The sequence below is a fragment of the Polynucleobacter tropicus genome (assembly GCF_013307225.1).
GTDB lineage: Bacteria > Pseudomonadota > Gammaproteobacteria > Burkholderiales > Burkholderiaceae > Polynucleobacter > Polynucleobacter tropicus.
The window spans coordinates 342,808-399,651 of record NZ_CP028942.1 but is presented as its reverse complement, the minus strand read 5'-3'; the positions used below and the strand labels follow the sequence as shown (position 1 = coordinate 399,651).

Annotated in this window: 62 protein-coding genes (2 of these 62 cut by a window edge); 23 read left to right on the top strand and 39 right to left on the bottom strand. The window is 45.2% G+C overall.

Annotated elements, in window-relative coordinates; genetic code table 11:
- The 8 genes from fabF to DCO17_RS02085 form a co-directional block, all read right to left on the bottom strand.
- On the bottom strand, positions 1–204 hold the start of the coding sequence (gene fabF / locus DCO17_RS02120; RefSeq protein ID WP_173955166.1) for a beta-ketoacyl-ACP synthase II. 1,044 nt of this gene lie to the left of the window's left edge; 204 of the gene's 1,248 nt are visible here — the first part of the coding sequence; the start codon lies at positions 202–204; its stop codon lies off the left edge, out of view.
- Positions 205–225: 21 nt separating this feature from the next.
- Complete coding sequence (gene acpP, locus DCO17_RS02115) at positions 226–465, bottom strand: acyl carrier protein (protein WP_028819177.1); 240 nt, start codon at positions 463–465, stop codon at positions 226–228.
- A 102-nt stretch (positions 466–567) separates the two neighbouring features.
- On the bottom strand, positions 568–1,311 hold the full coding sequence (gene fabG / locus DCO17_RS02110; protein WP_173955165.1) for a 3-oxoacyl-ACP reductase FabG: 744 nt from the start codon (positions 1,309–1,311) through the stop codon (positions 568–570).
- 36 nt (positions 1,312–1,347) lie between these two features.
- Positions 1,348–2,283, bottom strand: coding sequence for an ACP S-malonyltransferase (gene fabD / locus DCO17_RS02105; RefSeq protein ID WP_173955164.1), 936 nt, complete (start codon positions 2,281–2,283; stop codon positions 1,348–1,350).
- Between the two features lie 48 nt (positions 2,284–2,331).
- A complete protein-coding gene (locus DCO17_RS02100) occupies positions 2,332–3,318 on the bottom strand; it encodes a beta-ketoacyl-ACP synthase III (RefSeq protein WP_173955163.1) in 987 nt (328 codons plus the stop codon).
- Positions 3,315–4,328, bottom strand: coding sequence for a phosphate acyltransferase PlsX (gene plsX, locus DCO17_RS02095; protein WP_173955162.1), 1,014 nt, complete (start codon positions 4,326–4,328; stop codon positions 3,315–3,317). Before plsX ends, DCO17_RS02100 begins: the two co-directional genes overlap by 4 nt.
- A gap of 82 nt (positions 4,329–4,410) precedes the next feature.
- Positions 4,411–4,590 (bottom strand): 50S ribosomal protein L32, encoded by a 180-nt coding sequence (gene rpmF, locus DCO17_RS02090; RefSeq protein WP_011902241.1) that lies wholly within the window; start codon positions 4,588–4,590, stop codon positions 4,411–4,413.
- Positions 4,591–4,695: 105 nt separating this feature from the next.
- Positions 4,696–5,271 carry a YceD family protein gene (locus DCO17_RS02085; protein ID WP_173955161.1) on the bottom strand — a complete coding sequence of 192 codons (576 nt, stop codon included), beginning with the start codon at positions 5,269–5,271 and terminating at the stop codon, positions 4,696–4,698.
- A 97-nt stretch (positions 5,272–5,368) separates the two neighbouring features.
- On the opposite strand from DCO17_RS02085, the gene DCO17_RS02080 reads away from it, so the two are divergent.
- The gene (locus DCO17_RS02080; protein WP_173955160.1) at positions 5,369–5,965 is read left to right on the top strand and encodes a Maf family nucleotide pyrophosphatase; all 597 of its coding nucleotides are present in this window, start codon (positions 5,369–5,371) and stop codon (positions 5,963–5,965) included.
- 23 nt (positions 5,966–5,988) lie between these two features.
- Positions 5,989–6,759, top strand: a complete 771-nt coding sequence (locus tag DCO17_RS02075) for an SAM-dependent methyltransferase (protein WP_173955159.1) — start codon at positions 5,989–5,991, stop codon at positions 6,757–6,759.
- Positions 6,760–6,798: 39 nt separating this feature from the next.
- On the opposite strand, the gene sppA is transcribed toward DCO17_RS02075, so the two are convergent.
- From sppA to DCO17_RS02060, 3 genes are all read right to left on the bottom strand, one after another.
- Positions 6,799–7,746 (bottom strand): signal peptide peptidase SppA, encoded by a 948-nt coding sequence (gene sppA / locus DCO17_RS02070; protein WP_173955158.1) that lies wholly within the window; start codon positions 7,744–7,746, stop codon positions 6,799–6,801.
- Positions 7,747–7,831: 85 nt separating this feature from the next.
- Positions 7,832–8,515: an HAD-IA family hydrolase gene (locus DCO17_RS02065; RefSeq protein WP_173955157.1), complete on the bottom strand. Its 684-nt coding sequence runs from the start codon at positions 8,513–8,515 to the stop codon at positions 7,832–7,834.
- On the bottom strand, positions 8,512–9,537 hold the full coding sequence (locus DCO17_RS02060) for an RluA family pseudouridine synthase (RefSeq protein WP_173955156.1): 1,026 nt from the start codon (positions 9,535–9,537) through the stop codon (positions 8,512–8,514). The genes DCO17_RS02065 and DCO17_RS02060 overlap by 4 nt, the downstream gene beginning before the upstream one ends.
- 461 nt (positions 9,538–9,998) lie before the next feature.
- Between DCO17_RS02060 and DCO17_RS02055 the strand changes: the two genes are divergently transcribed.
- The 5 genes from DCO17_RS02055 (at position 9,999) to DCO17_RS02035 (ending at position 16,100) form a co-directional block, all read left to right on the top strand.
- A complete protein-coding gene (locus tag DCO17_RS02055; protein ID WP_173955155.1) occupies positions 9,999–12,641 on the top strand; it encodes an Rne/Rng family ribonuclease in 2,643 nt (880 codons plus the stop codon).
- 101 nt (positions 12,642–12,742) lie between these two features.
- The gene (gene moaA / locus DCO17_RS02050; RefSeq protein WP_173955154.1) at positions 12,743–13,879 is read left to right on the top strand and encodes a GTP 3',8-cyclase MoaA; all 1,137 of its coding nucleotides are present in this window, start codon (positions 12,743–12,745) and stop codon (positions 13,877–13,879) included.
- Positions 13,879–14,481 (top strand): molybdenum cofactor guanylyltransferase MobA, encoded by a 603-nt coding sequence (mobA, locus tag DCO17_RS02045; RefSeq protein ID WP_173955153.1) that lies wholly within the window; start codon positions 13,879–13,881, stop codon positions 14,479–14,481. The genes moaA and mobA overlap by 1 nt, the downstream gene beginning before the upstream one ends.
- A complete protein-coding gene (gene moeA / locus DCO17_RS02040; protein ID WP_173955152.1) occupies positions 14,478–15,794 on the top strand; it encodes a molybdopterin molybdotransferase MoeA in 1,317 nt (438 codons plus the stop codon). Before mobA ends, moeA begins: the two co-directional genes overlap by 4 nt.
- A 12-nt stretch (positions 15,795–15,806) precedes the next feature.
- Entirely contained in the window at positions 15,807–16,100 is a 294-nt protein-coding gene (locus tag DCO17_RS02035) for a hypothetical protein (protein ID WP_114639669.1), read from the top strand.
- A gap of 86 nt (positions 16,101–16,186) precedes the next feature.
- On the opposite strand, the gene DCO17_RS02030 is transcribed toward DCO17_RS02035, so the two are convergent.
- Positions 16,187–17,200 carry a 2-hydroxyacid dehydrogenase gene (locus DCO17_RS02030; RefSeq protein WP_173955151.1) on the bottom strand — a complete coding sequence of 338 codons (1,014 nt, stop codon included), beginning with the start codon at positions 17,198–17,200 and terminating at the stop codon, positions 16,187–16,189.
- Between the two features lie 97 nt (positions 17,201–17,297).
- Between DCO17_RS02030 and fdxA the strand changes: the two genes are divergently transcribed.
- From fdxA to DCO17_RS02010, 4 genes are read left to right on the top strand one after another with little or no spacing between them, the layout of a single operon-like run.
- Entirely contained in the window at positions 17,298–17,621 is a 324-nt protein-coding gene (gene fdxA, locus DCO17_RS02025; protein WP_068322070.1) for a ferredoxin FdxA, read from the top strand.
- Positions 17,622–17,655: 34 nt separating this feature from the next.
- Entirely contained in the window at positions 17,656–18,699 is a 1,044-nt protein-coding gene (locus DCO17_RS02020; RefSeq protein ID WP_173955150.1) for an NAD(P)/FAD-dependent oxidoreductase, read from the top strand.
- A gap of 57 nt (positions 18,700–18,756) precedes the next feature.
- Positions 18,757–19,551: a thymidylate synthase gene (locus DCO17_RS02015; protein WP_173955149.1), complete on the top strand. Its 795-nt coding sequence runs from the start codon at positions 18,757–18,759 to the stop codon at positions 19,549–19,551.
- Positions 19,552–19,558: 7 nt separating this feature from the next.
- Positions 19,559–20,047 carry a dihydrofolate reductase gene (locus tag DCO17_RS02010; RefSeq protein WP_173955148.1) on the top strand — a complete coding sequence of 163 codons (489 nt, stop codon included), beginning with the start codon at positions 19,559–19,561 and terminating at the stop codon, positions 20,045–20,047.
- A 32-nt stretch (positions 20,048–20,079) separates the two neighbouring features.
- On the opposite strand, the gene DCO17_RS02005 is transcribed toward DCO17_RS02010, so the two are convergent.
- A complete protein-coding gene (locus DCO17_RS02005; protein ID WP_173955147.1) occupies positions 20,080–20,895 on the bottom strand; it encodes a peptidylprolyl isomerase in 816 nt (271 codons plus the stop codon).
- A gap of 71 nt (positions 20,896–20,966) precedes the next feature.
- Here DCO17_RS02005 and DCO17_RS02000 point away from each other — a divergent pair, with 71 nt between their 5' ends.
- Positions 20,967–21,590, top strand: a complete 624-nt coding sequence (locus DCO17_RS02000; protein WP_173955146.1) for an SOS response-associated peptidase — start codon at positions 20,967–20,969, stop codon at positions 21,588–21,590.
- A gap of 22 nt (positions 21,591–21,612) precedes the next feature.
- Here DCO17_RS02000 and msrQ read toward each other — a convergent pair whose 3' ends face one another.
- The 3 genes from msrQ to DCO17_RS01985 are packed head-to-tail and all read right to left on the bottom strand — an operon-like array spanning position 21,613 to position 25,005.
- A complete protein-coding gene (gene msrQ / locus DCO17_RS01995) occupies positions 21,613–22,245 on the bottom strand; it encodes a protein-methionine-sulfoxide reductase heme-binding subunit MsrQ (protein WP_254598797.1) in 633 nt (210 codons plus the stop codon).
- A 41-nt stretch (positions 22,246–22,286) separates the two neighbouring features.
- Positions 22,287–24,497, bottom strand: a complete 2,211-nt coding sequence (locus DCO17_RS01990; RefSeq protein WP_173955145.1) for a xanthine dehydrogenase family protein molybdopterin-binding subunit — start codon at positions 24,495–24,497, stop codon at positions 22,287–22,289.
- Positions 24,498–24,507: 10 nt separating this feature from the next.
- Complete coding sequence (locus DCO17_RS01985; protein ID WP_173955144.1) at positions 24,508–25,005, bottom strand: (2Fe-2S)-binding protein; 498 nt, start codon at positions 25,003–25,005, stop codon at positions 24,508–24,510.
- A gap of 115 nt (positions 25,006–25,120) precedes the next feature.
- Between DCO17_RS01985 and DCO17_RS01980 the strand changes: the two genes are divergently transcribed.
- A complete protein-coding gene (locus DCO17_RS01980; protein WP_173955143.1) occupies positions 25,121–26,152 on the top strand; it encodes an alpha/beta fold hydrolase in 1,032 nt (343 codons plus the stop codon).
- Positions 26,153–26,192: 40 nt separating this feature from the next.
- Positions 26,193–26,408, top strand: coding sequence for a hypothetical protein (locus tag DCO17_RS01975; RefSeq protein WP_173955142.1), 216 nt, complete (start codon positions 26,193–26,195; stop codon positions 26,406–26,408).
- Positions 26,409–26,410: 2 nt separating this feature from the next.
- On the opposite strand, the gene DCO17_RS01970 is transcribed toward DCO17_RS01975, so the two are convergent.
- Positions 26,411–26,710 (bottom strand): 4a-hydroxytetrahydrobiopterin dehydratase, encoded by a 300-nt coding sequence (locus tag DCO17_RS01970; protein WP_173955141.1) that lies wholly within the window; start codon positions 26,708–26,710, stop codon positions 26,411–26,413.
- A gap of 25 nt (positions 26,711–26,735) precedes the next feature.
- Entirely contained in the window at positions 26,736–27,464 is a 729-nt protein-coding gene (locus DCO17_RS01965) for a pseudouridine synthase (protein WP_173955140.1), read from the bottom strand.
- An 87-nt stretch (positions 27,465–27,551) separates the two neighbouring features.
- Between DCO17_RS01965 and DCO17_RS01960 the strand changes: the two genes are divergently transcribed.
- Complete coding sequence (locus DCO17_RS01960; RefSeq protein WP_254598796.1) at positions 27,552–28,118, top strand: DUF2889 domain-containing protein; 567 nt, start codon at positions 27,552–27,554, stop codon at positions 28,116–28,118.
- Positions 28,119–28,126: 8 nt separating this feature from the next.
- Here DCO17_RS01960 and DCO17_RS01955 read toward each other — a convergent pair whose 3' ends face one another.
- The 8 genes from DCO17_RS01955 to DCO17_RS01920 form a co-directional block, all read right to left on the bottom strand.
- Positions 28,127–28,882 carry a molybdate ABC transporter substrate-binding protein gene (locus DCO17_RS01955; RefSeq protein WP_437342811.1) on the bottom strand — a complete coding sequence of 252 codons (756 nt, stop codon included), beginning with the start codon at positions 28,880–28,882 and terminating at the stop codon, positions 28,127–28,129.
- 4 nt (positions 28,883–28,886) lie between these two features.
- Positions 28,887–29,690, bottom strand: a complete 804-nt coding sequence (locus DCO17_RS01950) for a fumarylacetoacetate hydrolase family protein (RefSeq protein ID WP_254598795.1) — start codon at positions 29,688–29,690, stop codon at positions 28,887–28,889.
- Between the two features lie 51 nt (positions 29,691–29,741).
- Positions 29,742–30,512, bottom strand: coding sequence for an SDR family NAD(P)-dependent oxidoreductase (locus DCO17_RS01945; RefSeq protein WP_173955138.1), 771 nt, complete (start codon positions 30,510–30,512; stop codon positions 29,742–29,744).
- 38 nt (positions 30,513–30,550) lie between these two features.
- Entirely contained in the window at positions 30,551–31,474 is a 924-nt protein-coding gene (locus tag DCO17_RS01940) for an MBL fold metallo-hydrolase (RefSeq protein WP_254598794.1), read from the bottom strand.
- Positions 31,475–31,484: 10 nt separating this feature from the next.
- Positions 31,485–32,048 (bottom strand): lipocalin family protein, encoded by a 564-nt coding sequence (locus tag DCO17_RS01935; RefSeq protein WP_173955137.1) that lies wholly within the window; start codon positions 32,046–32,048, stop codon positions 31,485–31,487.
- Positions 32,049–32,052: 4 nt separating this feature from the next.
- Positions 32,053–33,015, bottom strand: coding sequence for a protein-methionine-sulfoxide reductase catalytic subunit MsrP (msrP, locus tag DCO17_RS01930; protein ID WP_173955136.1), 963 nt, complete (start codon positions 33,013–33,015; stop codon positions 32,053–32,055).
- Positions 33,016–33,104: 89 nt separating this feature from the next.
- The gene (locus DCO17_RS01925) at positions 33,105–33,515 is read right to left on the bottom strand and encodes a BLUF domain-containing protein (RefSeq protein ID WP_173955135.1); all 411 of its coding nucleotides are present in this window, start codon (positions 33,513–33,515) and stop codon (positions 33,105–33,107) included.
- A 135-nt stretch (positions 33,516–33,650) separates the two neighbouring features.
- The gene (locus tag DCO17_RS01920) at positions 33,651–35,885 is read right to left on the bottom strand and encodes an NADP-dependent isocitrate dehydrogenase (protein ID WP_173955134.1); all 2,235 of its coding nucleotides are present in this window, start codon (positions 35,883–35,885) and stop codon (positions 33,651–33,653) included.
- Positions 35,886–36,145: 260 nt separating this feature from the next.
- Here DCO17_RS01920 and DCO17_RS01915 point away from each other — a divergent pair, with 260 nt between their 5' ends.
- Together DCO17_RS01915 and DCO17_RS01910 are read left to right on the top strand one after the other, a co-directional pair.
- Positions 36,146–37,336, top strand: a complete 1,191-nt coding sequence (locus tag DCO17_RS01915) for an MFS transporter (RefSeq protein WP_173955133.1) — start codon at positions 36,146–36,148, stop codon at positions 37,334–37,336.
- Positions 37,337–37,397: 61 nt separating this feature from the next.
- On the top strand, positions 37,398–37,745 hold the full coding sequence (locus DCO17_RS01910) for an FKBP-type peptidyl-prolyl cis-trans isomerase (protein ID WP_173955132.1): 348 nt from the start codon (positions 37,398–37,400) through the stop codon (positions 37,743–37,745).
- Positions 37,746–37,853: 108 nt separating this feature from the next.
- Here the strand turns inward: DCO17_RS01910 and DCO17_RS01905 are convergent, their stop codons facing one another.
- A complete protein-coding gene (locus tag DCO17_RS01905; RefSeq protein WP_173955131.1) occupies positions 37,854–38,837 on the bottom strand; it encodes a transglycosylase SLT domain-containing protein in 984 nt (327 codons plus the stop codon).
- Between the two features lie 496 nt (positions 38,838–39,333).
- Here DCO17_RS01905 and DCO17_RS01900 point away from each other — a divergent pair, with 496 nt between their 5' ends.
- Entirely contained in the window at positions 39,334–40,404 is a 1,071-nt protein-coding gene (locus DCO17_RS01900; RefSeq protein WP_173955130.1) for a DNA/RNA non-specific endonuclease, read from the top strand.
- On the opposite strand, the gene DCO17_RS01895 is transcribed toward DCO17_RS01900, so the two are convergent.
- Positions 40,401–40,646, bottom strand: coding sequence for a DUF3820 family protein (locus tag DCO17_RS01895; RefSeq protein WP_173955129.1), 246 nt, complete (start codon positions 40,644–40,646; stop codon positions 40,401–40,403). The two genes, DCO17_RS01900 and DCO17_RS01895, sit on opposite strands and share 4 nt — an antisense overlap.
- 226 nt (positions 40,647–40,872) lie before the next feature.
- Here DCO17_RS01895 and DCO17_RS01890 point away from each other — a divergent pair, with 226 nt between their 5' ends.
- Positions 40,873–41,787 (top strand): DUF6662 family protein, encoded by a 915-nt coding sequence (locus DCO17_RS01890; RefSeq protein WP_173955128.1) that lies wholly within the window; start codon positions 40,873–40,875, stop codon positions 41,785–41,787.
- Positions 41,788–41,869: 82 nt separating this feature from the next.
- Here DCO17_RS01890 and DCO17_RS01885 read toward each other — a convergent pair whose 3' ends face one another.
- The 6 genes from DCO17_RS01885 to DCO17_RS01860 form a co-directional block, all read right to left on the bottom strand.
- On the bottom strand, positions 41,870–42,598 hold the full coding sequence (locus tag DCO17_RS01885) for an ABC transporter ATP-binding protein (protein WP_173955127.1): 729 nt from the start codon (positions 42,596–42,598) through the stop codon (positions 41,870–41,872).
- Positions 42,599–42,628: 30 nt separating this feature from the next.
- Positions 42,629–44,554, bottom strand: a complete 1,926-nt coding sequence (locus DCO17_RS01880) for a branched-chain amino acid ABC transporter ATP-binding protein/permease (RefSeq protein WP_217425434.1) — start codon at positions 44,552–44,554, stop codon at positions 42,629–42,631.
- Positions 44,555–44,556: 2 nt separating this feature from the next.
- Entirely contained in the window at positions 44,557–45,435 is an 879-nt protein-coding gene (locus tag DCO17_RS01875) for a branched-chain amino acid ABC transporter permease (RefSeq protein WP_173955126.1), read from the bottom strand.
- Positions 45,436–45,576: 141 nt separating this feature from the next.
- Complete coding sequence (locus DCO17_RS01870; protein ID WP_173955125.1) at positions 45,577–46,761, bottom strand: ABC transporter substrate-binding protein; 1,185 nt, start codon at positions 46,759–46,761, stop codon at positions 45,577–45,579.
- Between the two features lie 153 nt (positions 46,762–46,914).
- A complete protein-coding gene (locus tag DCO17_RS01865) occupies positions 46,915–47,793 on the bottom strand; it encodes an EamA family transporter (protein WP_217425454.1) in 879 nt (292 codons plus the stop codon).
- 40 nt (positions 47,794–47,833) lie between these two features.
- The gene (locus DCO17_RS01860; protein WP_173955124.1) at positions 47,834–49,453 is read right to left on the bottom strand and encodes a GMC family oxidoreductase; all 1,620 of its coding nucleotides are present in this window, start codon (positions 49,451–49,453) and stop codon (positions 47,834–47,836) included.
- Between the two features lie 131 nt (positions 49,454–49,584).
- On the opposite strand from DCO17_RS01860, the gene yjgA reads away from it, so the two are divergent.
- Complete coding sequence (gene yjgA, locus DCO17_RS01855; RefSeq protein ID WP_173955123.1) at positions 49,585–50,112, top strand: ribosome biogenesis factor YjgA; 528 nt, start codon at positions 49,585–49,587, stop codon at positions 50,110–50,112.
- Here yjgA and DCO17_RS01850 read toward each other — a convergent pair.
- From DCO17_RS01850 to DCO17_RS01845, 3 genes are all read right to left on the bottom strand, one after another.
- Positions 50,109–51,173, bottom strand: a complete 1,065-nt coding sequence (locus DCO17_RS01850; RefSeq protein ID WP_173955122.1) for an acyltransferase family protein — start codon at positions 51,171–51,173, stop codon at positions 50,109–50,111. The two genes, yjgA and DCO17_RS01850, sit on opposite strands and share 4 nt — an antisense overlap.
- Positions 51,173–51,301: a hypothetical protein gene (locus DCO17_RS10530; protein ID WP_302479829.1), complete on the bottom strand. Its 129-nt coding sequence runs from the start codon at positions 51,299–51,301 to the stop codon at positions 51,173–51,175. Before DCO17_RS10530 ends, DCO17_RS01850 begins: the two co-directional genes overlap by 1 nt.
- Positions 51,302–51,404: 103 nt before the next feature.
- A complete protein-coding gene (locus DCO17_RS01845) occupies positions 51,405–51,983 on the bottom strand; it encodes an HdeD family acid-resistance protein (protein WP_173955121.1) in 579 nt (192 codons plus the stop codon).
- A 200-nt stretch (positions 51,984–52,183) separates the two neighbouring features.
- Between DCO17_RS01845 and DCO17_RS01840 the strand changes: the two genes are divergently transcribed.
- Both DCO17_RS01840 and DCO17_RS01835 read left to right on the top strand, forming a co-directional pair.
- Entirely contained in the window at positions 52,184–52,408 is a 225-nt protein-coding gene (locus DCO17_RS01840; protein WP_173955120.1) for a hypothetical protein, read from the top strand.
- A 15-nt stretch (positions 52,409–52,423) separates the two neighbouring features.
- Positions 52,424–52,795, top strand: coding sequence for a hypothetical protein (locus tag DCO17_RS01835; protein ID WP_173955119.1), 372 nt, complete (start codon positions 52,424–52,426; stop codon positions 52,793–52,795).
- 65 nt (positions 52,796–52,860) lie between these two features.
- On the opposite strand, the gene DCO17_RS01830 is transcribed toward DCO17_RS01835, so the two are convergent.
- Positions 52,861–54,144 carry a serine hydrolase domain-containing protein gene (locus tag DCO17_RS01830; RefSeq protein WP_173955118.1) on the bottom strand — a complete coding sequence of 428 codons (1,284 nt, stop codon included), beginning with the start codon at positions 54,142–54,144 and terminating at the stop codon, positions 52,861–52,863.
- Positions 54,145–54,321: 177 nt separating this feature from the next.
- Positions 54,322–56,373, bottom strand: a complete 2,052-nt coding sequence (locus DCO17_RS01825) for an acyltransferase family protein (protein ID WP_173955117.1) — start codon at positions 56,371–56,373, stop codon at positions 54,322–54,324.
- A gap of 129 nt (positions 56,374–56,502) precedes the next feature.
- On the opposite strand from DCO17_RS01825, the gene DCO17_RS01820 reads away from it, so the two are divergent.
- Positions 56,503–56,844: the beginning of a nitrite/sulfite reductase gene (locus DCO17_RS01820; RefSeq protein WP_173955116.1), read on the top strand. 1,389 nt of this gene lie beyond the right edge of the window; the window shows 342 of its 1,731 coding nt (coding positions 1–342); its start codon is at positions 56,503–56,505; its stop codon lies off the right edge, out of view.

Sequence of the window (56,844 nt, the reverse complement as noted above, 5' to 3'; positions counted from 1 at the left end):
GGAAACATATTCTTCGACATTGAAATCTTTCACCTCTCCAGCGAAATGAACGCTGAGTGGAGCATGGTCAAACTTAGTGATAGTAGCGATGCCTGATTTGCCCGCGAGCAAATTAGACCAAGCTACATCAACAGAATTACCAACAGGTGAGATGAGGCCAAGGCCGGTGACTACAACCCGGCGTCGGCCATTTAATGCTGACACAGTAATACCTAGACTCGGGAATTAACCCTGAGCTTTTGATTTAGCGAAGTCGATCGCGAGCTGAACTGTGGTGATCTTTTCGGCTTCCTCATCAGGAATTTCGATACCGAATTCATCTTCCAAAGCCATTACCAGCTCAACAGTGTCAAGAGAGTCAGCGCCCAGGTCATTCACAAAAGAAGATTCATTCTTGATATCTCCTTCAGCGACGCCCAATTGCTCAGCGACGATTTTCTTAACGCGTTGTTCGATGTTATCCATTAAGTCCCCCAAGGGTTGTAAAAAAACGATGAAAAGGATTTTATCAGTTTGGCAGACCGAATTAGCAAAACCGCCAAAAAATGACTAAATCCGCGTTTGCCATTAGGCTAAATAGAGTCCGCCATTGACGTGTAGGGTATTGCCTGTAATGTATCCAGCGGCTGGGGAGGCCAAAAACGCCACTGCCTGAGCCACATCTTCCGGGCTTCCTAAACGCGCCAACGGAATGTTCACTTTTAGGGCATTTTGCTGCTCTTCGCTCAATGCGCGGGTCATATCAGTGTCGATAAATCCAGGCGCTACGCAATTGACAGTGATATTACGACTGCCAATTTCACGGGCCAGTGCACGGGTCATTCCAGAAACGCCAGATTTAGCTGCTGCGTAATTTGCTTGGCCAGGATTTCCCATATGACCAACGATTGAAGTGATATTAATAATGCGGCCGGCGCGGGCCTTCATCATTGGGCGTAATACCGCTTGAGATAAACGAAATACTGCGCTCAAATTGGTATCGATCACATCAGTCCACTCTTCAGACTTCATGCGCATAGCTAAGTTGTCACGAGTGATGCCAGCATTGTTCACCAAAATATTGATCCCACCAAATTCTTTGACGATCTGATCGATGATCTCTTCACATGCATTTGGTGCGGTGACATTCAAAGCTAAACCAGCGCCCCCAGAAGACTTCAATCTCGCATTAATTGCTTCAGCCCCATCAGCAGTAGTAGCTGTACCAATCACTTTTGCGCCGCACTTGACCAACTCATCTGCTACCGCCTGACCAATACCACGTGAGGCTCCAGTTACTAAGGCAATTTGTCCGCTTAAGTCGAGATTCATATTTGTGTTCCGAATGTTGTATTTCTTGGGTCAAACTTATTTTACGTTGGCGAGAGCTTCGTTTAGGCTCGCCTCATCAAATACTGCAATACCAGTCACTTGATCGTTAATACGCTTTGTTAAGCCAGCCAACACTTTTCCAGGGCCACACTCAACCACTTGAGTGATGCCTTGGGCAGCCATCGCTTGAATAGTTTCTTGCCAACGTACTGGCTTAGCGGCTTGACGAACTAATGCATCTTTAATTGCAGCAGGATCATTCAAGATTTCAACATCAACGTTATTGATCACAGGGATCGTTGGTGCCTTGAATTCAATATTTGCTAAATATCCTTTGAGCTTTTCAGAAGCAGGTTGCAACAAAGAAGAATGGAATGGCGCTGATACTGGCAACGGTAGTGCACGTTTAGCGCCTGCAGCTTTTAGCAATTCACATGCTTTAGCTACCGCATCACTTGCTCCAGCAATGACCACTTGTCCTGGCGCATTAAAGTTCACCGCCTCAACCACACCTCCTGAAGCCGCGCTTGCTTCCGCGCAAACCTTAATAACAACTGCATCATCCAAACCTAAAATTGCTGCCATACCGCCTGTACCAACAGGCACCGCAGTTTGCATTGCTTCAGCACGGAAACGCACCAACGGAACAGCATCTTTAAAAGAGATTACCCCTGATGCAACCAAAGCAGAGTACTCACCTAAACTATGGCCTGCTACCACTTTAGGTGTTGCGCCACCTGCAGCTAGCCAAGCACGATAAAACGCCACAGCAGCGGTCAACATCACCGGTTGAGTATTGGTTGTTAAAGCAAGCGCTTCTGCTGGGCCCTCGGCAATCAGTTTTGCTACATCTTCACCTAAAGCCTCAGAAGCCTCTTGCAATGTAGCGCGCACTTCAGGACGCTCAGAAATCGAATTGAGCATACCTACCGATTGAGATCCTTGACCAGGGAATACGAATGCGAATGTCATAAGCGAAATTTAGGAAAAAATAAAGGAAATAAATAGATGTTGAAGATCTTAATATTTGAGCGCTACCGCACCCCAAGCAAAACCACCACCAACTCCCTCTAACAGAAGATGTTGACCGCGTTTTATTTGACCAGAGCGAACGCCTACATCCAAAGCCAATGGAATTGAGGCCGCTGAAGTATTGCCATGCTCATGAACGGTCACAATGACTTTATCCATGGACATTCCCATTTTTTTGGCAGTGCCTTCCATGATGCGAATGTTCGCTTGGTGAGGGACTAACCAGTCAATTTGCTCAGGCTTCAGTTTTGCTTTTTCTAAAACTTCATGAGCAACTTGCTCTAATACTTTTACAGCCAACTTAAAGACAGCTTGGCCATCCATTGTCATAAATGGTGAGCCATGCACAGCGCCATTGCCAGAACGTCCAGGTACGCACAAGATGTCACGTTGACTGCCATCCGCATGCAATGCTGTCGATAGAATGCCAGCCTCACTCGAAGCCTCAAGCACTACTGCACCAGCACCATCACCAAACAACACACAAGTACCGCGATCTTGGAAATCCAAAATCCGCGAGAAGGTTTCAGCACCAATCACTAATACTTTTTTATAAGAACCCGCACGAATGAAGGCATCTGCTGTCGCAAGCGCATAAGTAAACCCTGCACATACAGCCTGCACATCAAATGCTGCACAGGCAGTGTGGGCACCTAACTTGTCTTGCACCACACACGCCGTACTCGGAAAACCACCTAAATGATCAGGAGTTGAAGTAGCAAGAATGATCAGATCTAAATCCGCTGAAGTGATGCCAGCACTGCTTAAAGCAGCCTGGGCAGCTTTTACAGCCAAATCACTGGTTAATTGATTGTCGGCGGCAAAGTGGCGCGCAGAAATTCCGCTACGAGTGGTAATCCACTCATCACTTGTTTCTAAACCAGATTTAGCAAGGCGTTCAACTAAATCTTGATTTGTTAAACGCTGCTCTGGAAGATAGCTTCCTGTGCCAGCTACTCTTGCAAAAATACTCATACCGTTGTCTCCGCCACAAAGGCTGCGGCAATACGTTCAACCATGCGATTTTTAGCCGCCTCATATGCACGATCCAATGCAAATCCAAATGCAAAGCGATCAGCAGAACCATGACTCTTAATCACGCAACCACGCAAACCTAACAATACCGCGCCGTTATAGCGACGGTGGTCAACACGTTTGCGAACGCGCAACAGGGGCACCATTGCGCAGATCGCCATCAACTTCGTTAGCAAAGAACGATTAAATTCTTCACGAATCATGCCGCTCATCATCTTCGCTAAACCTTCACTAGCTTTGAGCACCACATTACCAACAAAGCCATCGCACACCACAATATCCGTAGTGCCTTTAAAAATATCATTACCTTCGACGTTGCCGTAGAAATTCAAATTACTTTGACGAAGTAATTCGCCGGTCTGTTTGACTACTTCATTACCTTTAATGACTTCTTCGCCAATATTCAAAAGACCAATTGAGGGATTTTGTTTGCCGTCTACCACTTGCACCATCACATTAGCCATCTGAGCAAACTGCACTAAATGCATGGGCTCGCAATCCGCGTTCGCACCCAAATCCAACATAGTGGTGCCACGCCCCAACTCATTAGGGATCGCGGTTGCAATCGCAGGGCGATCAACGCCTTCTAATGTTTTGAGTATGTAGCGAGAAATCGCCATGAGCGCGCCGGTATTTCCAGAAGAAATCACGGCATCAGCAGCGCCTTCTTTTACCTGTTCAATTGCCACACGCATGGAAGAATGTTTTTTTCGACGCAAAGCAACTTCGATGGGATCATCCATCAACACCACTTCACTCGCGGGAATAATTTGAATGCGCTCCATTGGAGCTTTAGAGGATTTACTTAAGACTTGCTTAATTAATTCCGGGTCGCCAACTAAGGCGATGTTGACATCAGCGTGTTTTTCTAAAAAGTCGCAAGCGGCGGGGACAGTCACGACGACCCCATGATCTCCGCCCATGGCATCAATAGCAAGAGTAACGCTCATAAACTCATTGATTGCTACAAGTGATTTATCTAAGAAAAAAGCGGCTATAAGTGAGCCGCTTCGATCTATTTAGACTAAAAAATTAGTCGTTTTTAGTTTTAACCACTTTACGACCACGATAGTAGCCGTTAGGTGAAATGTGGTGGCGCAAATGTGCCTCACCAGTTGTGGCTTCAACAGCCGTAGCAGGTGCGGTCAAAAAGTCGTGCGCACGGTGCATGCCACGTTTGGATGGTGATTTTTTATTTTGTTGAACGGCCATAATGAACTCCTAAGCAAGGCGACATTCTAGCATGGAAAAGCGTCTAAATGCTTGATTTATCTGCAAACAAGGCTTGAAACAAAACCCTGTTTTTAACGGTCTTTTTCAGTTTTTCTTCATATTTTTCAATATGTTAAAGGGATTTTCACGCTCAGTTTGGGTTTCATCCCCATCCTCCGCCCCAAAAACTGAGGCATGAGGCTCACAAAAGCCCTCGGGATGCTTAGGAATCAAGGGGATAGACAGCAAAATCTCATCCTCGATGGTCTCCAGAAGGTTAAATTGCTGGCTGGCCACTAGGGGCTCCTGACCCTCGTCTTCCGGAGGATAGTCATCTGCTTGAGATTCGGTGGCCAGGAAGATAAATCGGCGTTTTTCATCCAATTCGACGGCACACCCCTGCAAGCAGCGCTGGCAAGTCAAATGCAGCCTGCCTTTTAAGCCCAATTCCATGATTTGATGGGGCTCACTGCCAGGAGAATGCTCAAAGTGAGTTTTAACATCCCAATCAAAGCCGTCTCCAGGAAGAACAGTTGTCACTTCCTCTGCCACCCTTGGTAAGTCCGGGATGCTTAAAAATCCAGAGCCCTTGTAAGACTGCGGCGCACAGAAATCTACCCGTCGCAGAGCATTCGGCTCTGCTGACAATTGAACTTGAGGCAAAACGTGATTTCGATCCATGGCATCAGTCTAAATCAAGAGCGTCTACACAGGGCACTAAGCTACCGATGTGTTTTCTTCTTTCCTTTATATCGTAGTCAGTTGAAAATACGCAGAAATGAGTCAATCCAAAAACACATCGCTTATTTTGGCGTCCACTTCGGTTTATCGACGTGAACTGTTAACCCGTCTTCGCATTCCGTTTGAAGTCGTTTCTCCAAAAGTAGATGAAACCCCATTAACAGGTGAGAGCACGCTGGATTTAGCAATGCGTCTTGCGCACGCAAAAGCAGAAGCTGTTGCCAAGCAATTTCCAGAAGCTTGGGTAATCGGCTCTGATCAAGTTGCTGATCTTTGTGGCGCGGCAATCGGCAAACCAGGAAACTTTGAAAGAGCAATGGCGCAATTGCAGTTGATGCGCGGACAAACAGTGACGTTTCATACCGCTCTATGCCTAATGAAAGGCGATACGCAAACGACACTGAGCGTTCCGACTGAAGTGTGTTTTCGCAAACTACCGGATACAGTTTTGGAAAACTATCTTCTAGCGGAAGAGCCTTATGACTGCGCAGGTAGCGCCAAGTCTGAAGGCTTGGGGATTGGCTTGCTTGAGTCCATCAAGAGTGATGACCCCACTGCACTCATTGGCCTTCCTCTAATTACGCTGACTGGGCTGTTGCGTGATGCAGGTTTTGCAATTCCACCAAAGAAGTAAATAAGTAACCAAATAAATTATTCATGGCAAAACTTGGCACACTTTTTTTAGTTCCCAATACCTTAGGTATTGAAGGTCGCACCGAACAGTTGCCTTGGGTCTTGCCAGCAGAAACAATTGCGTGTGCGTCCAAGCTCAAACACTGGATCGTCGAAGATGCAAAAACCGCGCGCGCGCTTTTAAAAGCAATTGATAGCGCTTCGCCGCTTACTTGCACCATTCAAGAAATGCAAATGAGTGAGTGGCGTGGTGCTGCGCGCAATGCAAAGTATGGCGATTCAGTAAAGCCTACTGATTTATTAAAACCACTGCTAGCTGGCAACGATATGGGCTTGATGTCGGAAGCTGGCGTTCCTGGTGTAGCCGATCCAGGAGCAGAGCTGGTACTTGCAGCACATAAACTTGGCGCCCAAGTCAAACCTCTTGTAGGGCCTAGCTCGATCTTGCTTGGTTTGATGGCGAGCGGTTTGAATGGCCAGCGATTTGCATTCCAAGGATATCTGCCTCATGACACACACGAGCGCAGCAGCAAGCTCAAACAACTAGAAATCGAATCCCGCAAGCTACAACAAACCCAAATTTGGATTGAGACACCCTATCGCAACACCGCCATGCTCATGGCTTGTATTAACTCACTTGCACCACAAACACAACTTTGTCTTGGGATTGATCTAAGTCTGCCATCAGAAATGATTAGCACCTTACCTATTGCCGAGTGGCGTAAGCGCTATCCGAATGAAGTTGCATGCGCCTCATTACAAAATAGGCCAACAGTATTTCTACTATTGGCCTAAATTTAATTACTGAAGTTCTTTTTTATTTAAATAAGTTGCTTACTTAAGGTCGGGTGCCTTTACTAAAGCCTTACCTGCAGCAGCGCCCACTTCAGCGCCAAAGCGTTTTGCAACACGCTCCGCAAAATTTTCTTTCATGGTGTAGTCAAGGATGTCGGGGGCTTTGAAGATATCTCGCGCAACAGAATCAACTGTGCCATAGCCGTCAACTAAACCAAGCTTAACGGCCTGTTCGCCATTCCAGATACGTCCAGAAAATAATTCAGGAGCCTCTTTTAAGCGAGAGCCTCTACCCTCTTTAACTACCTGAATAAACTGCTGGTGAATCTCATCAATCATCGTCTTCACCATCTCAACCTGCTTGGGCTCTTCTTTGCTAAACGGATCGAGCATGCCTTTATTTGAACCTGCAGTAATCATGCGACGAGTTACGCCCAACTTATCCATTAACCCAGTAAAGCCAAAGCCTTCCATGATCACGCCAATTGATCCTACAAGACTTGCCTTATCCACCAAAATTTGATCGGCTGCTACTGCAACATAGTAGCCACCAGAGGCGCAAATATCTTCAACAACTACGTAGAACGGTTTATTTGGATATAGCTTGCGCAAGCGATGAATCTCATCATTAATCATTCCCGCTTGAACTGGGGAACCGCCTGGGCTATTGATGCGCAGAACCACACCAGCACTGTGTTCATTTTCAAATGCAGATACCAATGAGGAATTGATGTCCATTGCATTGGCCATAGCGCTTGAAGAAATTTCTCCATCCAAAGTCACCATAGCAGTATGTTTCTCAACACTCATGCCACGACCAGGCAAATGGAAATCAAATACCGCGAAGAGCACCGCAACGATTACCAAAAGCGTTAACACTCGCAAAACGGCTTTCCAGCGGCGAGCCTTACGAGTCTCTTTTAGATTCTCTAAGAGCAGATGCTCAAGCGCTTGACGTTCCCAGTTTGGATTTGAATTATTTTCCATCTTGCTTCCTTCGAATTTCTATCATTATGCTTTTAGCCGTATTGATTTACTTTGTTAAATTAATTCCTTGATTTAATTCACCGAATTAGACATTGGCTTTCAGCCACTGTGATAGCTGAGCGACATTGTCGACATGCGCCAATGATGGCGATACCTTTAGGGTATCCGGTGGATGAGCGCCATAGGTGACCGCAACTGCATCAACTCCAGCATTAGCAGCCATATCCAAATCATGGGTGGTGTCGCCAATCATGAGCATGCGACGCGTTGGCACTTGAGTCATATCGGATAACTCGAGCAGCATTGCTGGGTGGGGCTTAGAAAAAGATTCGTCAGCAGTCCTAGTCTCATGAAAGAGATGACCAATCTGGTGATGATTTAAAGAGCGATTTAATCCCACTCTTGACTTACCTGTGGCAACACCCAATAAAAACTGATCCGCTCTTAATTCTTCCAAGAGCTCACGAATACCTACAAATAAATCTAACTCGTGATCTTTCGCTAAATAGTGATAACGAAAACGATCAGTCAACTCTTGAAAATGCCGCGGTTCAATCCAGGGCACGGCTCTTCGTAAAGAGTCCTGAATTCCCAAACCAATGACAGAGCTTGCTAATGTGTCATCAGGCTCTTTAAATCCCAGATCACGACACGCTTGCTGAATGCAATGCACGATTGTTGGCGTGGAATCCATAATGGTTCCATCCCAATCCCAAACAATCAGGTCGTAGCGACGATCGGCTTTTTCAGATTTCTCTACTGGAGTCATTCTTGAGTACTGTTTGCTTGCTCAAAGGTATTCATCATGGCGGTAAATTCCGCTGGAATGGGTGATTCAATCCGCATCTTCTCACCGGTACGTGGATGCGTAAAGCCAGCAAGATGGGCATGTAAATACAGGCGCTTAGACTTGATCTGCTTATCCTGATCTTCAAAGCCGTATTTATCGTCGCCCAAAATAGCGTGCCCTAATTTTTGAAGATGTACACGAATTTGATGGGTGCGGCCTGTTTTTAATTGAGCCTCTGCCAAAGTAATCGCAGCGTCATCTCGCTTCATCACTTTACTTACCCGTAATGCGGTATGGCTTGGCAAGCCTTCTGGGTCAACGCGTACACGACGCTCGCCATTGGCCAGCAAATATTTATGCAGAGGGTATTTGAGTTGCATGACCTGCGCACCCTGTTTAATTTCACCGTGGGCAAGCAAGTAATACCGCTTGTCTGTTTGATTCTCACGAATCTGACGATGCAACTCCACCAAGGCGCTGCGTTTTTTAGCAAGCAACAACACTCCGGAAGTATCTCTATCTAGACGATGTACTAATTCCAAAAACTTCAACTCTGGGCGAGCAATTCGCAAAGTCTCAATGACACCTAAAGCAATTCCGGACCCCCCATGAACTGCAAGCCCAGATGGTTTATCCACAATTAAGAGTGCTTCATCCTCAAACAAAACTGGCATTTTGTCTAAATAGGCATGGGCACGTGACTTGGTTTGTGCGGCGCTAACGCTAGCCATTTGAGCTGGCTCAGCAATTCTGACGGGGGGAACCCGAACGACATCACCCTCAACTAAACGGGTGGTTGGCTCCGCGCGTTTCTTATTTACCCGCACCTCACCAGATCGAATAATTCGATAAACATGGCTTTTGGGAACCCCTTTTGCCCAACGTAGCAAATAGTTGTCCAAGCGTTGACCCGCCTCTTCTGGGCCAATAGTCTGTAAATGGACTGCGGCTGGAGATCGAGTTTGGGCTACTTTGGGCTTGGAAACTGGGTTGGATTTCATGGTTTATTTCGCTGGCTACCCCGAAAAAGGCGCCAAGGGACTCAACAATACCCCATTCTGATCGAACTTGTGCCGTATAATCAACGCTCTAGCCGATTTTTGACTAGATCCCTACCGAAGTTCGGTATGAATATTGGAGCTTGGAGTCGCCCTTTAATAGACTCTCGGGGTTGCCCCTCCCCTGTTGAATGAGGCGCAGGGTTGGTGTGCCGTATGCCGCGACCCGCGATTAGAAGACAGTTTTCAGGCGCGCGCCTGCATTGATGACCTAAAGGAGGTCTCTGCGGCGATCGTCAAGTGTGGCACCGATTTAACCAACCGTTAACTGGGTGAACTAGGTAAAAAGTGCCTAGATTTGCATGTTCCACACTCTTACACCGCTATAGGCTTAGCCCAAAGCGGCATTCAATCTGTCCCCTAACGCAGCGCGCTTACCTCCACCTCCCCAACAGGAGAGTGTTATGAAACGCATGTTGTTTAATGCAACTCAACAAGAAGAGTTGCGAGTTGCCATCGTCGATGGTCAAAAACTAATCGATATCGATATCGAAGCTGCCGGTCGCGAACAGCGCAAAGGCAATATTTACAAAGGTGTTATTACCCGTATTGAGCCTTCCCTTGAGGCCTGCTTTGTTAACTATGGTGAAGAGCGTCATGGCTTCTTGCCATTTAAGGAAGTTGCTAGAGCCTATTTCAAGGAAGGTATTGATGTTCGCAACGCATCTATTAAGGATGCCCTACGCGAAGGTCAAGAAATCATTGTTCAGGTAGAAAAAGAAGAGCGCGGCCAAAAAGGCGCTGCTTTGACCTCTTTTATCTCCCTGGCTGGACGCTACTTGGTATTAATGCCAAACAACCCACGTGGGGGCGGCGTTTCTCGTCGTATTGAAGGCGAAGACCGTCAAGAACTCCGTGAGGCGATGGCTCAATTAGAAGTACCTGAAGGTATGAGCATCATCGCCCGTACAGCAGGTATTGGACGCGATGCTACCGAACTGCAGTGGGACTTAAGTTACCTCCTGCAACTATGGAAAGCAATTGATGAGGCTGCTAAAGGCAACTCTGCTCCATTACTCATCTATCTCGAATCTAGCTTAGTCATTCGCGCAATCCGCGATTACTTCCAACCAGATATTGGCGAGATCCTGATTGATACCGACGATATCTATGAGCAAGCTGCTGCCTTTATGTCAGTGGTCATGCCGGATAACTTGCCGCGAGTAAAGCGCTATCAAGATGATGTGCCGCTCTTCTCTCGCTTCCAAATCGAACATCAGATCGAGACCGCTTACTCACGTACCGTTCCATTGCCATCTGGCGGCGCAATCGTAATCGACCACACAGAAGCGCTTGTTTCTGTAGACGTCAACTCTGCTCGCGCAACCCGTGGTTCTGATATTGAAGAAACTGCTACACGTACCAACTTAGAAGCTGCCGATGAAATCGCGCGTCAAGCACGTCTGCGTGACTTAGGTGGTTTGATTGTGATTGACTTCATCGATATGGAGTCGAGCAAAGCACAGAAAGATGTTGAGAATCGCTTACGCGATGCCCTGCGTCATGACCGTGCACGCGTACAAATGGGTAAGATCTCCAAATTTGGCTTGATGGAAATGTCACGCCAACGTTTGCGCCCCGCACTCTCTGAAGGTAGCCACGTAACCTGCCCACGTTGTAACGGCACTGGTCATATTCGTGATGCTGAATCTTCTGCATTGCAAGTACTGCGCATTATTCAAGAAGAGGCCATGAAAGAAAACACTGCGGCGATTCATACGCAGGTTCCAGTTGAAGTAGCCGCATTCTTATTAAATGAAAAACGTGCTGAAGTGATCAAGATCGAGACACGCTTCAAAGTAAATGTTCTCTTGGTGCCTAACAAACACCTAGAAACTCCGCATTACAAACTTGAGCGCTTACGCCATGATGATCCCCGCTTGGATGATCAGAAGGCTAGCTACGTGATGGCTGAAGAAGCTGCGCGTGAACTCGAGACAGACACCACAGTAAGCAAAAAAGATGCGGACGTCAAAGTACGCCCGGAGGCAGCTGTTAAGGGCATTACCCCAACGCAGCCAGCACCAATGGCTCAGCCACGTGCCGCACGTGCAGAGAAAGCTAGCTCTGAGAGTTCTGGTGGCTTATTTGGCTTCATCAAAAAACTTTTTTCCTCTTCACCAGCGGCAGAAGAAAAGCCAGCAACGAGCGGTAACCGTGGACGCAATCAAGGTCGCAATGGCAACAACCGCGACCGTAATCGCGGACGCAATCGTCGTGGCGAGCGCCCTGCTACGAATGCTGCAGAAGGTGGAAACACTGAGGGCGCGAATAATCGCAACGGCAATAACCGCAACAACAATCGCAACCAAGGTAATCAAAACGGTCCGAAGACCGAGCACAACGCAAACCGCAATAACAATCAAGCTAATGCTGCGGCAGTAACACCCACATCAGAGGCTGTGCCTGGTAGCGAAGTTGCTACTGGTGCTGACGGTGAAGAGCGTCGTGGTCGTGGTCGCAATCGTCGTGGTCGTGGTCGCAATCGCAATGAGCGCGGTGACCGTGGCGAGCGCACTGAAAACGGTAGCGCATCACCAGAAGCAGCCACTGCATCAGCCAGCCCGTTTAGCGGACCTCCCGTAGGAATGGCTGGTGCGTCTGCAAGTATGCCTATTCAAAATATTGTGAGCAGCTTTAGCAATGCAAAACCTGCAAGTCAGCGACAAGGGCGGTCTGAGCGTTCTTCACGTCCACCACGTGAGCCTCGCTCTGAGAAAAACACGTCAACAACAGCAAACGCAGCTCCATCACCAGCGCCTGTAGCGATTGTTGCTGCAAGTGCAATTGAAGTGATTGCTAAGCCTATGCCAGAGCTTCCAAAAGTAGCTTTCCAAGCACTTGAAGAGACTCCTTTACATAGCGTCGTGCAGTCTGCGGGCATGATTTGGGTTGCAACTGATGCGTCTAAGCACGCAGATGTGCAAACACAAATTAAAGCCGAGACGGTAGTTCAAAACTTAGGCCGCACACCAAAACCCGCTGCAACACTTCCTGAAGGCCCAATGGTCCTAGTGGAAACTGGCGGTCAAGAAAAAACTGTTTAAAGCAGTTAGCATCCCAACTTCTTTTCTCTAAGCCGCCCGATATCCCAAAAGGATTTTGGGCGGTTTGGCAGAAAGCAGGTTTCAAAGCCATAATTGGGGATATGGTCGAAAAAGCAATTCCCAACCCATCCAAAGTTATTCCCATTCGTATTGATGAAGGCAAAGGCCTTGCACCAAGCATTGGCACGCAGTTGCATTCACCTCATGGTCACACTAAAGATAATCGTGGTCGCCACTTGCGCGATCTACGCATTTCAGTAACAGATCGCTGTAACTTCCGCTGCACTTACTGCATGCCCAAGGAAGTATTCGATAACAACTACCCCTATCTTGCTCACAAAGAATTATTGAGCTTTGAAGAAATTACTCGCTTGACAACTATCTTCGCCAGCCTAGGCGTTGAAAAAATTCGTTTGACTGGTGGTGAGCCCCTACTTCGTAAAAATTTAGAAATACTCATTGAAATGCTGGCATCCATTCGGACTCCGGCAGGCAATCCATTAGATTTAACGTTGACTACCAATGGCAGCATTTTGCGCAAGAAGGCAGCTAGTCTTAAAGCTGCAGGCTTACATAGACTCACCGTGAGTCTTGATGGATTAGATGATGCAGTCTTTCGAAAAATGAATGATGTGGATTTTCCAGTTGCTGATGTTTTAGATGGTATTGCGGCTGCACAAGAGACTGGCTTTCAGAACATTAAAGTCAATATGGTTGTGAAGAAAGGAATAAACGATCACGAGATCGTTGCGATGGCCAAGCACTTCAAAGGCAGCGGCATCATTCTGCGCTTTATTGAATTCATGGATGTGGGCAGCTCGAATGGCTGGAACATGACAGAAGTACTTCCCTCTAAAGAGGTGATTGCCCGCATCAATGAAGTATTCCCATTGGTATCAGCAGAGCCAAACTACACAGGTGAAGTAGCACAACGCTGGCGCTATCAAGATGGTACTGGTGAAATTGGTGTTATTTCCAGCGTCACCCAAACTTTTTGTCATGAATGCACTCGCGCCAGAATCTCCACGGATGGCCAAATGTATTTGTGCCTGTTTGCTAATTCAGGATTTGATTTCAAAACCCTTCTGCGCTCTGGCAAGACTGATTTAGAAATTGCCAATGCGATTATGAATACCTGGGCTACTCGCGATGATCACTATTCAGAAATTCGGGGTTCCCATACAGCGGATCAATCAAGCGGTGGTCGCAAGGTTGAAATGTCTTACATAGGTGGCTAATGATTGGCAGCGAACAAATTACAGGCTTGATATTAGCTGGCGGGCGCGCGCAGCGTATGGGCGGAATCGATAAAGGGCTGATTCCTTTTCATAAAAAACCCTTAATTGAAGCGACTATCCAACGACTCAAAACCCAGGTTGGATCTATTCTGATTAATGCCAATCGCAACATCACCAAGTACGCCGTCTATGGTTACCCCGTCATCATGGACGAGACCCCTGACTTTTCAGGCCCTCTCGCAGGTTTCTTGATGGGCCTTAAGAACTGCAAGACCCCTTATTTACTAACAACCCCCTGCGACTCTCCCTTATTCCCAAAAGATCTGGGTGCCAAGCTTGCTAACGAGCTAGAGCATAACAACCTAGATTTAGCCTACGCATCCAGCAAAGAGGCTGATGGCAAGGTATGGGCACAACCCGTCTTTTGTTTAATGCGCGCCAATTTACAAGACTCTTTAAGTTCTTTTTTAAGCAAAGGGGATCTCAAAATTGATCGCTGGTTCAAAGAACTCAAAAGCGGAACAGTGATTTTTGATGACGCTCAGGCCTTTGCGAATGCCAACACGCCAGAAGAATTGCAATCTTTAGAGGCAGCATCATGAGTCAATCACCAAACGATCCAATATTGCTCACTTCATCATTACATGTAGATGAAGCACGCAAGGCGATTGCCAATCTAGTAAATCAGCTTTTGCAGGAAGCGCAGTCGATTAATGACTCCGATGCTTTTGAAATAGTTCCCCTTGACCAGGCTATTAATCGCATTCTTGCAGAAGATTTACTCTCGCCGATTGATGTGCCCGCTGCGGATAACTCCGCCATGGATGGCTTCGCATTTGATGGCAAATGCTTAGAGGGCGGTCAAGCAGAAATCAAACTACGCATTGTGGGCACAGCCCTGGCCGGCAAACCCTACACAGGAAAAATTGCCAACGGTGAATGCCTGAAGATCATGACTGGCGCAGTAATGCCAAGCGATTGCGACACCGTCATTCCACAAGAATTTACTGCTAGCCTTGATGCGAAACATATTGCCTTCAAAGCCAATCAACTAAAGGCCGGTGAAAACCGGCGCATGCGTGGTGAAGACTTACAAAAGGGTAAAGCAGCAATTACTGCCGGAAGGTTGCTACGTCCATCGGATTTAGGTTTAGCCGCTTCACTAGGCATTAGTACTCTTAAAGTAAAGCGCAAACTGAAGGTAGCGATTCTGTCTTCGGGTAACGAACTTCGCACCTTAGATCAAACTTTGGATGCTGGAAGCATTTATGACAGCAATCGCTATAGCCTGACCGGCCTACTCAATCGCCTCAACCTCGACATCATTGATTGTGGAATTGTGCGTGATGACCCGACCTCGCTCAAGCAAGCATTTATTGATGCAGCCTCAAAAGCAGATGTACTCATCTCCTCAGGTGGAGTGTCCGTTGGAGAAGCAGATTTCACAAAACAAATCATGCAAGAGTTGGGCGACGTCGGCTTCTGGAAAATCGCCATGCGACCAGGCCGCCCAATGGCATTCGGCACGCTTAGACCAGTCTCTGGAAAAACCTCAGAGAGTAAAACCTTATTCTTTGGCCTACCTGGTAACCCTGTTGCCGTGATGGTGACCTTTTATCAATTTGTTCGTAGCGCTTTATTGCAACTCAATGGGGCCAGCCAAACAGAGGTTCCAGTTGTACAAGCCATCTCTGAAACAGCCATTCGGAAAAAGCCAGGTCGCACCGAGTTCCAGCGCGCCATCCTTGGGCGCAATGCTGAAGGCAAGCCCAGCGTGAAACTCACAGGCAGCCAAGGGGCAGGCATTCTGCGCTCCATGAGCGAGGCGAACTGCTTCGTCATCCTGGGCCATGATCAAGGAAATGTTGCTGCTGGCGAGTGGGTAGATATAGCGCTTTTTGATGGACTGCTTTAAGATTGCACCATCATGAAACTAACCAAAAAAGAACTCGCCTTCCTCGATCCAACACATACAGCTAAGACACTCGTGTTGGTTTATCTATGCTTCTCGGTTCCAATCGTTTTGCTAGCTTTGTTTGTTGCCTTTATTCGTGACGGAGCTATTCCTGGCTTTACCGTTCTATCTGCCTTGATTCTGAATGCCTTACTAGGCTTTGGTTTGCTATGGGTAGCCTGCAAAGTGTATAACTGGGTTGCTGGAAAATTCGGCGGCATTGAACTTGCACTACGCGAACTGCCAGAAGAAATTGAAGCTGAATAATTTTTTAGCTGCACCCGATTAAATAAAAATGCCGAGATATCTCGGCATTTTTATATTGCAACTGATCAATTTCAATTGTTACTTAACTAGCCTTTAAAAACTTCCGCATTAATTAAGCTTGGTGGTTTTTTCCCTGATAGTGCGGCGATGACATTCTCAATTGCTAAATCGACCATGGCTCTGCGCGTCTTCTCTGTTGCACTAGCGATATGTGGAGCAAGCACAACGTTGCTGAGCTTAAGCAACTCGGGGTTGACCTTGGGTTCGCCCTCAAAGACATCTAAACCGGCGGCAAATATCTTTTTCTCTTTTAATGCTTGTGCTAATGCCAAGTCATCCACAATGCCGCCACGGGCAATATTAATCAGGGTTGCCGTAGGTTTCATGAGAGCAATTTCTTTGGCACCTATGGTGTGATGACTCTCTGGCGCATACGGCAAAACCAAGACAACGTGATCAGCTGTACGCAATAACTCTTCCTTGGAAACATATTTTGCTCCACAAGCTTTTTCATCAGTACCCGATAGCCGGCTACGGTTGTGATAAATCACATTCATACCAAATCCCAATGCGCGCTTAGCAATCCCTTGACCAATGCGACCCATACCAATAATGCCAACAGTACTGTGATGCAAATCCATGCCAAGTGGGTTGTTCACAATCGACCATTTATCCCAATGACCCGCCCTGATCCAATGCTCTGCCTCAGTAATTCTTCTGGCAGTTGCCATGAGCAATGCGAAACCAAAGTCGGCCGTAGTATCAGTGAGTACATCCGGAGTATTTGTTGCCATTACACCAGCTGCAGTAATCGCGGGTACGTCAAAGTTGTTGTAGCCCACGGAGATATTAGCGACGACTTTTAAGTCCTTTGCATTTGCCAATGCTGTTGCATCAATACGCTCACTACCAGCAACTAAAGCCCCTGCAACCCCAGAGAGTTCTTTTTGCAATTGCTCAGGCGTAAAAATCAGATCTTCTTGGTTGGAGCGAACCTCAAAGGTTTCCTCTAATTTGGCCAAAGCTTCCGGAAATATGGCTCTGGCGACCAGAATTTTAGGTTTTGTGCCAGTATTTTGGCCATTAGTCGGTGTATTCATAGGGGGAACTTTACCTCAAATAGATGGGTGTATTTCGGCTAAAATTGATGTTTTACAACTTATTAGCCCCATCTATTGGGCTTGACTCATTAAAACCATGACTTACGTTGTTACCGAATCCTGCATCCGCTGCAAATATACCGACTGCGTTGATGTTTGCCCAGTTGATTGCTTTCGTGAAGGCCCTAATTTTCTAGTAATCGATCCAGACGAGTGCATCGATTGCGCTGTTTGTGTTCCTGAGTGCCCAGTAAATGCCATTTATGCTGAAGATGATGTGCCAGGCGATCAACAAGCATTCATTAAGTTGAATGCTGAATTATCTCCATCTTGGACTTCAATTACCAAATCCAAAGCCGCTCTTCCAGATGCTGAAGAGTGGAAAGATGTTAAAAACAAACTCGATCAGTTGGTGAAGTAATTCATCTGCATACTTAACCAGTAAGAGAATTTCCTTGCACTCCCCCACAGAAGCTGATGCAGTCATCATTGGCGCCGGTCCTGTGGGGCTTTTTCAAGTTTTTGAACTTGGCCTCCTAGAAATTAAAGCTCACGTCATTGATTCTTTGCCAGAAATTGGCGGTCAATGCATCGAGCTCTATCCAGATAAACCCATTTACGACATTCCTGCGGTACCAGTTTGCACCGGTCGTGAGCTTGTTAGCAATTTACTCAAACAGATTGAACCATTTAAGCCTCAATTTCATCTGGGACAAGACGTTACCAGCCTTAAGCAACAGGAAGATGGTCGATTTCTATTAACCACTTCAGAAAACAAATCCTTTCTAACAAAGACTGTATTTATAGCCGCAGGTGTAGGCGCTTTCCAGCCCAGAGTACTAAACATTGAGGGCATAGAACCTCTGGTTGGCAAGCAAGTTTTCTACCATGTTAAACAGCCAGAACAATTTACAGGTAAGCGCATTGTCATTTGTGGTGGCGGAGATGCCGCCCTAGATTGGGCCTTGTATTTTGCCAACACTGCCGCAAGCGTCACCCTGATTCATCGTCGCAATGACTTTAAAGCGGTACCACAATCGATTGCAAAAATGCGCGAGCTCTGCGCAGATGGAAAAATTCAATTACTGATTGGCCAAATTACCGATCTTGAAATTCAGAATGGGAATTTGACTAGCATTGCCGTTGACAATATTGACGGCAATACTCAATCATTGACGTTAGACGATCTTTTGATCTTCTTTGGACTTTCCCCAAAATTAGGTCCAATCGCTGAGTGGGGTTTAGATATAGATCGCAAGCAAATCGCAGTTGATACCGAGAAATTTCAGACTAGCATTCCAGGCATTTACGCAGTGGGTGATATCAATATCTACCCAGGGAAGAAAAAGCTGATTTTGTCTGGCTTTCATGAGGCTGCCTTAGCTGCCTTTGCCGCAGCCGCCTATTTGAACCCTGAAAAGCCAATCCAACTGCAATACACCACCACCTCAACCAAGCTCCATAAAGCCCTTGGGGTGCAGTCGCCCACATTCGAGTAAGCTATCCTTATTCGTAAATCATTAACCGTATTTAGCCCTTAAGTTAGTCACTACCCTATGCGCCAATATCACGATCTCATGAAAGAAGTCCTTGCTAAGGGCGTTAAAAAGTCCGATAGGACTGGCACAGGCACGATCTCAGTATTTGGCCATCAGATGCGCTTTAACTTGGCTGACGGCTTTCCAATGGTGACAACCAAGAAGCTGCACCTCAAGTCCATCATTTATGAATTACTCTGGTTTCTCAAGGGCAGCACAGACAACAATTGGCTCAAAGAGCGCGGCGTATCCATTTGGAATGAATGGGCTGCACCGGATGGCGATCTTGGTCCAATCTACGGATATCAATGGCGCTCATGGCCTGCACCAAATGGTCAACATATTGATCAAATCTCTGAAGTGGTTGAGACCATCAAGAAGAATCCTGACTCACGTCGCATTATTGTTTCTGCCTGGAACGTAGCTGATATTCCACGCATGGCATTGGCACCTTGTCATGCTTTCTTCCAGTTCTATGTTGCTGATGGCAAACTGTCTTGTCAACTCTATCAACGCAGCGCCGACATTTTCTTGGGCGTGCCATTCAACATTGCAAGCTATGCCTTGTTAACTCATATGATGGCGCAACAATGTAATCTGGAGGTAGGCGACTTTATCTGGACTGGTGGCGATTGCCATTTGTATAGCAACCACTTAGAGCAAGTCGATCTACAACTATCTAGAGACTTTTTCCCGCTGCCAAAACTCAATATCCTGCGCAAACCAAATTCTATTTTTGATTATGAGTTTGAGGATTTTGAGATTGTTGGCTACGAATCTCATCCGCATATCAAAGCTCCTGTAGCCATTTAAGCTCCATATGACTCAACCCGCTATCTCCATGATTGTTGCCCGCTCACGTAATCACGTGATTGGTCGCGACAATCAGATGCCCTGGAAAATCTCTGCTGACCTCCAGTTTTTTAAACGCGTCACCATGGGTCACCCCGTCATCATGGGAAGAAGGACCTGGGAATCGATTGGTCGCCCACTTCCTGGGCGACGCAATATTGTCGTTAGCCGTAATGCTGACTACTCACCAGTGGGCGCTGAACTTGCTGGTTCGCTAGATGAAGCACTTGCCAGCCTTTCTGAATCGCCAAGAGTATTCGTGATTGGGGGTGAACAACTATTCAAACAAGCATTTGATAAAGCTGACCGTCTATATGTAACGGAAATTGATATTGACGTAGAAAGTGGTGACACCTTCTTTGAAATCCCAAACGCATCTGACTGGGAAGAAGTAGAGCGCGTACCAGGATCAGAAAACGATATTCACTTTGCTTTCGTCACCTTAGAGCGCAAATAAGCACAAAATCAAAAGGCCCCGAAGGGCCTTTTTTACTGAACTACGATCTTAGAATCTTTGGCAAGCTGAGATAAGAACTCAAATTGCTTTTTCTGCATGAGACCTGCTCGAACAGCTTTTTCTGCCTGCTCAAATGTTGGTGGCTTGCTTGAACGCTTATCCTCAACCTTAATTAAATACCAACCTTGCTGCATCTGAATTGGAGCGGATACTTGGCCTTTGTTGAGATTAGCAATGGTGGCGGACAATGGTGGCGGAAGTTGGCCCGGCTGAACCCAACCAGCTGCGCCACCCTGCGCCTTATTTGGAGCCAGGGAAACACTACGAGCAACTTTATCAAAAGACTCACCCTTTTTAAGACGACTCATCGCGGCTTGAGCATCTGCCTCAGTTGCAACAGCAATATCACTAATCTTATATTCCACAATCATGCCCTGTGAACCCAAAGATGCCACTTGCTTGTTGTACTCGGCACGCACATCAGCATCGGCAACGGGATTCTTCTCCATGAATGTGGCTAACTCTAGATCCGCTAAATAGTTTTGGCGAATCATAGCGAGTTGTGTATTGGCCTTATCAGAATTTGCTAATCCATCCTTGTCGGCTTGCTGAGATAGTAATAGCACTTCAATAAATTTCTCGATCACCGCCTTGCGTAATTGAGGAGAATCTTTCTGACCTTGAGAAAGTGCAACTCTAATCCCTTGCTCAACCATATCATTGGTGATGATGGCGCCATTAACAGAGGCGGCAGCATTAATTGGTAATCCACTTTGTTGGGCATAAATTGAGCCCGTTGCAACTCCAAGTGCGGCAAGCAATAGGCTTTTGAATACTAGTTTTCTCATACGATCTCTCTTGTCTATAGAGACTCAATGGTAACAGCTGGCGTCGGCATAACCGTCAGTAAAATAGCTTGATGTGTGTTCAATACCTCACCGCCGCCAACACTGATTGGGTCAAGACCCACTTTGACCTAGAGTTGCCACCGTCAGGCGCCCATGATGTTTTTCCCACTTACCCAGGAATCATCGTTCTTAAAAGCCACAATACTCAGCGCACTGCGATTGGACCTGCTCGCTTTGGCCTCATTCCGGCATGGGCAAAAGATGATGACTTCGGCAGAAAAACATACAACGCTCGCTCTGAAACCGTTAGCGAAAGACCTTCCTACAAGAACGCTTGGTCAAAACGTCACTATGCATTAGCTCTAGCGGATGCTTTTTATGAACCCTGCTATGAATCCGGCAAAGCAGTCAGAACAAAGATTAGCCAAGCCAATCAAGAGCCCATGGCAATCGCTTCTATTTGGGATACTTGGACTGAACCAGAAACGGGTGAATTGATTGTGTCGTTCTCAATGCTAACAATTGATGCTAATGAACATCCCGTCATGCGACGTTGTCATAAGCCTGAAGATGAAAAGCGTACAGTTGTACCGTTACGACCCGATCTATTTGATCGCTGGCTCAATGCCACTCCCGATGCCGCCCTTGAACTATTAAATTTAGATTCGATTCCGGATCTTGTCTTCTCGGAATAAAGACTGATCTGTTTTTAGAGCATTAAGCTGCAAACCATCTACGAATTACTGGCAATCTAAGGCATAGCAAGCCAACGATCACGACAACATATATTGCCACTGTTCCCAAGTCATTTTTTCCGGCTTTATGCCACCAGTAGTGGGTAATTGCTGTACAAGCAATGACGTAAACCAGTTTATGCAGCAGAGTCCAACGCCTCCCTAACTTGCGAATAGACCATTGATTGGATGTCAGCGCTAACGGCAATAACAATACGAAACTAAAGAAACCCATCGTAATGAATGGGCGCTTGAGCACATCATGAATCATTGCTTGCAAATCTAGTGATTGATCTAGATAAAACCAAATTCCGAAATGTAGAAAGGCATAAAAGAAACAAAAGAGTCCAAACATGCGACGAAGCTTAATCCAATCTGCTGATCCCGTGATCATGCGCATTGGGGTCATTGCGAGGGTAATGCATAAAAATACCAAGGTCCATGTGCCTGTTGATCGGGTGATAAATTCGATTGGATTGGCCCCCAAACCATCACTGCTAGCTAACCACAGTAGACGCACTAAAGGTATTAGAGAAATAACAAATAGAATGCTTTTTGAGAGCTTGATATTCACCTGCATTACTGAATGGTAAGCCAAATACAAAAATGGCTCCATCAATCACTTAACTGATGGAGCCATGTATTTCAAGCTAAAAACTAAGCGAGACTTAATCCTTCCTTATACAGAGGGAAGTTGCGCACTGGCCTACCAATCGCTGCTGAGATTGCATTTGCGACAGCAGGACCAACGACGCAAATAGTTGGCTCACCTACACCACCCCAGAAATCATAAGTAGGCACTAAAACGGTTTCAATTCTGGGGGTTGAAGCCAACTTCAGGAGAGGGTAAGAATCGAGGTTCTGTTGCTTAATACGACCATTTTCAACGGTAATTTCTGGATTGAAAATAGCTCCCAATGCCATTGCTACAGAGCCTTCAATTTGCTCACGCGTTAAGTAAGGATTGACGACGTGACCTGAATTCAAGGCAAATACAAGGCGTTTCACATGCACCATGTTTCCATCGACCGATACTTCAGCGACACATGCTGAGTAGCTGGCGTAACCCATAAACTGCGCAACGCCACGATAGGTGCCCGCTGGCAATGGCTTATCCCAATTAGCTTTTTCAGCGGCAGCATTGAGCACGCCCAAATGCTTTGGATGATTCTGCATCACTGCTTGCCTAAACTTCACCGGATCTTTACCTGCCGCTTTGGCACACTCATCCATAAAGCATTCCATAAAAATGCCATTCTGGTTTGTATTAACACCACGCCATGGTCCAACTGGAACATGGGTATTTTTCATGACGTATTCAGTTAAGAGTGTCGGAAAGGTATAACCAAGCTGAGCATCGGGGCCTTTTTCATAAAGACCTTGTAATTGACGCTCATCCTTTCCATCCTTGATAGCTGACGGGGCTAATGTCGCGTTAATAGACTGGCCCGCTACCTTGATATGCATACCAGTCACATTGCCACTGCTATCAATACCGGCACTCATCTTAGCCATCGCAATCGGATGGTAATAATCGTGCGTTAAATCTTCCTCACGACTCCACAATACCTTTACAGGTGTTCCTAGATATTTTTGCGCCACTTTAGCCGCATAACTTACAAAGTCTTGCGTAGAACCACGACGGCCAAGGCCACAGCCTGAATCTAATTTGTAGACCTCGCAGTTAGCCAAAGGAATACCAGTGGCTTCAGATAGAGCGGCCAATGAACCTTCGCCATTCTGTGTTGGCACCCAAGCCTCAGCACGATCACCGCTAATCCTCACAGTTGCATTCATGGGCTCCATCGTGACGTGCGCGCGATATGGCGTGAAATAAATCGCCTCTACTTTTTTAGCAGAGCTGTTGATTGCCTGTGGAGCATCACCAACCTTACGCTGCCAGAAATCGCCTTGCTCATCTAAACCACTACGCAACATCTTATTAATGTCATCTTGCGATACATTGCCCGCTTTACCCTCATCCCAAACGATTGGCAAGGCATTCAAAGCAGTATTTGCGCGCCACCAAGTATCGGCCACTACGGCAACAGTATTGTCGTTAATCTGTACGACACCCTTGATGCCACGCATCCCTAGAACCTTTGCTTCGTCGTAACTCACAAGCTTGCCACCAAATACAGGGCAAGACTTTACTGAAGCACACAACATACCGGGCATTTGCAAATCAGCGCCATATACTTTTGATCCATTTACCTTATTAGCAGTATCAATACGCGCATAAGGCTGACCCGCTACCTTCCACTTACGCGGATCTCTTAAGACAATTGACTTTGGATCAGGCGGAGTTAAGGTTGATGCAAGCTCAGCAACTTTTCCATAGGTAGTTTTACGTCCTGATGGAGTATGTGTAATTACCCCTTTATCAACAGTTAATTCGGCGACAGGAACATTCCATTGATTGGCGGCTGCTTGAAGTAACATGATGCGAGCTGCTGCTGCGCCACGTCGAACATAGTCTTCTGAGATTCGGATACCGCGACTGCCGCCAGTACCATGCTCACCCCAAACGCGTTTGCGTGCCAAACTTTGTCCCGGCGTAGCCGACTGTGTTTTGACTTTCTTCCAGCTGCATTCCAACTCTTCGGTCACTAATTGCGCTAAACCAGTACGAGTTCCCTGCCCCATCTCTGAACGAGCAATACGGATATAAACAGTGTCATCTGGTTTGATACTTACCCAGGCATTAACTTCCGCATCACCAGCTTTAGTTGGTGTATTGGGGTCATATTGAGAGCTAGCCTGAGCCAAAGCATTTTCTGGCAAGGCGCCAATGCCCAACATCAAGCCCCCACCAAGGAGGGTGCCTTTGGTAATGAAATCACGACGTGAAGTATTTTCGAGTGTCATATTCTTCTCCTTAACCACGCGTTGCTGGAGAAGCTTGGTATTGCGCCAACACTTCTGCTAACTTTTTCTGACCCGATGCCACATGAATGCCATCGCGAATTTTTTGATAAGTGCCACAACGGCAAATATTTGACATTGCATTATCAATATCAGCATCTGTTGGTTTTGGAATGCGCTTCAGTAAAGCAGCAGCAGCCATCACCTGACCGGACTGACAGTACCCACACTGAGGAACATCTAATGCAATCCAGGCCTTTTGTACTGGATGTGTATTGTCTTTGGAGAGCGACTCGATAGTCGTGATTTTGGCAGCGCCAACAGCCGAAACAGGAATTGAGCAAGAGCGAACTGGCTCTCCATTCATATAGACAGTACAGGCGCCACACTGCGCCACACCACAACCATACTTAGTGCCGGTTAGGCCAACTACTTCACGAATGGCCCACAACAAAGGCATGTTTGGTTCCACATCGATATTGTGAACCTGCCCATTGATATTCAATTGCATTAGCGTCTCCTTTTGTTTTTATTAAGCACTTGCTTATTTATTTTGAATTACTATAAATCATTACCAACTTTAGTGCGCTGCAATAAATTACCTAACCCCCTTAAGAATTTGACCCATGAAAATAATCGCCTTAATCAGTCTTTTTTTAGCTGCCAATATCGGTTTTGCCGCGGAGTTCCCCAAGCAAACCGAAGGTGTTTGGACGGCCAAAAACTTTCAATTTCATACAGGGGAGACCGCAAAAGAGCTCAAGATTGGCTACATCACTCTTGGGTCACCAAATAATCCTGCTGTTCTCATATTGCATGGGACTGCTGGATCAGCCAAAGGAATGCTCAATAAAGATTTTGGGGAAGAGCTATTTTTAGCTGGTCAACCCTTGGATGCAAATAAGTTCTTCATTATTCTTACCGACGCAATTGGTGTTGGGAAATCATCGAAACCCTCTGACGGACTTAAAGCCAAATTTCCTCGTTATAACTATGATGATATGGTCCAAGCGCAATATAGACTTGTTAAAGAAGGCTTGGGTATTGAACACTTAAAGCTCATTCTTGGGAACTCAATGGGTGGAATGCAAACCTGGTTATGGGGCACCAAATACCCAGGCTATTCAGACTATCTTGTGCCAATGGCATCAACGCCCAGCGCCATGTCAGGAAGAAATTGGATGATGCGTAGATTTATATCCGAATCGATTCGAAGAGATCCTGATTGGCAAGAAGGAAACTACAAGACCCAACCGAAAAGTGCGCAATTTACCAATGTCTTTTACCCTCTAGCCACGAGTGGCGGAAATCAACATCTTCAGTTCTTGGCCCCCAATAGCGAGAAGGCGGATGCGATTGTGAATGACCGCTTGGCAGCTCCTTTCACAATAGATGCCAATGACTATTTATACCAATGGGAATCTTCGAGAGACTTCAATCCTGATAGTGAGTTGTCAAAAATTAATGCCAAGGTACTTGCCATTAACTCTGCAGATGATGAGCGCAATCCTCCAGAGTTAGGCATTATGGAAATTCAACTCAAAAAAGTAAAAAATGCCGAACTTTATTTAATCCCCGCAAGCATCTACACTTCAGGCCACTCCACCACTGGTCAGGCAAAGTGGTGGAAAGAGAAATTAAATAGCTTCATTAATTAGCATTAATGCCAAAAGACATTGCACCACCTAAAGGAAAATCATGAGCGAAGAATATCAATCTCAAAACGACGAAGACTTTAACTATGGCTGCGAATGTGCCATGACCCTGCTCAATGAACCCACTGAGGACTGCCTCAATGACCTCATTGACGAGTTAGATGAAGACGGAATGATCTCGACGGAAGTAGTCTACGGCTTATTAGCAACTATCTTGATGAGTCTCAATGAAGGGGATCAAGAAGGCGATGAGCATTAAATCTACGTTTGCACTTGGATGGCAAAGCCATCCATTGCTTTAGCTAATTCCACATCCAATTGCGTTAGTGCATTTTCTGAATGGGTACTTAAACGCACATTAACTTGATTCCAAGAGTTTGACCAGTCTGGATGATGATTTATTTCCTCGGCATAGTTTGCGCACAGCGTCATAAAGTCAAATGCCTGTTGAAAATCTTTAAAGACAAAGTTGCGCTCGATTGCAATACCTGAAGCATCTCTCTTCCATAAAGGTAGATCTTTTTCAAAATCGAAATTACTTAGTAATCTAGTTGGCTGCATTTAGTTAGGCTTCATTTGGTTGGACTTAACTAGCATCCACACTTTGAGACAGAAGACGTAGATCATCTGGATAAAGCCAGCGCCACTGACCTTCTGGCAAATCCTTTGGCATATGGTACGCGCCGATTTGCGCACGGTGTAATTGGGCCACATGATTACCAACAGCAGCCATCATACGTTTTACCTGGTGGTATCTTCCCTCAACAATTGTCATCGCCAACACACTTTCAGAAATCTGATGACATGCGGTGGCATAACATGGTCTTGGATCATCATCCAAAACTACACCATTGAGCAAATGATCGATTTGAGATTGAGTAATCGCGCTTGCCGTAGTGATCTCATAGACTTTGCCGATGTTCTTTTTGGGCGTTGTCATTTTATGAATAAATTGCCCATCATCCGAAATCAACAACAAACCAGTAGTGTCGTAATCCAAGCGGCCAACGCACTGCAGACCACGTTCTACAAAAGGCGCAGGTAGCAGGCTGTAGACACTAGCGTGATGCGTTGTCTTATGAGAGCACTCGTAGTTCAGGGGCTTATTAAATGCAATGTAAGCCTTCTCGTGATATTCCCAATCTTTACCATCTACAGTGAGTGTGAGACCCTCGGTTGAAATACGTTCGCCAGGATCCTCCGCCAAAACGCCATTCACCTTGACTAAATCGGCATAAACCAAATCAGCACAATAGCGTCGTGTGCCAAAGCCTTGGCTAAATAAGATCTTTTCAAGAGAGATTGGTTTTGCCATATGCTGCAGAGCATACTACAGAGCACGTTTGCGGATTAGACTAGATAGCAAGTTTTCCCTCAATTCATTATCATTTAGGGATAGTTTTTGCCTCTTGTCTTTCCTTATTTAATTGCCATGCTCTCTTCACCCAAACCCAGATCTCCACTACACACCCGAGAAATCACTTTCCAGGGTTATGCGCGAGAAGATGGCTTATGGGACATTGAAGGACATCTAAAAGACTACAAAGCAACGCCATTTACAACGGGTGCAAATACTTGGCAACCTGGTGAAGCTTTTCATGACATGTGGGTTAGAGTGACCCTCAACAATGAATTAGTGATTCAAGATATTGAAGTAGTCATGGATGGCCACCCTCATCCCGAGTGCCCTCAAGTTATTCCCCCTATGACGGCGCTGATTGGAGAGCGCCTAGGTAAAGGCTGGAGAAAAACAATTCAAACCCATCTTGGCGGCATTGCGGGTTGTACGCACTTACGCGAATTACTCAATAACTTAGCTACTGCAGCCTTCCAAGCAATCCCTGGGGCCTTGTTTGATCCTGATGAAAATAAACCGCCGCTGTATCTTGGAACTTGTAAATCCTGGGATTTCAACGGACCAGTTGTCATGCGCGCCTACCCCAAGTTTTACAAATGGAAAGCGGATTAATCCGCTTTTTAAGGGACTGCGCGCAAGCCGTAATAGTCGAAAACTTTGCTGCCATAGCTAGATTTCAATAAAGCAATGAATGGCGCTAAATTCTCATCATTTAGGTCTTTGCAATACAAAGAATATCGGGTGGCTAATTCAAACTCAGGGGGGAAGGGGCCCACCAATGTATTTCGATCAGATTGAATTACCTCGCTTATTTGAGTAATTCCCAGCCCCACCTTTTTCTCCATAACTAGCTTCATGGTTTCGACGCCATCGCTTGCAAGAATCGCTTTTTGAAGGACTGGCTTCTCAATATCTAATTTTTTGATTATTTCCTCAAAATGACGTCCTACAGTTGCGCCTCTCGCGGGGTCTGAAAACGCAATCGACTGAGCAGCTAGCAAAGTATTTGCAAGATCCTGTGCATTTTTAATACTAGGCTTTTTTGCGCTAGATGAAGCCATTCCAGCAAGGGTATCAACTAGAGGAATTTGCTCATTTTTTACAAATTTGCCAGACTTTATTGCGCTATTAATTCTCACTTGAGTGGTTATCACGCAGGCACTTTGAGCGTCTTCAAAGAACTTTTTCTCGGCTGCACCAGCAGTATCAAAATTAATCCAAATGTGATTGGCATTCTGATTTTTATTAAACAATTGCGATAGCTCAATAAGCGGAACCTTCATGCCTGCCGCAGAATATATTCGAAATTCCGTGGCGAACGCTCCAGATGCGCTTATTAAAAACCCAAGCAAGCTTAATCGAAAGATTAGACGCATGGCCTTAAATGACCTTGATAACTAAATCAGGTAAGCCAGCAATCGTACATCGCACAACATCACCTTTAACAACCGGGCCCACATTTTCAGGCGTACCCGAATAAATAATATCGCCAGGGAATAATTCATTTGCTTCAGACAATTTGGAGATCTGCTCTGCCACCGACCAAATCATCTGACTCAAGTCAGCGCTTTGTTTTGTAACTCCATTTACAGATAGAGCAATCGATCCTTTTTGAAAGTGGCCGACCTTATCAGTTGTAAAGATTGGGCCAATAGGGGCGGAATAATCAAAGGACTTCCCTATCTCCCATGGCTTCTTTTGATCACCCATAAAACGCTGTAAATCCCTACGAGTCATATCAAGACCCAAGGCATAACCAAATACATGTTCTAAGGCTTTTTCAACTGGTATATTTTTCCCGCCTTTATTTAGTGCGGCTACAAGTTCAACCTCATAGTGGTAATTTTTTGTTAAGGTCGGATAAGGATGATCAACGATTTTTCCAGGAGCTACAAATTGTATTGCATCAGTTGGCTTTTGAAAAAAGAACGGCGGCTCACGGGTTGGGTCAGACCCCATCTCGCGCGCATGAGCAGCATAGTTTCTACCAATGCAGTAGATTCTTCTAACAGGAAATTCTTGATTGCTACCAGCAATTGGAATGTAAACGTTTTTAACTGTGAATGGGGTTTTTACTTCATGAGCCTGAGCACTTGTAACAGCCCCACCAGTAGCCAATGTGGCCAGTCCAACACCCATTTTTAGGGCATTACGTCGATTATCTTGTTTATTATTTTTTAACATTATGTCTCCTCCATTTATTGTTTACTACACCAATCGATTGCTAATGAATAACTATAACTCTCCTCGATGCACATTAAAAGCATTAAAGGCTTGCTGTACTGGCATTAACTCTAATACATTGATGTTCATATGACTTGGTAAAGTCGCGGACCAGTAAATTGCTTCAGCAACATCATTGGCGCTCAATGCTTTTACGCCAGCGTAAACTTTGCCGGCCTTGTCATCATCCCCCTTGAAGCGCACATTTGAAAATTCAGTACCAGCGCACATACCAGGCTCGATACAGGTCACTCGAACGGGAGTGCCAATCAAATCGGCGCGTAAATTTAAGCTAAATTGCTTCACAAACGCTTTAGTCCCGCCGTAGACATTTCCACCGGGGTAGGGATAATTAGCGGCTACTGAACCTAGGTTAATGACATGACCGCGCTTACGTTCAACCATGCCAGGCAAAAATGCGCGACTCATATGCACCAATCCTTTAATGTTGGTATCAATCATTCGATCCCAATCACTTAAAAATGCTTGATGTGCAGGCTCAAGCCCTAATGCCAAACCGGCGTTATTGACTAATACGGATACATTCGCAAATTCTGCTGGTAATGAGCTAGCTAGCGTATCTACTTTGACGCTATCACAAACATCTACCGATAAAGCTAGCAAACGTTTTTGCTGATCCGCAGGTATAGAGTCTTTGATGTCATCCAGGCGCTCCTGTCTTCTTCCCACCGCGATAACTTTGTGACCATGCGCTAAAAATCGTCTAGCCGTTGCCTCACCAAATCCAGCGGTTGCTCCAGTTACCAAAACAGTATGTTCCATATTTCCTCTTGTCATCTTTTAATTATTTATAAGCTCATTTAAGACTTATCTATTAAGTGATTATCCTCGATAGTAGCCGCACCCGATTTCACCAAAGCTTGAGAAAGCCACCCGCAAAATTCATCCATACTCATATTTAATTGCTTTGCTGCGCTATTCAGTGCGGGCGTATTTGAGATCCATTGATTTACTAAAGGCAGCTCTTTGCTACGCCAAGCCAATAATTTATATTTCAGCAAGACTTTTGCACCATGTCGGGCATTTCTATCGGAGTCAGATGCTAAATAATCCAGACGGGAACGTGCAGTAGCAAGCGCGGTAGCAACATCGACAAAAGGTTTTCCATGTCCTGGGATTACCAAAGAGATTGAAAGGCCCTCTATAAGATCAAGAGTTTGGGCAACTTCTTCAAAACCTGATTCACCCCAGAGTTCTGGGAAGATTACACCAAAGCCTTCTTCCCACAAAGCATCTGCGGAAATCAATAAGCCATGCTCTTCTTGATACAACATGACTGAGTGAGGATCATGCCCTGGCGCAGCTAAGATATTCCATTCATATCGCCCGAGCGTTATACGCTGACCTGGTATGAGCAAATGATCAAAACTAAAGCGTGGGCAGTCTTGCCCCAAGTTTTGATAACTCAGCAAATCCATATTCCAATCACGAACTGCTGCAGCTTCAGAGGCGGGGATATAAATCTCACAATCGTATACCTCTTTCAAGGCCGCATTGCCACCACAGTGATCCGAATGCAGGTGAGTATTAGCGACCTTATTGACGGTATTTAGCTGATGTTTATTCAAAGTATTACGCACAAGACTCAACGTCATGCTTTGATGAACAACATAGCCTGTATCGACCAGCGATACATCACTTTCACCAAAGTGAAGAATATTATTGGCTGATAACCACCCTCTCTCGAATACCTCAATACCTGGTGGTAATGAAAACTGTTTCAAAGAATTCTTCTTAATTTTTAGAGGGGCTTGTTAACTGCTGCGTAGGCTCGAGTTTGCGAGTATCAAATTGCTGATTCTGCAAACGCAGCAACAAGGCATCGTAGGTCTTCTTATCTATCTGCGGAGTTCTGGATAAAACCCACAGATATTCTCTTCTAGGATCACTTACAGCCGCCACCTGATATTGCGGATCTAGATCGATGATCCAATAATTACCCCAGACCATTGGCAAGAAGGATAGCCAAGCAGGAGCAAATCGCACTTCCAACTTTGGTGAATCGCTCGCACCCACTTGCCTTGCCGTTCCTTCTGCTTGAGAGATCTCGCCATCTGCAGTTTTGCAGCTATTAAGTACTTTTAAGTTTCCATCAGGTCTTACAGAGTAAACAGCTTGGGTATTGCTGACACACTTCTTCTGAAACCAGTTTGGAAATTTTGCAATCTCATACCAGGTCCCCATATAGCGAGGTACATCAAGAGAAGGAATAGTTTTTACAGCAGACTCTTGAGCATGACCCAAGGAACACAGTAAAAGAAGATTGAATGCAAAAAGTAAACGGCTAAATTTATTCATGGGGTTAATAGTATTTTTTTAGATCCATACCAGCATACATGCTCGCTACTTGATCTGCATAGCCATTAAACATTTGGGTTTTTATTTTTGATGCAAACATTCCCTTGGGGTCACCAATACGACGCTCTGTCGCCTGGCTCCAGCGAGGATGATCTACCTGCGGATTGACATTGGAGTAAAAACCATACTCCCTCGAATCAAACTGACTCCAACTGGTCTTTGGCATTTCTTCAGTGAAGCGAATTTTGACAATTGATTTCGCGCTCTTGAAACCATACTTCCAGGGCACGACTATGCGCACAGGCGCACCATTTTGCTTAGGCAAAACCTCTCCATACAAACCTAATGTCAGCAAGGTCAATGGATTCATTGCCTCATCCATGCGCAAGCCTTCGCGATATGGCCAATCCAAAATATTGCTACTAACTCCTGGCATTTGCTTGCGATCAGCCAGGGAAATAAATTCCACATACTTCGCTGATCCTAATGGCTCTACCTTGCCAATCAACTTCGATAAGGAATATCCATCCCAAGGAATGACCATGGACCAGCCTTCGACGCAGCGTAAACGATAGATGCGTTCTTCAATTGGAGCTAACTTCAATAAAGCATCGATATCTAAAGTTAGAGGCTTTTTTACCAAGCCCTCTATTGAGACAGTCCACGGCCTTGTTTGCAAAGTATTTGCATGGGCAGCGGGATCAGACTTATCCGTTCCAAACTCATAAAAGTTGTTATAACTGGTGACATACTTATAAGGCGTCGGCTCATCTTTGGAGCTATAAGCGGTATTTAAGGTAGCCGCCAACTTTTCCGGATTTGATGCAAGAGCCTGACGAGAAAACCATGGTGCCAAAGCCATACCAAAGCCACCCGCTGCGGCAGTCTTGATTAACGAACGTCGATTTTCAAAAACATCTCTAGGCGTAATGTCACTGGCAAGTATGGTTTTATCTTTGAAATACATGGTAGACCCCATTAAGGCAATGAGTCTATTTTGCTACTGATGGCAATTTATTGCTTAGACCAGATACAGCCGAGGGAAACCTGGGGGCACTACTCTTCTTGGGCGGCACGCATCTGATTGAGCAAGCGCAAGCTGTGCTTATCCATTCCGGCAACCATACCAGCCAATACCGGATAGTCACGTACGAGGGTTTCTCCGCCATAAAAGCGCATCAGCCACTCTGGAAAGCTTCGCTCTTCAATCTCACGAATCTCTAACAGTTCAATGCGATGATGGCGATCATCCTCTTGAATGCGCTTCCACACTTTCATGATATTGGCGCGCTCACCTTCAATGATTTGCCCAAATTGCTGATTGTCATAAAACAAAATGCCGGTCACACCATGTTTTTGATTAAAGACTCGCGCCGACTCTAGGAGTCGCATTAAACCAAGAAAAGACATATCTGAGACTGCTTCGCTCAGATAACTTAACTCGATAAGGTCTTTTGGTTTTGGCATTAAGCGTTTTGCAAAGACTGAAAAAGAAAAAGGCAAACCCGAAAGTTTGCCTTTGAATGTTAACGCTAATTAATGCAATTAATTATTAGAACTTATACCTAATGCTCAGTTCTGGTGCATCAACCCTCTTAAGTATTACGCTCTTGCCGCTTTCAATGCTGCATTGAAAGTTGGGCTTGGACGCATCACAGCTTTGCATTTCTCAGAATCAGCAACATAGTAACCGCCAATGTCAGCTGGCTTACCTTGAACCGCCTTGAACTCTGCAACAATCTTCTGCTCATTTTCTGCCAAAGATTTTGCTAAAGGCGCGAAATGTGCTGCCAATTCCTTATCTTCGGTCTGATTGGCCAATGCTTCTGCCCAATACATCGCCAAGTAGAACTGACTTCCGCGGTTATCCAACTCACCAGTACGCGGTGAAGGCGATTTATTGTTATCCAATAACTTACCTGTAGCTTCGTCCAGAGTACGAGCGAGGATCTTCACTTTTGGATTGCCCGTCTTATCGCCAATGTCCTCAAGGGATACGGCCAAAGCCAAGAACTCACCAAGTGAATCCCAACGCAAGTGGTTTTCTTCTACCAACTGTTGTACGTGCTTCGGTGCAGAACCGCCTGCGCCGGTTTCGAACAAACCTCCACCAGCCATCAATGGAACAATCGAGAGCATCTTCGCGCTGGTTCCCAATTCCATAATAGGGAACAAGTCAGTCAAGTAGTCACGCAAGATATTGCCAGTTACAGAAATAGTATCCTTACCGCGAATTACACGCTCAAGGGTGTAACGCATTGCGCGAGTCTGAGACATGATCTGGATATCTACACCTTCAAGGTCGTAGTCCTTTAGATATGTTTTTACCTTCTTGATCAATTCAGCCTCGTGCGGACGGTACTCATCTAACCAGAATACTGCTGGGGTATTAGAGAGACGCGCGCGGTTAACCGCCAATTTGACCCAGTCACGGATTGGGGCATCTTTCACTTGGCACATACGCCAGATATCACCCTCTTCTACGTTTTGTTCAAGCAATACAGTGCCGTCATCAGCAACAATACGAGCCACACCAGCTTCAGGGATCTCAAATGTTTTGTCATGTGAGCCGTACTCTTCTGCCTGTTGAGCCATCAAGCCCACGTTTGGAACGGTACCCATGGTTCTTGGATCAAAATTGCCATGTGTCTTACAGAAATTGATCATTTCTTGATAGATACGAGCAAAAGTACTTTCAGGGATTACCGCTTTAGTGTCGTGCAAACGACCGTCCGCGCCCCACATCTTGCCACCCACACGAATCATTGCCGGCATTGACGCATCCACAATCACATCGCTTGGAGAATGCAAGTTGGTAATACCTTTTGCTGAATCCACCATCGCCAATGCAGGACGATGCTCGTGGCAAGCATGCAAATCTTGAATGATTTCTTCGCGCTTAGACTCTGGCAAAGTTTTGATCTTGTCGTACAAGCTGCTCATACCGTTGTTAGCGTTAACGCCCAACTCTTCGAACAACTTCGCATGCTTCTCAAAAGCATCTTTATAGAAAATCTTCACCGCATGACCGAATACGATCGGGTGTGACACTTTCATCATAGTTGCCTTCACGTGCAAGGACAACATCATGCCAGTCTTGTATGCGTCTTCGATTTCTTTTTCGTAAAACTCGCACAAGGCCTTTTTGCTCATGTACATGCTATCGATGATTTCACCAGCCAGCAAAGAGACTTTTGGCTTAAGCACAATGGTTTTTCCGCTCTTGGTAACCAAGTCCATCTTCACATCACAAGCCTTAGTCATAGTCATTGACTTCTCACTGGAGTAGAAGTCGCCACCATGCATATGTGAAACGTGTGTACGGGAAGCCTGGCTCCACTCACCCATAGAGTGAGGGTTCTTACGAGCGTAACGCTTCACAGCGGGAGGCGCACGGCGGTCAGAGTTACCTTCACGCAATACTGGGTTTACAGAACTACCCAAGCACTTAGAGTAACGAGCGCGAATCGCTTTTTCTTCTTCAGTCTTAGGATCATCCGGGAAATTAGGAATCTTGTAGCCCTTGTTTTGCAACTCTTTAATAGCTGCGAGCAATTGCGGCACAGAGGCACTGATATTTGGCAACTTAATAATGTTAGTGTCTGGGAGCAAAGTCATCTTGCCCAACTCACCTAAATTGTCTGGAACTTTTTGGGCGTCCGTTAAGCAGTCAGAAAACTCAGCCAAAATACGTGCAGCAACTGAGATGTCGCTCTTTACGATCTCCACTCCGGCTGGCGCTGTGAAAGTACGAATAACTGGCAAAAATGCGCAAGTCGCCAAAAGCGGCGCTTCGTCTGTCAGCGTGTAAATAATCTTTGATTTCTCTGAAGCCATTAACGTTTCCTCAATATTGATAAATTTACAGAGTCAGGTTTTTACCCTGCCACTCTCATATTCCGCATTTTGCAAAGCACTTTTAGTTGGCTTGTTTTACAGTTAAAACGCACCCTTTTGCCAATGAGGCGAGAGTTCAATTTTAAATCATCGGGGTTGTCATAAATTGAGGTTTTTCGCCCAAAAACCGCATATCAGGCCCAATTTAAGGGAATCCACCGAGACGGCAGCCACATTCAATTCCTCGTAAACTGCATGCCATGCCCAGCACCCAGCATCCCCTACTAAATAAGAACCTCTTATTGCTCATTATTTGCCAAGGCTTATTCCTGACCAATAATGTCACTTTTATCGCTATTAACGGTCTAGTTGGCTTTAGTCTGGCGCCCGTAAGTTGGATGGCCACCCTGCCCGTCATGGGCTATGTTGTCGGCGCTGCTTTTTCTACTTCCCTAGTCGCAAAGTCACAAAATCACTTTGGCCGAAAAATTTCTTTTCAGCTTGGTCTTTTAGTAGCAGTCTTATCAGCCCTGCTTTGCGCCTATGCAGCATTCAGCAAAAACTTCTGGCTATTAGTGATTGGCACATTCATCGCTGGTTACTACAGCGCTAACGGGCAACTATATCGTTTCGCAGCGGCAGAGCTCACCGAAGTAAGTCAACGAGATAAAGCCGTCTCATGGGTTTTGGCTGGTGGCATTTTGGGTGCAGTGATCGGCCCTAATCTAGCCTCTTGGACTCGCAATCTATTTGAGACTGCTTTCTTAGGTGCCTACCTAACTCTATCCATTGCAGCCTTTATCGGAATTATTGTGATGCAGTTCATTCACTTCCCAGAAGAATTCAAAACCCAGCACGCCCTCTCTGATGGCAGACCCCTCAATTCCATTCTGCGTCAGCCTGTGTTCTTGGTAGCGGTCATCGGCGCAGCGCTTGGGTACGGCGTTATGAATCTCCTTATGGCAGCCACACCGTTGGCAATGCAAATTTGCGGTCTACCTTTCTCGGATACTGCCTTAGTACTGGAGTGGCATGTGATTGGCATGTTCGCACCAGGATTTTTTACTGGCGCACTCATTCAACGTTTTGGTGCTCTCAAAATCATGGGGCTGGGCATCAGTCTCAATTTCATTTGCATATTTATCGCTTTGAGCGGCACAGATCTTCATCAATTTTTTATTGCCCTCTTTTTACTTGGCGTGGGCTGGAATTTCCTATTTACGGGATCCACCTCTCTAGCGATGACAGCCTACAAACCCAATGAGCGAGACAAGGCTCAAGCTGCCATTAATTTCTTTGTGTTCGGAACGATGGCATTTACCTCTTTTGGGTCAGGCGCCCTCATTACCTCTCAAGGCTGGGATATTCTCAATTTAGGATCACTCATTCCCGCTACGATTACCGCAGTTGCTTTAATTTGGCTAGGCCTACAGCAACGCAATTCCATCTAAACCTGATAAGCCTATACTAGCCAGTCATTTCACCCAATAGAAACACACCAAGGAATACATCATGTCTGAACTCAAGAAAATCGATACTGTCGTTGGCGATGGCAAAGAAGCTACTGCAGGCAATCACGTTGACGTGCATTACACCGGCTGGCTCTACGATGAAAATGCGCCAGACCATAAAGGCCAAAAATTTGATAGCTCACTCGATCGCGGACAATTATTTAGTTTCCCATTGGGCGCTGGTCACGTTATCAAAGGATGGGACCAAGGTGTTGCAGGCATGAAGATCGGCGGCAAACGCACCCTGATCATTCCAGCGGAAATGGGCTATGGTGCTCGTGGTGCAGGTGGCGTTATTCCCCCTAACGCTACACTGGTGTTTGATGTCGAATTACATGGCATCAACTAAGGTTGAACTCAATAACTCAATTGTGCGCCTCAAAATACAAAAGCCACCCGAAGGTGGCTTTTTGTTTATATGTATACATTATCTATATACATCTTAATAACTGAATGATTAAGAACGAAGGGGCTTTCCATTCAAGCTTAGGCGATTCATAGACTTGGTTTGACATAAACCAATCAATCGACTGCGCTCTGCCAACACCTTATCAGCATAACCACCATCATCTTCAACGTTGGCAGCGCCTACATAGAATTTCAGACCATTGCGCAAAGAACCAGCAGTAGCAATTAAGTATTTCAGAATGTACGCTCCAACCCGAATATTCACTTCTGGTTTCACAGCTTGCTGAGTACCTCCGTATAAAGCATATTTCTCACGGTGTACGGAAGTCATGACCTGCATAAGACCTTCAGCGCCAGCGTGGCTCTTTGTGTTTGGATTGAAATTCGACTCAACCGAAATCACAGCAAGCAACAAAATGGGATCAAGATTAACTTCTTTAGCAATCAAGATTGTGTTCGAAACATACTCCTCAATCTTATTACGATCGAGGTTGTACTTTTTCTCAAAGAAATCGGCTACTGCACGCTGATTCTGAATAGAGCCCATCAAATTACTATCCAAGGCCTCGGGATCCACTTTCGCCACAGGAATGCGATCCGCCAAATGGGAGATCGACTTCACCTGCATTTGAGCTACTGATGGCATCAACAAGGCAACGGTCTGTTGCTTCACGCTTGTAAAGCCTGATGCGTGTTGGCCAGATTTTTGATAAATCACAGTAGCAATATCAGCGTCAGATGCTGTGGCGACAGATTCATTAGTCTTATATTGGTCGAGCATGCCAAAACCATTACTCCACACAATATGGCGTGCTTCGTCTGGAACCAAAATGCGGGCCAAGTCAAAAGCACCAGCATTGGTGCCATTTCCTGAGAGCCACAGACCGACCACCATAAATACCGCAACAACTAGTAGGCCATTGATGACGCGGTATACCGGAGCCATGGCGTGGGCAAGCAGAGCTTTTGCAGCCAGCAAAGCTGGTTGTGACTCCTGCATCTCACTCAAATTGTTCGTTACAGATTTACTCATTTACTGATTTGCGACAACCCAAAACATTCAAGGCATATGCCAAGCTGTTTTATGCTGCATCGCAATAATTTAAAAACATGGCTCATCCTAAAAAGGATCTTATATCAAGTCAAGAATAAAGAACTATATTTCAATAACTTTTGGTTTTGATATTAGGGGCAAGTTCGAGTAAAGCCCTAAAAATGATCAATTAATATATAAAAATCAATTACTTATATAAGTTAGCGAGCGCTAATTTCATTCTATAAAAAATTTCCAAATTTCAGACTTTTTTGCAATTTGAAATCAAAAATTACTGACAAAAACCATACATCTAGTATTGAAGCCCTCAGTATTTTCTACCAGTAGTATCCAAGCTATATTGCTGCAAAGCACTATTGCACAGTTATATATGGAGGCAAAATTGTAGGTATCAAGCTAGAAAGCTCAAAAATTTGTACTAGCCTTTGGGCGAATGCCAAGGCTGGTTTTTGGCCAAAGGCCTACACTGATGGTCATGAACTGGGATCACAAACTATCCTATAGAGCCCCCTTACTCCAGCTTTTTCGCTTAGTAAGCCTGATTACCTTAATTGGGTACTTGGCGACCCCCTTAAGCGCTTTAGCCCTTTTTGATGAGTGCAAAAACCTATTTCCAGACCAGCGTATCCCCACAAGCCCTCTGGTAGGGCGAGATCTCTGTTTTGATAGCTTCGCGGTTTACTACTCCCCACAAGATAAAAAGCCGATCTATGTTGTTGAGAAACTCAATCGAGATCAGTTGTTGGCGCCACACCCTCGAAGAAGTAACCAGTTTTATGAAGAAGCTAGGCTTCCATTCTCAGAGAGAGCTCATCTCTCAGACTATCGAGGTAGTGGCTATGACCGGGGCCACAATGCGCCTGCAGGCGATATGAGTAATGAAAGGGCAATGGCCCAATCATTTTCCTTGGCCAATATGATGCCCCAGGCCAGACAAAATAATCAGGGCATCTGGGCTAAGAATATTGAAGAACCAACCAGACATTACGCCAAAAGAGCTACGGGAGATGTTTATGTGTTTACCGGCTCAACTGGAAATCAGGGAAGTATCGGCAGAGGTCATGTCACGATACCAAGTCATTTGTATAAGTTGGTTTATGACCCCAGCAAAAATTCTGCGTGGGCTTATTGGATTGAAAATACTAATGACGCCTTAATGACCCCGCTGATTTCATATGCGGAATTGGTAACCAAAACAGGCATCGACTTTCATTTACCAATTCAATCTGAATCAACTCCAACCAAGCCTGATTCCAAAAAGACCGTGCAGAATGCTGGCTTAGTGGGAGGCTGGTATCCCGTATTTTTCGATACTTATTCGGCTGAGAAGGTGAACGCTATTCTTAATAGCATCAAAACGGGCAAAGTTGCTAGTGTTCAGATTCAATATGATCAGAATGTCGAGCTTGCAAAACAGATTACCAGCCAGCTCCAGTCACAAACCCAGGTGGTAATTGAACTCAGCCAAAGCAGTCCACCAGATACTCCTGGCGTCACTTACGAGCGCAAGCGCGTAACTGTCATCGTTCGATCAAAAGTAAATTAATCTCGTACGCTGTATGTTTTTTGTGCTTTATGTGACCGCTGAATAGGCGCCAAGAGCCCACGTAAGCCATTGTGATCAAGCGTGTGCATCAACTCAAGCAATTCACCTAGTTCGCCCTTCGGAAATCCTTCACGCGCGAACCATGCCAAGTAATTGCCCGGCAAATCTGCAATAGCCCGACCTGCATGCTTACCAAATGGCATTTTCATTAAAACTAATTTTTCTAATGCTTGTGAATCCATATACGCATCTTACAAGCCATAAGAAATAAACGGCAGATAAGCGCCAAATGAACAGCGTATGAGTGCTTATCTTTCAAACCTAATCCCACACTCAAGTAGCCATTTATTGAGTAATGGTCTTATACCTATTTGAGAATCATTCTTATTTGATTTGCTATATTGGAAACCGATTCGAATTACCCATTCGATCACTTTCAATCAACTCTCAAAAAGATGACGATCATCCATGAAACTTACCATCAAAAGACTATTCGCCTTCAGCCTTTTTCTTGCCGCCGCCTTACATTTCTCATTTGCAAATGCAGGTGAAGGCGTATTTGGCTGGATCTACACACTCGATTTACAGCCTAAAGGAACTCTAGAATTCGAACAACGTTTACAGCTCAATCAACAACAAGCCGCAGGGTCTTATGATGCCTGGACCGCCAGAACAGAATTAGAGTACGGCCTCACAAATGATTTGCAAGTTGCTGGCTACATTAATTCCTATTACACCAGCGCCAATCAAAACTACACCAATCCCGAGGCATGCGATGGCGCAGCTTCTTGTACGGGTGGCTACGGTGTTCCTTCCTCGCATGACCCTTCCACAGCCTATAGAAAGAGTGGTATTGAAGGCGGATCTCTAGAGGCAATCTATCGAATTACCAACCCAGTCACTTCACCGGTTGGTGTGGGTCTCTACCTTGAACCTAGCTGGGGAAAAAATAAAGATGAGATCGAGGCACGTCTCTTACTTCAATCTAACTTTATTGATGACCGCTTAGTTGTTGCCAGCAATATCGTAGTAGCGAATGAGCGCCTCAAGTTTATTGAGAATGGCAATGTTCCAGAATCCATGCTCGATATTCTGGTTGGTGCAAGTTATCGATTTGCCCCGAAATGGTCAGCAGGAGTAGAGGCGCGATTTCATAACGACTATTCTGAGCTCAACTTACGCAATCAAGTGCAGCGCGCTACTTTTGTAGGGCCCAATTTGCACTATGCAGCCAAAGACTGGTGGGTCACAGGCGCATGGCGCTATCAGTTAGCTGGTGGCACCTGCATGGGTGGAGGTGAGGCGGAATGCTCCAACGCACGAGTTTGGGATAGCCACACCGTTAATGAATACATTCTGAAGGTAGGCTTTCCTCTGAATTAATAAATCATTGGAAACTAGTAATAAAAAAGCCCTTTTTCAAGGGCTTTTTTATTACTGATTAGATGCTACAACTAGCTACAACTTAGTGGCCACCTGCTCCACCCAAGTAAGCCGCTTTCACAGCAGGATCATCTTTGAGTTTGGCTGCTGGACCATGGGTCGCAATTTTGCCGTTCTCTAATACATAGCCATAGTCAGCAACGTTTAATGCTGCTGCAGCAAACTGCTCAACCAACAACATGGTTACGCCTTGAGACTTTAAATTCGAAATGATTTTGAAAACCTCTTCCACCAAGATTGGCGCAAGACCCATTGAAGGCTCATCCAAGAGAATGATTTCTGGGTTCAACATGACCGCGCGAGCCATTGCCAACATCTGCTGCTCACCACCAGATAAAGTACCAGCCAATTGGTTGCGACGCTCTTTCAGGCGAGGGAACATTTCTAGCGCTTTTTCTAGATCGTTTTTAATATCGCCCTTTGGACGGCTTCCTGTAAAACGTGGAAACGCGCCAAGCAACAAATTGTCAGTGACTGACATCGTTGTAAACACGCGGCGACCCTCTGGGCTATGCGCTAAACCTAAGCGAGCGATTTTATGAGAGTCGTAACCATCAATTTTTTCACCACCCAAGCTAACTTCACCAGCGGTTGGTTTGATCATGCCAGTGATAGCACGCATGGTTGTCGTTTTGCCGGCGCCGTTTGAACCAATCAAAGTAATCACTTGCCCCTTAGGCACATCAATATTGATGCCGTGGAGAACTTTAACTTTTCCGTAGCCTGCTTCAAGATTCTTAATAGATAACATGGTATTTACCGTTCAATATTGTTCTAGTGATTAAGTACCCAAGTAGGCATGAATCACCTTCTCGTCTGCCTGAACTTCAGCCGGCTTACCTTCCGCGATCTTCTGACCGAAGTCCAATACAGAAACGGTATCGCAGACTGACATCACCACATCCATGTGATGCTCAATCAAGATGAAGGTAATGCCGTTATCGCGAATCTTGCGAATAATACGCAAGAGCTCTTTGATGTCCGGAGCTGTTAAGCCTGCTGCTGGTTCGTCCAAAAGGAGCAACTCTGGGTCGAGCGCCAATGCACGAGCAATTTCCAGTAAACGCTGCTTACCGTATGGCAAGTTACGCGCTTCTTCATTAGCCAAATCACCCAAGCCAACAAACTTTAATAAGGCCATCGCACGAGCATGCGCTTCAGCAGACTCACGCTTGTAACGTGGCAGGTTTAATGCCACTTCAAACATATTGGACTTGAAGGTGTGATGCAAACCAACCAAAATATTCTGAATGGCAGTCATCTCACCAAACAACTGTACGTTTTGGAAAGTACGCGCAATACCAGATAAAGCGATGTCAGAAGAAGTCTTGCCAACAACGCTCTCACCAGCATATAAAACGTTACCTGCAGTCGGCACATAAATACCGGTCAACACGTTCATCATGGTGCTTTTACCTGAGCCGTTAGGACCAATCAAGCCATGAATCGTGCCGCGCTTAATACTGAGATTAACATTGTTCAGCGCTTTCAGACCGCCGAACTGCATCAATACAGAATCTACTTTTAAGAGTTCTGCGCCAGCGTTTTGATTGCCTACAGCACTAATAAAGTCAATAGAGTCATCAACTACTTCAACTTCGCCACCACGAGTAGTTTTTGCTTTACCTGTAATGGACTGATAGAAGCTCTTAGCAAAACCCACGATACCGTTTTGCAAGTAGTACACCACCAATAAGATCATGAAGCCGAAAATACTCAAGCGCCAGTCAGAGATGGTGTTGAGCCAGAATGAGAATGCAGCCAAGCCCACTACTCCAGCGATTGGAACCGCAACACGTCTTGGAGTGGTTACTTTCTTGGAGAGAGCCAAACCGGCACCTGCCACTACGGCGATGGCAATAATCGATGCAACGATACGGAATAAGTTGATGTCATCGAGCAACTTAGGCAATAACACAATAATCGCCGCACCAATCAAAGCACCTAAACGTGACTTACGACCGCCCATGATGATGCCCAACAAGAATAGAACCGCTAATTCGTTGTTATAGGTATTTGGAGAGATGTATTGCTCTGAGTAAGCATATAAGCAACCAGCCAAACCAGCAAAAGCCGCACTGATCACAAATGCGATCACCTTAAAGCGATATACGGAAACACCCATACAGTCACAGGCAATCGGACTATCACGCAAAGCTTCGAATGCTCGACCAATCTGAGATTTAACAAAGCGATCTACAACAATTAAAGACGCTACCAAAACCGCCAAGACCAACCAGAAATACTCTGCTTTAGTCATTGGAACGCCCATGAGATCTGGCTTTGGAATCTTGATGCCCAATGGACCTTCAGTCATCCAAGTCATTTCATTGATCAGAATCTGGGCGATTGTTCCAAATGCAAGGGTCACCATCGCCAAGTAAGGACCGATTACCTTCAGCGCTGGCAATGCCAAGATACCGCCAAAGATCGATGTGACTACAACTGACGCTGGCAATGTTGCCCAAATGGTCCAACCGAAATGGAAATACAAAACGCCAGCAGTGTATGAACCAATACCAAACAAAGCAGCATGACCCAATGACACTTGACCTACATAACCTACAACGATATCCAAACCAAACAAAAGAATGGTGTAGATCAGAATCGTTTCAACTAAGTGAATGTAGTACGGGTTGTGAATAAACAGGGGCAAACAAAAGAGTGCCGCAATCGCAATTAATAGAGGGAGTAGAGACTTCTTCATTATTAAACTTTCTTAATTGCAGATTTACCGAAGAGACCAGACGGTTTGTATGCCAATACAAGCAATAACAAAATCAAACCTGGCACATCTTTATAGCCAGTCGATACATAGAAACCAGTTGCGGTTTCCACAATTCCTAAAATTAAGCCGCCGACAATAATGCCAAGACCGCTTGAAAGACCGCCAATAATTGCCACTGCGAATGCCTTCAAACCAAGCGCGCCACCCATAGTTGCGCCAGTCAAAGTTAACGGCGCAATCAAAACGCCAGCAAACGCTGCAGTTAAAGAAGATAAGGCATAAGAGAAGGTAATTACCATGCTCGTATTGATGCCCATGAGGCCAGCTGCATCACGGTCATTTGCAGTTGCTACAACCGCTTTACCGTAAATTGTTTTGCGGTTGAAAAATTCAACCAATAACATCATTACCAAAGCACCAACTACAACCAAAATTTCCATTGGAAGAATGTTTGCGCCGAGGAAATTCATTGGCTCCATTGGTAACGGAGCTGGGAATGGCAATGCATCACGACCCCAAATATTTTCTGCGACGTTTTTGAAAATAATACCCAGCGCAATCGTCGACATAATCCAACCAAACTCGGATTTAATTTTGATCGCAGGACGTACGCCGATTAACTCAACGAAACTACCTTGCAACATACCGAATAAGCACACTACTGGAATCATTACCCAGTAGTTCATACCAAACGTATCCACACAAGTTAAGCCGACAAGCGCACCTAACATCAAGGCTTCACCCTGACCGAAGTTCAATGTGCCAGATGTAGCAAATGTGAGCTGAAAGCCGAAAGCGATGACCGCGTAGATCATCCCCACCGCTATGCCGCTCGAGAGGATTTGTGCAAGCATTTCCATAAAATTGGCCTAATTATTTTTTAATACTTTTTATTAAAGAATCCGTCATTGTAAGCAAAACGCCGCTTTTTGGGCGGCGCTTTGTCAGTACAAATGTTGCAGTGCAGAAGAAACAAAGATGCTACTGCGGAAGTAATTAAATTACTTTTTCTTTGGCTTTGCGTCCTCAGCATTCAAGAACTCAACACGGCCGTTTTCAACTACGCCCATAACAACATCTTTAGCCTTGATAGCCTCATGGTCAGTTGCAGAGAATGGCTTGTTATAAGTAATAACAACGCCATCAACTGGGGTCTTGAGATCTTGCAAAGCTGCCAAAATCTTTGGTCCCTCAGTGCTGTTAGCTTGCTTAATTGCTGCTGCCAAGAGGTAAACAGAGTCGTAACCTTGAGCAGCAGACACTGGAGAAGCGATATTGTTGTTCTTTGGCTTGAACTCTTTCAAGTAGGCCTCTTGGAATGCCTTACGCTTGGCAGTTGTTGATGGAGACTGGATGTAAGTTTGCGGCATGGTTGCACCGTCACCATTCTTACCAGCAGTATCGATAAAGCTAGCCATAGATAAAGTCCAGCTACCGATCATTGGCTTTTTCCAACCCAACTTAGCCATACCGTTAGCAATTTGCGCTAACTCTGGTCCAATTGCGTAAGTCAAAATTACTTCAGCGCCAGCATTCTTAGCCTTCAGTAACTGAGAAGTCATATCAACGTCACCAATGTTGAATTTCTCAACAGCAACAGGTGTTACACCATATGTCTTCAAGGCTTTTTCTAAGTCTTCACGACCCAACTGACCATAGTTGGTTGAGTCAGCCAAAATCGCCACTTTCTTCAAGCCACGCTTTTCTACCGCTTCCTTAGCAACCATTGGCGCCTGGATATTGTCAGCAGCGGCATTACGGAAAACATAGTTCTCGGCTGCATTTGGGAATTGCTTAGTAATAATAGATCCGGTAGCAACGTTATTCATTACTGGAATCTTGGCATCTTGATAAAAACGCTGTGAAGCCAAAGCCACGCCAGTATTGATGTAACCAAGAGTAGCAACAACCTTCTCGTTGTTAATCAATTCTTGTGCAATTTGTACGCCACGCTCGTTTTTCGCTTCATCATCGCGCTCGATCAACACAATTTTATTGCCATTAATACCGCCAGCAGCATTAATTTCTTTTGCAGCAAGTCGCACGCCATCACGCATGCTCACGCCCATTGAAGATGAACCACCAGTAAATGGACCTGATACACCTAACTTAATATCGGCAGCATATGCGCCGGTTGCAAGAATTGCAGAAGCAGCAACTGCAAAAATGTGATGACGAATCTTCATAAAGTCTCCATGACTAAAAAAATACTATTGAAATAAAACTTTTTTATAGGCACTACATATAACGAAGAATTATCTTACTGTTATTGCAATAGCAAAAAAAGGGCTTTGTATTAGGGTTTTACATTAGCTATTTTTTCAGTCTTATAGAGGACTTTATTTTGCCAATCTATTGCGAATATTTGGCCAAAACAAATTCACCATTAAGCCAGTGATTACTAACCCTGCAGCCTCGATCTTCCATGGGGGGAGTGGCTCGCCCAAGAAATAAGCAGATGCCCCCATCCCAAAGATGGGTACCAATAGAGGGGCTGGAGCAACAACTGCTGCAGGATGCTTTGATAAAAGCCATGCCCAAGCGCCATAGCCAAATAAAGTATTGCCCCAAGATTGCCATAAGACACCCAACCAGGCGCCTATTGGTGCATTAATAAAAGATTGGCCAATAACAGCCCAACCGCCTTCAAAGATTACTGCCATAAACACTAGCGGAGGAATTGCATAGAGACTGGCCCAAACTACATAGGCAAGCATATTGATTGCACCTGCTCGGCGACTGGCGGTATTAGCAACACCCCAAGAAAATCCTGAAAAGACAACCAAAGCCAAACCTAAGGCAGTTGTAGTGGCATCCGTGTGCGCCGCAATAATGCTAAGCCCAGTTATGGCTACTGCCACCGCAATCGTCTGATACAACTTTAGCCGCTCTTTAGCAAAGAGCATGGCAAAGCCAATCGTAAAAAAGACCTGCGTCTGGATCACCAAAGAAGCTAGACCTGGAGAAATATTGCCGTCAATTGCGAAATACAAAATACCGAATTGACCTACCCCAACTGCGACACCATAAACACACAGATTTACCCAAGAGATCTTTGGCCTTGGTAACAAGAAAGCTGCTGGCAAGAATGCGAAGATGTAACGCAGCGCTGCAAATACAAATGGTGGAAAACTTGCCAATGAAATCTTAATTACTACAAAGTTGGTTCCCCATACCGCAACAATGGCCAAAGCCAGCAGCAAGTGACTCAGTGGCAATTGATAATGCTTTTGCACTTGCTGGAATTTTGAAGAGGGACTATTCACGCGTCAGCAATTCTGCGGCGCGCTCCGCAATCATCATGGTTGGGGCTGCCGTATTGCCAGAGGTAATGACTGGCATAGCAGATGCATCCACTACGCGCAGATGAGCAACGCCCCTCACCCTCAACTCAGAATCTAGCACTGCCATAGGATCATCAGCGCGCCCCATTTTGCAGGTGCCCACTGGATGAAAAATCGTTGTGCCAATATCACCGGCCGCCTTCACCAAGTCATCATCAGATTGATATTGCATTCCTGGCTTGTACTCTTCGGGACTATAGGGCGCAAGTGCAGGTTGACGAACAATATTGCGTGTTAAGCGCAAAGACTCTGCCGCAACTTTGCGGTCTTCATCTGTCGATAAATAATTTGGGTTGATGTTGGGTGGGACTTCAGGATCAGTCGATGCAATATGCACGCTGCCGCGCGATGTTGGTCGCAAATTACACACGCTTGCTGTAAACGCGTTAAACGAATGCAGATCTTCACCAAAACGCTCAAGTGATAAAGGCTGCACATGGTATTCCACATTGGCGCTCTTTTGCTCTGGTGAGCTATACGCAAAAGCACCTAACTGTGAAGGGGCCATCGACATGGGGCCTGAGCGCTTGAGAAGATACTCCAAACCAATCATCAGTTTTCCAAAAAGAGAATTGGCTTTGGTGTTTAGTGTCTTAATGCCATTGACTTTGTAAACTATACGCAATTGCAAATGATCCTGGAGGTTTTCGCCAACTCCAGGTAGATCCGCAACCACCGGAATACCCAACTTATTCAGATGAGCCGCGGCCCCAATGCCTGATCGCTCCAAAATCTGCACACTACCAATCGCACCAGCACTTAATATCACTTCACCATTTTGGGTGATGATTGATTCGCATATAGCACCATTCTTTCGATACTCAACTCCGTAACAATTTTTAGAATTGGGATCAATCTTGAGCTTGGTCACCACTGCTTCAGTAACCACTGTTAAATTATTGCGCTTCATGGCGTCTTTTAAGAATGCCTTTGATGTATTGAGGCGCCAACCCTTACGCTGACTCACATCAAAGTAACCCACGCCGAAGTTATCACCACGGTTAAAGTCATCTGATGCGGGAATACCTGCTTCTACGGCCGCATCTTTAAAGCGATCCATGATCGGCCAACGCAGACGCTGCTTGGAAACAGTCCACTCGCCACCCTTGCTATGCCATTGATTTGCGACGCTGTGATAATCCTCAAAAGATTTGTAGCGCTTGAGCGCATTCTTCCAAGACCATGCATCATCACCAGTCGCCTGCACCCAAGATTCATAGTCGCCCACTTGGCCACGCATATAAATCATGCCATTAATTGATGAGCAACCACCGAGCACACGACCACGAGGGTAAAGCAATGAACGGCCATTTAGACCCTTTTCGGCAACTGTCTTAAAGCGCCAGTCTGCTCTCGGGTTATCAATGCAATATAGATAACCAACCGGAATATGAATCCATATGTAGTTATCACTCTTTCCCGCCTCAATGAGTAACACCTTCTTGTTTGGGTTTTCAGTCAGGCGCTTGGCTAGCATGCAGCCGGCACTACCTGCCCCAATGATGATGTAGTCGTAATTACTTGTTTGAGTCATAGTCTCAAGATTGATCGATATGTATTGCTTTATTAATCACTCTATTATTTACCAAACACTTCGTTTGGGTCTATATACAAATCAACAGGATAAGTCCGCGACCTATCCGAATACCCGTCTAAAATAGAGGCATGCATTTAAACGAGAAGAATCGCACCCCCAAACTTGATGAAGCCGATGAAGGACCAAGCAAGTCTGAATTGAAGCGCCAAATGACGGAACGTCAGAAATTGGCTGAGGTTCTAGCTGCTTTGAGCAGCGATGCACTAAAAACCATTCCTTTGGATGAAACCATCAAAAACGCTGTAGCGGAAACCAACAGAATTAAAAGTTTTGAAGCCATTCGCCGGCATAAACAATATCTAGGCAAGCTTATGCGTGCTTTAGATGATGAGGAGCTCGATGCAATTCAGAAACGTCTTGATGCAATTCAAGGGGTGAGCAAAGCAGAAACAGCGAAACTGCATTTTCTGGAAAGCTATCGCGATCGTCTAATTGCTAACGATGAAGCATTCACCAAAATGATCGAGCAATATCCAGACATGGATATTCAGAATATGCGCACACTGATTCGCAATGCCCGTAAAGAGAAAGAGCAAAACAAACCGCCAAAGGCCTACCGGGAGATCTTTCGCGTTTTAAAGGAAATGGGGCTCTAAAGTTTTAAGTTGCGGGATGGCACCTCGACCCGGCGATAGAGCAAAGTTGCCGCCATCCAACTTGCTACGATTGCAGCACACATTAAAGCGATTGCTACTGCACCGTCGTGCTGTTGATTAATACCCCAAGCAATATATAGAGTATTGGCGAGCAAAACTAATGAGAAGTGAATCAGAAAAGCGCAATACGATCGTCTACTACCCCACAAAATTGCATTTACAAGACGATGCGGTCTAGCGTGCTTTTGGTCTTTATAGGCCCAGTCACCCCACAGGATCAACCCAATGGCAACCACATAGGCCAAGATATTTCTTATCCATACTTGATGCAAACTTGAGGCCAGAATTGCCAATCCAATCAAGACAAAAAGAATTCTGGCAACACGATTCACCGTTGGATCGGGATAGCTTTTGCAAAGCTGAGCCAATACTCCTAAGCCATAAGCGCCGATAAAGTAAATAAAGTAGTTTTCATACTCTCCAGAGCGGTTAAAAAATAATAATGAGGTAACACACATCACCGTCAGAATCCACATCAGCGAGCGATACCCCGGAAACATCGAAAGCATGATTGCCAAAATGGCATAGAGCTGCCAATCAATCGCTACATACCAAACCCCTGCAGAAATAGAATCCAAGCCCAAGATACCCTGCAAGAAAAACAAATGTGCCAAGAATTGACCTAAAGTTTCTGATTCACCAACGAACTCATCGTGGACCCAAAAGCGCGCCGCCCAAGCACAAGCAATAGTGATAATCAGCGCAACAACATAAGGGGCAAATAAACGCAGGTAGCGATTGAAAATCGTCTTAAGAACAGTTCGAGAATTTTTTAAATCATTAGCACGGGTAAGTGATTGGGCGGCTAGATAACCACCCATCACCAAAAATATCTGTACAGCATAGCGACCATACTCAAACAACCAATTCATCAGACCCGGGAGCGCCGACCTCGCATCCTCAGCAATTTGTCCATAACTGGAAAAATGATGAAGAATGATTGTTAAAGCTGCGAAGGTCTTTAAGAAATCGACGAGAAGAAAATGGTTTTTTGACTGCACTACTTAGACTTAGATTTATCTTTGCCCATTAAAGATGCTAGAAGTGGGTTTGCCTCTGCCAGCTCTTTCCTTGTCTTTGCATGAGCCTCAGCCATTCCTGGCTTTGGCGTCTTGGCGGCATTTTTCATACGTTAAGCAGTCAGCAGAGCTAAGTTCTTATATAAATCGGTCTTCTTCATTGCCATAGCTGCTGCTCTTTATTTGTCAGTATGTTCGTAGTTGCTTACGCGATCATTTGGTCAGCGAGCGTGCCGCAAAGCCCAGGAACAACAAGGACCAACCCTGCAATAACAACTCGATTGCGATCAAGAGGCCGGGCAACCATAAGCTCGATGATGGGAAGCTGCTCATAATCAGAACACCCATCAAGATAGAAATGGCTGCAGACAATGCAAGCCAGAACCATTCAGCAAAATGGCGATGCTGAAACGCAGAAACTAAACGCAAAAATCCAGTCACAAAGAAAATTGCCGCAAGCCATAAAGTGATTGCTTCTAGCGCTGGAATCGGAAATGCCCATACATAAATTGCAGCTGCGATATACAAAATAGCAAAAATCAGCTGAACGCTAACGCTCTTCCATCCAGCAGATTTAAATGCATGTATTGCTTGCAATAAGCCGCCCGCAAACAAGAAGATACCCAAAATGTTAACGGTTACCAGAGAGAAAATCACCTGACCAGCAACGCCAATCATACCCAAAATGATGAATAAAACACCAAGACCAATGAGCGCTCCAGGAACCTTGGCCGCGGCACCCATGACATTGCTGCGAATCTCGTTTATTTGTGCCGCATTTAATTCGGTCATATTTTTTCGCTTTCTAGTTTTTTGCTTTTTAGTTTAATAAAGACTACAAAATGACAAGAGCCTCTACTGTATCAACAAACGCCCACAAAAACCTAAATCCAAAGCCTCGTGTATGCAAACAAGAGAGTCCAAGAGGGGCGTAAGACAAAAAGGGTATTCTTTAGCTTTTCAGATCCGCAAACCAAGGAAGCACTCCTCATATGAATACCACCCTTACCGTCATCTTAGGCATTGTTGCGATGCTACTACCCCTTGTGGTTGGTCGCCTGGTATGGAAGCGCTTTGATGCATGGTTTGGTCGCGATGATGAAACTTACATGAATAGTCTTGAATATTTCCTCAAGAAGCTTGGCTTGACTGTTTTGGCTGCCTTTATTCTCTTATGGCTCGGAATGAGCCTTGTCTTTAACGGTAACGGCGCCTAATCTACGACTGCCATAATGAATAATCAACTCAAAACCATCCTGATTGAGGCAAGGCTTAACTTTTCTATCCTGGCCAGCATTTTGGTGATTGCCATCTTGGGCAAATTTACCAATCCCGAATTAACAAACTCGATCTTTGTTACTGCAGATCAATTGGTTTCAGATCTCTATCTGGTATTCATTGCAATTACCTTAGGCGCCTTTATTCCAAACTTTAAACTCGTAGCGTTCGGATCAATCGGCATCTTTCTTACTGCAACCATCCTCATACACCTGAAGGTCTTTAACTATCTCACTACTGACTATCTGTTTGCAGTGTTAATCGTCACCTTAGGATTTGCGTCAATTGCCAATTTATATAGGCACTATCGCGAATATGGCCTGTAAGGCTAGCCAGCAATCTGAAATGCAGCAATACAAACAAAAAGCCCCGACTCATCGGGGCTTTTTCATTATTTATCTAATGCTCCATAAATTAATGCGTTCAGCTTCTCTCGATGCACCTTGCGAATTTCTCCCGGAGCTACTGCCATCATTACAACCACCATTTGCTCTTTAGGGTCTACCCAAAAAATAGTTCCATTGGCGCCATTCCAGGTGAAATCTCCAACATTGCCATTAATAGCAGAGAGGCCGCGCTCCATACGCACCGCCACGCCCAAACCAAAGCCATAACCCACTCGACCAGGCTCAGTTAAGCCGACATTATTTTTAATATCCTTGTTTAAATGGTTTGCAGTCATGAATGCAACTGTTTGCGGCCCCAGCACTCTCTTGCCATCTAAGCTTCCGCCATTAAGCAGCATCTGACCAAAACGCACATAATCTCCTGCAGTTGAAAATGCGCATGAACCACCGCAATCAAACTTCACTTTTTGCGTCAGAATGTCGACCTTTTGTGACTTACCAGTCATCGGATCAACCGGCAATGGCTGAGCTAATCTTGCGCGATCTTTTTCTGCCACATCAAATGTCGTGCTGGGCATGCCAACTTTGTTCCATACGCGCTCTTGCAGCACACTACCCAAAGACTTGCCAGAAATTTTTTCTTCAATAATGCCGAGCACATCAATACCAAAGCCATAATCCCAAGCTGTACCTGGCTCATATAACAATGCATTGCTCGCTAATTTATCCACAAACTCTGTAGCGTTATATTGCATTGCTGCTGGAGCGGATCCCGCTGGATAGAGCTTATGCACTGGTGTTGATCCACGACCACCATAAGTAAGGCCATTGGTGTGGCGCATCAAATCCTGCACGGTGATGGGATTTTTTGCAGGCACGGTAGTCAAATTGCCATCGGCATCCACCTTGCCGACTTTCATATCCTTAAACTGTGGTAACCAATTGGATATTGGGGCGTTCAGTGGCAACTTACCTTCTTCATAAAACGTTAGTGCACCAACCGATGCCATCACCTTGGTCATTGATGCCAAATTAAACACGGCATCCGTGGTCATTGTTTTATTGTTGGCTTTATCAAGATAACCATAAGGCTTAAAAATTGCCAGCTTGCCATTTTTAGCTACCGCCAACACTGCCCCTGGCAATTGGTTATTGGCGATCTGATCTGCGAAGAAAGCATCTATCTTCTTCAATCCCTCTTGGTTAAATCCCGATCCTGAACTAAGTGGTAATGGCGCCTTTGAGGCATCGGCAGCCAATGCATTAACGCCACTCAACAAACCAATGCCCAACCCAAAGGCCAAACCAATTACTCGCACTCTTTTCATATCGTCTCCCAGTGTGTACTGATGTTTTGTATATTTTTATTGATTTTGATGCTTTTGATTACTTCTGCTAGTAAAGCATATTCTGAAAGCACTCTCCAGCAAATATTGAATCGTAATCGTAGATTTAGTGACAAGGAGCCCTGAAAATCATGGGGCAACTACTGCCCCCTATACAACTCACTTCCCCGGGAAATGTGAGACAACGTAACGGGACGTTGTTTTCGTAAAGTGGCCAGCATCAATAGCCTCCAGAGAAGCGCTTGTATCCCCAAAGCGGGTAATGCATCCTTCGCTATTGCACAATATTTTTGCAATTGAAATATAGCGGACATGAATCTTTTCAGCCATCTTTTCCATGGCTTGATCAATCACCAAAAAATCCCTCTCTTTGCTTAAACCAAACCACATGCGATAGGGAATATTAGAATCTCGATCTGCTAGATATTTAAGGTAAAGCTGCTTATAAAGCCCATCGCTCCACACGGGGGCCGGACCAATCAAATCAATTTCTTCAATACCAGCCTGCTTTAGCTTGATCAGTGTAGCTTCAACTTGTTGCCAATCATAGTCAGTCCAATTGGCCGCAATCACCAATTTAGCGGGGCGCTGCTGCAAAATACGCTCGAAGATTTGCTCATTTCCTACGGTGCAATTCTTGCGATTCGGAAGCTCCATTCCCATAATAGGTGGACAGCCGTTATACCCAAGGCGAGAGATACGATATTGACTAGCAAAACGCTCTTCATATCCAATAAGCAAATGCGCGGCATAGGAGTCGCCCCATAAAAATAGCGCTGGCTTTTGCAACTCTTCTTTGGTAAAACAAATCGCACCTGCAGGAGCCCCCAATTTTGACAAAGAACAATCTATTTTCGGAGGCCCAATATCCAGACCTGATGCCGATGGATCTTTAACTGATAAAGCCTGCAAAATCGGTGGCAGCCTAAACTGAATCTGATTGAGTCTAAATGTCAGCCCATCCCGTTGGTAGGTATTGAACCCAATGTAACCAATAACTATTAAGAGAACCAACAATATTGATGCTTTTAATTTGTTAAATTGATTTGTCCGTATTGGCTTTTCAATGCAGTAATAAGTAAGAGCAGACAAAACAATGGATGTCAGAAGCACTAAAGAACGAATCTCTGCTGAAGGCATCTTGCCCTGCAAGATATGAGCAAAGGAAAGTAATGGCCAATGCCATAAATACAGAGGGAAGCTAATCAGACCAATCCACACTAAGAGGCGGTTTGATAAAACAACGCGATTGAGCCAAGCGCGTTCACCAGCAGCAATCAGCAAAGCGGCCCCCAGGGTTGGCAACAAAGCCAAAAAACCTGGAAAAGGGGAATTTTTGTTGATTTGAAAAATTCCAACAAGCAAAAATACAGCGCCACCGATTGAAATCCAATGATTGATTCTGGCTTGGCTCAAGGATATATTGGATGCCTTCAATCGATCCAGCATTGTTTTTTGATTAAGCGCAATGTAGGCCAGAATCGCCCCGATCATTAATTCCCAAAAACGAGTAACCGGAGAATAAAAGGCTGCAGTGAAATGCAATTGATGATGCACCTCATATACATTGATAGCGAATGAGATGACACCAACAATCAATCCCACCCAGAGAAGATTTATTTTTTTCCTCCATGCAAGACAAATCAGAATTGGCCAAAAGAAGTAAAACTGTTCCTCAATCCCAAGAGACCATAAATGCAGGAGCGGCTTCGTATCAGAAGCATTATCAAAATATCCGCTTTCATTCCACAGCACAAGGTTAGCAATAAAACCTGCGCCGCCAGCAATATGTAAGCCCAGTTGTGAAAATTCATCAGCCAATAAATTGAACCAGCCAAATGCAAAGCAAAAGGCAAGAACTACAAATAGTGCAGGAAAAATCCGCTTAATACGTCTTATATAAAACCCAACAAAACTAAAACGATTTGATGCTAGTTGTGTATAGATAATTGTTGATATCAAAAATCCAGAAATAACAAAAAAGATATCCACACCAATAAAGCCACCAGGTATCACGCTGGGGAATGCGTGATAAATGACAACAAAAAGGATCGCCAGCGCGCGTAGGCCATCAATATCCGGCCGATACTTTAAATGCCCCTTATTGGACAAAAGGGCTTGTGCTGAAGAGTCTTTGGGGGTTTCTGGGGATGTAGTTTTAATTTTGGCACCAGGACTGATTTCCCAAAATTCCCTTAGACTTAAAATCAAAATACCAATTCAAAGCAAGAAAAACTGTGGAAATTGAAATATACCAGTCTTCTTTATATCTATTTTCATATAAAGAACCAATATTTGAGTATTTGAGAGAATAAAGAAAATCCGTGACAATCGTGAGCTATGTATAAATACGACCATATTGACCAAACCCTTGTAAATCAACGGGTTGCACAATTTAGAGATCAAGTTGCCAGACGCTTAGATGGCAGTCTGGCCGAAGAAGAATTTCGCCCTTTGAGACTGCAAAATGGTCTCTACCACCAACGCCATGCTTACATGCTGCGAGTGGCAATTCCGTATGGGTTATTTAATTCGAAGCAATTGCGCACAATGGCGCACATTGCTGAAAAATATGACCGCGGTTATGGTCACTTCACGACTCGACAAAACATCCAATACAACTGGGTCACCCTAGAAGACACACCAGATATTTTGGCCGAACTTGCCAAGGTAGAAATGCAT

Bases quoted from the DNA above. Each gene is read 5' to 3' on its own strand.
- acpP (WP_028819177.1), bottom strand. From the start codon at position 465: ATGGATAACATCGAACAACGCGTTAAGAAAATCGTCGCTGAGCAATTG.
- fabG (WP_173955165.1), bottom strand. From the start codon at position 1,311: ATGAATCTCGACTTAAGCGGACAAATTGCCTTAGTAACTGGAGCCTCA.
- fabD (WP_173955164.1), bottom strand. From the start codon at position 2,283: ATGACATTCGCATTCGTATTCCCTGGTCAAGGATCTCAATCGGTAGGT.
- DCO17_RS02100 (WP_173955163.1), bottom strand. From the start codon at position 3,318: ATGAGTATTTTTGCAAGAGTAGCTGGCACAGGAAGCTATCTTCCAGAG.
- plsX (WP_173955162.1), bottom strand. From the start codon at position 4,328: ATGAGCGTTACTCTTGCTATTGATGCCATGGGCGGAGATCATGGGGTC.
- rpmF (WP_011902241.1), bottom strand. From the start codon at position 4,590: ATGGCCGTTCAACAAAATAAAAAATCACCATCCAAACGTGGCATGCAC.
- DCO17_RS02085 (WP_173955161.1), bottom strand. From the start codon at position 5,271: ATGGATCGAAATCACGTTTTGCCTCAAGTTCAATTGTCAGCAGAGCCG.
- DCO17_RS02080 (WP_173955160.1), top strand. From the start codon at position 5,369: ATGAGTCAATCCAAAAACACATCGCTTATTTTGGCGTCCACTTCGGTT.
- DCO17_RS02075 (WP_173955159.1), top strand. From the start codon at position 5,989: ATGGCAAAACTTGGCACACTTTTTTTAGTTCCCAATACCTTAGGTATT.
- sppA (WP_173955158.1), bottom strand. From the start codon at position 7,746: ATGGAAAATAATTCAAATCCAAACTGGGAACGTCAAGCGCTTGAGCAT.
- DCO17_RS02065 (WP_173955157.1), bottom strand. From the start codon at position 8,515: ATGACTCCAGTAGAGAAATCTGAAAAAGCCGATCGTCGCTACGACCTG.
- DCO17_RS02060 (WP_173955156.1), bottom strand. From the start codon at position 9,537: ATGAAATCCAACCCAGTTTCCAAGCCCAAAGTAGCCCAAACTCGATCT.
- DCO17_RS02055 (WP_173955155.1), top strand. From the start codon at position 9,999: ATGAAACGCATGTTGTTTAATGCAACTCAACAAGAAGAGTTGCGAGTT.
- moaA (WP_173955154.1), top strand. From the start codon at position 12,743: ATGGTCGAAAAAGCAATTCCCAACCCATCCAAAGTTATTCCCATTCGT.
- mobA (WP_173955153.1), top strand. From the start codon at position 13,879: ATGATTGGCAGCGAACAAATTACAGGCTTGATATTAGCTGGCGGGCGC.
- moeA (WP_173955152.1), top strand. From the start codon at position 14,478: ATGAGTCAATCACCAAACGATCCAATATTGCTCACTTCATCATTACAT.
- DCO17_RS02035 (WP_114639669.1), top strand. From the start codon at position 15,807: ATGAAACTAACCAAAAAAGAACTCGCCTTCCTCGATCCAACACATACA.
- DCO17_RS02030 (WP_173955151.1), bottom strand. From the start codon at position 17,200: ATGAATACACCGACTAATGGCCAAAATACTGGCACAAAACCTAAAATT.
- fdxA (WP_068322070.1), top strand. From the start codon at position 17,298: ATGACTTACGTTGTTACCGAATCCTGCATCCGCTGCAAATATACCGAC.
- DCO17_RS02015 (WP_173955149.1), top strand. From the start codon at position 18,757: ATGCGCCAATATCACGATCTCATGAAAGAAGTCCTTGCTAAGGGCGTT.
- DCO17_RS02010 (WP_173955148.1), top strand. From the start codon at position 19,559: ATGACTCAACCCGCTATCTCCATGATTGTTGCCCGCTCACGTAATCAC.
- DCO17_RS02005 (WP_173955147.1), bottom strand. From the start codon at position 20,895: ATGAGAAAACTAGTATTCAAAAGCCTATTGCTTGCCGCACTTGGAGTT.
- DCO17_RS02000 (WP_173955146.1), top strand. From the start codon at position 20,967: ATGTGTGTTCAATACCTCACCGCCGCCAACACTGATTGGGTCAAGACC.
- msrQ (WP_254598797.1), bottom strand. From the start codon at position 22,245: ATGGAGCCATTTTTGTATTTGGCTTACCATTCAGTAATGCAGGTGAAT.
- DCO17_RS01990 (WP_173955145.1), bottom strand. From the start codon at position 24,497: ATGACACTCGAAAATACTTCACGTCGTGATTTCATTACCAAAGGCACC.
- DCO17_RS01985 (WP_173955144.1), bottom strand. From the start codon at position 25,005: ATGCAATTGAATATCAATGGGCAGGTTCACAATATCGATGTGGAACCA.
- DCO17_RS01980 (WP_173955143.1), top strand. From the start codon at position 25,121: ATGAAAATAATCGCCTTAATCAGTCTTTTTTTAGCTGCCAATATCGGT.
- DCO17_RS01975 (WP_173955142.1), top strand. From the start codon at position 26,193: ATGAGCGAAGAATATCAATCTCAAAACGACGAAGACTTTAACTATGGC.
- DCO17_RS01970 (WP_173955141.1), bottom strand. From the start codon at position 26,710: ATGCAGCCAACTAGATTACTAAGTAATTTCGATTTTGAAAAAGATCTA.
- DCO17_RS01965 (WP_173955140.1), bottom strand. From the start codon at position 27,464: ATGGCAAAACCAATCTCTCTTGAAAAGATCTTATTTAGCCAAGGCTTT.
- DCO17_RS01955 (WP_437342811.1), bottom strand. From the start codon at position 28,882: ATGCGTCTAATCTTTCGATTAAGCTTGCTTGGGTTTTTAATAAGCGCA.
- DCO17_RS01950 (WP_254598795.1), bottom strand. From the start codon at position 29,690: ATGTTAAAAAATAATAAACAAGATAATCGACGTAATGCCCTAAAAATG.
- DCO17_RS01945 (WP_173955138.1), bottom strand. From the start codon at position 30,512: ATGGAACATACTGTTTTGGTAACTGGAGCAACCGCTGGATTTGGTGAG.
- DCO17_RS01935 (WP_173955137.1), bottom strand. From the start codon at position 32,048: ATGAATAAATTTAGCCGTTTACTTTTTGCATTCAATCTTCTTTTACTG.
- msrP (WP_173955136.1), bottom strand. From the start codon at position 33,015: ATGTATTTCAAAGATAAAACCATACTTGCCAGTGACATTACGCCTAGA.
- DCO17_RS01925 (WP_173955135.1), bottom strand. From the start codon at position 33,515: ATGCCAAAACCAAAAGACCTTATCGAGTTAAGTTATCTGAGCGAAGCA.
- DCO17_RS01920 (WP_173955134.1), bottom strand. From the start codon at position 35,885: ATGGCTTCAGAGAAATCAAAGATTATTTACACGCTGACAGACGAAGCG.
- DCO17_RS01915 (WP_173955133.1), top strand. From the start codon at position 36,146: ATGCCCAGCACCCAGCATCCCCTACTAAATAAGAACCTCTTATTGCTC.
- DCO17_RS01910 (WP_173955132.1), top strand. From the start codon at position 37,398: ATGTCTGAACTCAAGAAAATCGATACTGTCGTTGGCGATGGCAAAGAA.
- DCO17_RS01905 (WP_173955131.1), bottom strand. From the start codon at position 38,837: ATGAGTAAATCTGTAACGAACAATTTGAGTGAGATGCAGGAGTCACAA.
- DCO17_RS01900 (WP_173955130.1), top strand. From the start codon at position 39,334: ATGAACTGGGATCACAAACTATCCTATAGAGCCCCCTTACTCCAGCTT.
- DCO17_RS01895 (WP_173955129.1), bottom strand. From the start codon at position 40,646: ATGGATTCACAAGCATTAGAAAAATTAGTTTTAATGAAAATGCCATTT.
- DCO17_RS01890 (WP_173955128.1), top strand. From the start codon at position 40,873: ATGAAACTTACCATCAAAAGACTATTCGCCTTCAGCCTTTTTCTTGCC.
- DCO17_RS01885 (WP_173955127.1), bottom strand. From the start codon at position 42,598: ATGTTATCTATTAAGAATCTTGAAGCAGGCTACGGAAAAGTTAAAGTT.
- DCO17_RS01880 (WP_217425434.1), bottom strand. From the start codon at position 44,554: ATGAAGAAGTCTCTACTCCCTCTATTAATTGCGATTGCGGCACTCTTT.
- DCO17_RS01875 (WP_173955126.1), bottom strand. From the start codon at position 45,435: ATGGAAATGCTTGCACAAATCCTCTCGAGCGGCATAGCGGTGGGGATG.
- DCO17_RS01870 (WP_173955125.1), bottom strand. From the start codon at position 46,761: ATGAAGATTCGTCATCACATTTTTGCAGTTGCTGCTTCTGCAATTCTT.
- DCO17_RS01860 (WP_173955124.1), bottom strand. From the start codon at position 49,453: ATGACTCAAACAAGTAATTACGACTACATCATCATTGGGGCAGGTAGT.
- yjgA (WP_173955123.1), top strand. From the start codon at position 49,585: ATGCATTTAAACGAGAAGAATCGCACCCCCAAACTTGATGAAGCCGAT.
- DCO17_RS10530 (WP_302479829.1), bottom strand. From the start codon at position 51,301: ATGAAAAATGCCGCCAAGACGCCAAAGCCAGGAATGGCTGAGGCTCAT.
- DCO17_RS01845 (WP_173955121.1), bottom strand. From the start codon at position 51,983: ATGACCGAATTAAATGCGGCACAAATAAACGAGATTCGCAGCAATGTC.
- DCO17_RS01840 (WP_173955120.1), top strand. From the start codon at position 52,184: ATGAATACCACCCTTACCGTCATCTTAGGCATTGTTGCGATGCTACTA.
- DCO17_RS01835 (WP_173955119.1), top strand. From the start codon at position 52,424: ATGAATAATCAACTCAAAACCATCCTGATTGAGGCAAGGCTTAACTTT.
- DCO17_RS01830 (WP_173955118.1), bottom strand. From the start codon at position 54,144: ATGAAAAGAGTGCGAGTAATTGGTTTGGCCTTTGGGTTGGGCATTGGT.